The organism is Pseudomonas sp. PAGU 2196 (assembly GCF_022179005.1).
In the GTDB taxonomy this organism is placed as follows: domain Bacteria; phylum Pseudomonadota; class Gammaproteobacteria; order Pseudomonadales; family Pseudomonadaceae; genus Aquipseudomonas; species Aquipseudomonas kermanshahensis.
Genome location: NZ_BNTL01000014.1, coordinates 113,344 through 168,705 on the forward strand (window position 1 = coordinate 113,344; position 55,362 = coordinate 168,705).

General features: G+C 63.5%; 55 protein-coding genes and 1 pseudogene (2 of these 56 cut by a window edge). 32 read left to right on the forward strand and 24 right to left on the reverse strand.

Annotation, left to right across the window (positions count from 1 at the left end):
* Positions 1-898, forward strand: the 3' portion of a protein-coding gene (locus tag MFF34_RS14480; RefSeq protein ID WP_238214834.1) for a hypothetical protein. The gene continues 485 nt to the left of window position 1, outside the view; only the last 898 of its 1,383 coding nucleotides appear in the window; the start codon falls outside the window, past its left edge; it ends in the stop codon at positions 896-898.
* Positions 898-2,271 (forward strand): GntR family transcriptional regulator, encoded by a 1,374-nt coding sequence (locus MFF34_RS14485; protein ID WP_238214840.1) that lies wholly within the window; start codon positions 898-900, stop codon positions 2,269-2,271. The genes MFF34_RS14480 and MFF34_RS14485 overlap by 1 nt, the downstream gene beginning before the upstream one ends.
* A gap of 7 nt (positions 2,272-2,278) precedes the next feature.
* Here the strand turns inward: MFF34_RS14485 and MFF34_RS14490 are convergent, their stop codons facing one another.
* Together MFF34_RS14490 and MFF34_RS14495 are read right to left on the reverse strand one after the other, a co-directional pair.
* Positions 2,279-3,580, reverse strand: coding sequence for an MFS transporter (locus MFF34_RS14490; protein ID WP_238214843.1), 1,302 nt, complete (start codon positions 3,578-3,580; stop codon positions 2,279-2,281).
* Between the two features lie 68 nt (positions 3,581-3,648).
* Complete coding sequence (locus MFF34_RS14495) at positions 3,649-4,962, reverse strand: L-fuconate dehydratase (RefSeq protein ID WP_238214846.1); 1,314 nt, start codon at positions 4,960-4,962, stop codon at positions 3,649-3,651.
* 101 nt (positions 4,963-5,063) lie between these two features.
* Here MFF34_RS14495 and MFF34_RS14500 point away from each other — a divergent pair, with 101 nt between their 5' ends.
* From MFF34_RS14500 to ureG, 18 genes are all read left to right on the forward strand, one after another.
* Positions 5,064-6,011: a LysR family transcriptional regulator gene (locus tag MFF34_RS14500; RefSeq protein ID WP_238214848.1), complete on the forward strand. Its 948-nt coding sequence runs from the start codon at positions 5,064-5,066 to the stop codon at positions 6,009-6,011.
* A gap of 34 nt (positions 6,012-6,045) precedes the next feature.
* Positions 6,046-7,011: a LysR family transcriptional regulator gene (locus MFF34_RS14505; protein ID WP_238214849.1), complete on the forward strand. Its 966-nt coding sequence runs from the start codon at positions 6,046-6,048 to the stop codon at positions 7,009-7,011.
* A 164-nt stretch (positions 7,012-7,175) separates the two neighbouring features.
* On the forward strand, positions 7,176-8,717 hold the full coding sequence (locus MFF34_RS14510) for a UxaA family hydrolase (RefSeq protein ID WP_238214851.1): 1,542 nt from the start codon (positions 7,176-7,178) through the stop codon (positions 8,715-8,717).
* A 35-nt stretch (positions 8,718-8,752) separates the two neighbouring features.
* Positions 8,753-10,333, forward strand: a complete 1,581-nt coding sequence (locus MFF34_RS14515; protein ID WP_238214853.1) for an aldehyde dehydrogenase (NADP(+)) — start codon at positions 8,753-8,755, stop codon at positions 10,331-10,333.
* 16 nt (positions 10,334-10,349) lie between these two features.
* Positions 10,350-11,420: an Ldh family oxidoreductase gene (locus tag MFF34_RS14520; RefSeq protein WP_238214855.1), complete on the forward strand. Its 1,071-nt coding sequence runs from the start codon at positions 10,350-10,352 to the stop codon at positions 11,418-11,420.
* Positions 11,421-11,446: 26 nt separating this feature from the next.
* Positions 11,447-12,664 carry a fumarylacetoacetate hydrolase family protein gene (locus MFF34_RS14525; protein WP_238214857.1) on the forward strand — a complete coding sequence of 406 codons (1,218 nt, stop codon included), beginning with the start codon at positions 11,447-11,449 and terminating at the stop codon, positions 12,662-12,664.
* A gap of 97 nt (positions 12,665-12,761) precedes the next feature.
* Complete coding sequence (locus MFF34_RS14530; RefSeq protein ID WP_238214937.1) at positions 12,762-14,069, forward strand: MFS transporter; 1,308 nt, start codon at positions 12,762-12,764, stop codon at positions 14,067-14,069.
* A gap of 93 nt (positions 14,070-14,162) precedes the next feature.
* A complete protein-coding gene (locus tag MFF34_RS14535) occupies positions 14,163-15,812 on the forward strand; it encodes a VRR-NUC domain-containing protein (protein ID WP_238214861.1) in 1,650 nt (549 codons plus the stop codon).
* The gene (locus tag MFF34_RS14540; protein WP_238214862.1) at positions 15,809-18,070 is read left to right on the forward strand and encodes an ATP-dependent DNA helicase; all 2,262 of its coding nucleotides are present in this window, start codon (positions 15,809-15,811) and stop codon (positions 18,068-18,070) included. The genes MFF34_RS14535 and MFF34_RS14540 overlap by 4 nt, the downstream gene beginning before the upstream one ends.
* Before the next feature lie 261 nt (positions 18,071-18,331).
* Positions 18,332-19,246: a tyrosine recombinase XerC gene (xerC, locus tag MFF34_RS14545; protein WP_238214871.1), complete on the forward strand. Its 915-nt coding sequence runs from the start codon at positions 18,332-18,334 to the stop codon at positions 19,244-19,246.
* Positions 19,247-19,614: 368 nt separating this feature from the next.
* The gene (locus MFF34_RS14550; RefSeq protein ID WP_238214875.1) at positions 19,615-20,448 is read left to right on the forward strand and encodes an urease accessory protein UreD; all 834 of its coding nucleotides are present in this window, start codon (positions 19,615-19,617) and stop codon (positions 20,446-20,448) included.
* A 10-nt stretch (positions 20,449-20,458) separates the two neighbouring features.
* Positions 20,459-20,761, forward strand: a complete 303-nt coding sequence (locus MFF34_RS14555; protein WP_027594759.1) for an urease subunit gamma — start codon at positions 20,459-20,461, stop codon at positions 20,759-20,761.
* A gap of 19 nt (positions 20,762-20,780) precedes the next feature.
* Positions 20,781-21,098, forward strand: coding sequence for an urease subunit beta (locus tag MFF34_RS14560; protein WP_027594760.1), 318 nt, complete (start codon positions 20,781-20,783; stop codon positions 21,096-21,098).
* A complete protein-coding gene (gene ureC, locus MFF34_RS14565) occupies positions 21,095-22,798 on the forward strand; it encodes an urease subunit alpha (protein WP_238214877.1) in 1,704 nt (567 codons plus the stop codon). The genes MFF34_RS14560 and ureC overlap by 4 nt, the downstream gene beginning before the upstream one ends.
* 10 nt (positions 22,799-22,808) lie before the next feature.
* Complete coding sequence (ureE, locus tag MFF34_RS14570) at positions 22,809-23,306, forward strand: urease accessory protein UreE (protein ID WP_027594762.1); 498 nt, start codon at positions 22,809-22,811, stop codon at positions 23,304-23,306.
* Positions 23,307-23,324: 18 nt separating this feature from the next.
* A complete protein-coding gene (locus MFF34_RS14575; protein ID WP_238214879.1) occupies positions 23,325-23,870 on the forward strand; it encodes a HupE/UreJ family protein in 546 nt (181 codons plus the stop codon).
* Positions 23,870-24,544, forward strand: coding sequence for an urease accessory protein UreF (locus tag MFF34_RS14580; RefSeq protein WP_027594764.1), 675 nt, complete (start codon positions 23,870-23,872; stop codon positions 24,542-24,544). Before MFF34_RS14575 ends, MFF34_RS14580 begins: the two co-directional genes overlap by 1 nt.
* 11 nt (positions 24,545-24,555) lie before the next feature.
* The gene (gene ureG, locus MFF34_RS14585; protein WP_010953755.1) at positions 24,556-25,179 is read left to right on the forward strand and encodes an urease accessory protein UreG; all 624 of its coding nucleotides are present in this window, start codon (positions 24,556-24,558) and stop codon (positions 25,177-25,179) included.
* Between the two features lie 138 nt (positions 25,180-25,317).
* Here ureG and MFF34_RS14590 read toward each other — a convergent pair whose 3' ends face one another.
* From MFF34_RS14590 to MFF34_RS28335, 12 genes and pseudogenes are all read right to left on the reverse strand, one after another.
* On the reverse strand, positions 25,318-26,043 hold the full coding sequence (locus MFF34_RS14590; protein ID WP_238214881.1) for a thioredoxin family protein: 726 nt from the start codon (positions 26,041-26,043) through the stop codon (positions 25,318-25,320).
* A 96-nt stretch (positions 26,044-26,139) separates the two neighbouring features.
* Positions 26,140-28,341 (reverse strand): LTA synthase family protein, encoded by a 2,202-nt coding sequence (locus tag MFF34_RS14595; RefSeq protein ID WP_238214883.1) that lies wholly within the window; start codon positions 28,339-28,341, stop codon positions 26,140-26,142.
* Positions 28,342-28,479: 138 nt separating this feature from the next.
* Positions 28,480-29,760 (reverse strand): hypothetical protein, encoded by a 1,281-nt coding sequence (locus MFF34_RS14600; protein WP_027594767.1) that lies wholly within the window; start codon positions 29,758-29,760, stop codon positions 28,480-28,482.
* A gap of 46 nt (positions 29,761-29,806) precedes the next feature.
* Positions 29,807-30,565 (reverse strand): hypothetical protein, encoded by a 759-nt coding sequence (locus MFF34_RS14605; protein ID WP_238214885.1) that lies wholly within the window; start codon positions 30,563-30,565, stop codon positions 29,807-29,809.
* A 44-nt stretch (positions 30,566-30,609) separates the two neighbouring features.
* Entirely contained in the window at positions 30,610-31,290 is a 681-nt protein-coding gene (locus MFF34_RS14610) for a C39 family peptidase (protein WP_027594769.1), read from the reverse strand.
* A gap of 64 nt (positions 31,291-31,354) precedes the next feature.
* Positions 31,355-32,854: a heme utilization protein gene (locus MFF34_RS14615; RefSeq protein ID WP_238214886.1), complete on the reverse strand. Its 1,500-nt coding sequence runs from the start codon at positions 32,852-32,854 to the stop codon at positions 31,355-31,357.
* Positions 32,855-32,905: 51 nt separating this feature from the next.
* Complete coding sequence (locus tag MFF34_RS14620) at positions 32,906-33,478, reverse strand: adhesin (RefSeq protein WP_238214888.1); 573 nt, start codon at positions 33,476-33,478, stop codon at positions 32,906-32,908.
* A 1-nt stretch (position 33,479) separates the two neighbouring features.
* Positions 33,480-33,917, reverse strand: coding sequence for a hypothetical protein (locus tag MFF34_RS14625; RefSeq protein WP_027594772.1), 438 nt, complete (start codon positions 33,915-33,917; stop codon positions 33,480-33,482).
* Positions 33,918-34,215: 298 nt separating this feature from the next.
* A complete protein-coding gene (locus MFF34_RS14630; RefSeq protein WP_238214889.1) occupies positions 34,216-34,767 on the reverse strand; it encodes an AAA family ATPase in 552 nt (183 codons plus the stop codon).
* Positions 34,764-35,330 (reverse strand): nicotinamide riboside transporter PnuC, encoded by a 567-nt coding sequence (pnuC, locus tag MFF34_RS14635; protein ID WP_238214891.1) that lies wholly within the window; start codon positions 35,328-35,330, stop codon positions 34,764-34,766. The genes MFF34_RS14630 and pnuC overlap by 4 nt, the downstream gene beginning before the upstream one ends.
* Positions 35,331-35,445: 115 nt before the next feature.
* Positions 35,446-36,180 carry a methyl-accepting chemotaxis protein gene (locus tag MFF34_RS28330; RefSeq protein ID WP_374707406.1) on the reverse strand — a complete coding sequence of 245 codons (735 nt, stop codon included), beginning with the start codon at positions 36,178-36,180 and terminating at the stop codon, positions 35,446-35,448.
* Positions 36,181-36,318: 138 nt separating this feature from the next.
* Positions 36,319-37,080: pseudogene (locus MFF34_RS28335) on the reverse strand (cache domain-containing protein); the annotation flags it as partial.
* Between the two features lie 296 nt (positions 37,081-37,376).
* Between MFF34_RS28335 and MFF34_RS14645 the strand changes: the two are divergent.
* Both MFF34_RS14645 and MFF34_RS14650 read left to right on the forward strand, forming a co-directional pair.
* Complete coding sequence (locus tag MFF34_RS14645) at positions 37,377-38,207, forward strand: undecaprenyl-diphosphate phosphatase (RefSeq protein WP_027594776.1); 831 nt, start codon at positions 37,377-37,379, stop codon at positions 38,205-38,207.
* 1 nt (position 38,208) lies between these two features.
* Positions 38,209-38,613, forward strand: a complete 405-nt coding sequence (locus MFF34_RS14650) for a DUF1294 domain-containing protein (RefSeq protein ID WP_238214893.1) — start codon at positions 38,209-38,211, stop codon at positions 38,611-38,613.
* A 3-nt stretch (positions 38,614-38,616) separates the two neighbouring features.
* On the opposite strand, the gene MFF34_RS14655 is transcribed toward MFF34_RS14650, so the two are convergent.
* The gene (locus MFF34_RS14655; RefSeq protein ID WP_027594778.1) at positions 38,617-38,976 is read right to left on the reverse strand and encodes an MmcQ/YjbR family DNA-binding protein; all 360 of its coding nucleotides are present in this window, start codon (positions 38,974-38,976) and stop codon (positions 38,617-38,619) included.
* Positions 38,969-39,871, reverse strand: coding sequence for a LysR substrate-binding domain-containing protein (locus tag MFF34_RS14660; RefSeq protein ID WP_027594779.1), 903 nt, complete (start codon positions 39,869-39,871; stop codon positions 38,969-38,971). The genes MFF34_RS14655 and MFF34_RS14660 overlap by 8 nt, the downstream gene beginning before the upstream one ends.
* Positions 39,872-40,003: 132 nt before the next feature.
* Here MFF34_RS14660 and MFF34_RS14665 point away from each other — a divergent pair, with 132 nt between their 5' ends.
* Complete coding sequence (locus MFF34_RS14665; RefSeq protein WP_238214894.1) at positions 40,004-40,615, forward strand: FMN-dependent NADH-azoreductase; 612 nt, start codon at positions 40,004-40,006, stop codon at positions 40,613-40,615.
* A 120-nt stretch (positions 40,616-40,735) separates the two neighbouring features.
* Here the strand turns inward: MFF34_RS14665 and MFF34_RS14670 are convergent, their stop codons facing one another.
* From MFF34_RS14670 to MFF34_RS14685, 4 genes are all read right to left on the reverse strand, one after another.
* On the reverse strand, positions 40,736-41,941 hold the full coding sequence (locus MFF34_RS14670; RefSeq protein WP_238214895.1) for an NAD(P)/FAD-dependent oxidoreductase: 1,206 nt from the start codon (positions 41,939-41,941) through the stop codon (positions 40,736-40,738).
* Positions 41,942-42,022: 81 nt separating this feature from the next.
* A complete protein-coding gene (locus MFF34_RS14675) occupies positions 42,023-43,078 on the reverse strand; it encodes a GlxA family transcriptional regulator (protein WP_238214896.1) in 1,056 nt (351 codons plus the stop codon).
* A gap of 38 nt (positions 43,079-43,116) precedes the next feature.
* Positions 43,117-43,719 carry a cupin domain-containing protein gene (locus MFF34_RS14680; protein WP_027594783.1) on the reverse strand — a complete coding sequence of 201 codons (603 nt, stop codon included), beginning with the start codon at positions 43,717-43,719 and terminating at the stop codon, positions 43,117-43,119.
* 38 nt (positions 43,720-43,757) lie between these two features.
* Positions 43,758-45,710, reverse strand: coding sequence for an FAD-dependent oxidoreductase (locus tag MFF34_RS14685; protein ID WP_238214897.1), 1,953 nt, complete (start codon positions 45,708-45,710; stop codon positions 43,758-43,760).
* A 177-nt stretch (positions 45,711-45,887) separates the two neighbouring features.
* Between MFF34_RS14685 and MFF34_RS14690 the strand changes: the two genes are divergently transcribed.
* From MFF34_RS14690 to MFF34_RS14715, 6 genes are all read left to right on the forward strand, one after another.
* Positions 45,888-46,931 carry an ABC transporter substrate-binding protein gene (locus MFF34_RS14690; protein WP_238214899.1) on the forward strand — a complete coding sequence of 348 codons (1,044 nt, stop codon included), beginning with the start codon at positions 45,888-45,890 and terminating at the stop codon, positions 46,929-46,931.
* Between the two features lie 41 nt (positions 46,932-46,972).
* Positions 46,973-47,728 (forward strand): class II aldolase/adducin family protein, encoded by a 756-nt coding sequence (locus tag MFF34_RS14695; protein WP_186676467.1) that lies wholly within the window; start codon positions 46,973-46,975, stop codon positions 47,726-47,728.
* A 141-nt stretch (positions 47,729-47,869) separates the two neighbouring features.
* Positions 47,870-48,757, forward strand: a complete 888-nt coding sequence (locus MFF34_RS14700) for an EamA family transporter (RefSeq protein ID WP_238214900.1) — start codon at positions 47,870-47,872, stop codon at positions 48,755-48,757.
* 61 nt (positions 48,758-48,818) lie between these two features.
* On the forward strand, positions 48,819-49,139 hold the full coding sequence (locus tag MFF34_RS14705; protein WP_027594788.1) for a YbjQ family protein: 321 nt from the start codon (positions 48,819-48,821) through the stop codon (positions 49,137-49,139).
* A 139-nt stretch (positions 49,140-49,278) separates the two neighbouring features.
* Positions 49,279-49,467 (forward strand): hypothetical protein, encoded by a 189-nt coding sequence (locus MFF34_RS14710; protein WP_027594789.1) that lies wholly within the window; start codon positions 49,279-49,281, stop codon positions 49,465-49,467.
* A 144-nt stretch (positions 49,468-49,611) separates the two neighbouring features.
* Entirely contained in the window at positions 49,612-49,917 is a 306-nt protein-coding gene (locus MFF34_RS14715) for a hypothetical protein (RefSeq protein ID WP_027594790.1), read from the forward strand.
* Between the two features lie 46 nt (positions 49,918-49,963).
* On the opposite strand, the gene MFF34_RS14720 is transcribed toward MFF34_RS14715, so the two are convergent.
* Both MFF34_RS14720 and ampC read right to left on the reverse strand, forming a co-directional pair.
* Positions 49,964-50,296: a hypothetical protein gene (locus MFF34_RS14720; RefSeq protein ID WP_027594791.1), complete on the reverse strand. Its 333-nt coding sequence runs from the start codon at positions 50,294-50,296 to the stop codon at positions 49,964-49,966.
* A 324-nt stretch (positions 50,297-50,620) separates the two neighbouring features.
* Entirely contained in the window at positions 50,621-51,763 is a 1,143-nt protein-coding gene (gene ampC / locus MFF34_RS14725) for a class C beta-lactamase (RefSeq protein WP_238214903.1), read from the reverse strand.
* A 119-nt stretch (positions 51,764-51,882) separates the two neighbouring features.
* On the opposite strand from ampC, the gene MFF34_RS14730 reads away from it, so the two are divergent.
* Complete coding sequence (locus tag MFF34_RS14730) at positions 51,883-52,875, forward strand: bile acid:sodium symporter family protein (RefSeq protein ID WP_238214905.1); 993 nt, start codon at positions 51,883-51,885, stop codon at positions 52,873-52,875.
* Positions 52,876-53,054: 179 nt separating this feature from the next.
* On the opposite strand, the gene MFF34_RS14735 is transcribed toward MFF34_RS14730, so the two are convergent.
* Both MFF34_RS14735 and MFF34_RS14740 read right to left on the reverse strand, forming a co-directional pair.
* A complete protein-coding gene (locus MFF34_RS14735) occupies positions 53,055-53,648 on the reverse strand; it encodes a DUF4157 domain-containing protein (protein WP_238214907.1) in 594 nt (197 codons plus the stop codon).
* Positions 53,635-54,198 (reverse strand): TetR/AcrR family transcriptional regulator, encoded by a 564-nt coding sequence (locus tag MFF34_RS14740; protein WP_238214909.1) that lies wholly within the window; start codon positions 54,196-54,198, stop codon positions 53,635-53,637. Before MFF34_RS14740 ends, MFF34_RS14735 begins: the two co-directional genes overlap by 14 nt.
* An 89-nt stretch (positions 54,199-54,287) precedes the next feature.
* Between MFF34_RS14740 and MFF34_RS14745 the strand changes: the two genes are divergently transcribed.
* Together MFF34_RS14745 and MFF34_RS14750 are read left to right on the forward strand one after the other, a co-directional pair.
* On the forward strand, positions 54,288-55,019 hold the full coding sequence (locus MFF34_RS14745; RefSeq protein WP_027594796.1) for an SDR family oxidoreductase: 732 nt from the start codon (positions 54,288-54,290) through the stop codon (positions 55,017-55,019).
* Positions 55,020-55,047: 28 nt separating this feature from the next.
* Positions 55,048-55,362, forward strand: partial view of a 2-hydroxychromene-2-carboxylate isomerase gene (locus MFF34_RS14750; RefSeq protein ID WP_238214911.1) — the 5' portion only. 300 nt of this gene lie beyond the right edge of the window; 315 of the gene's 615 nt are visible here — the first part of the coding sequence; the start codon lies at positions 55,048-55,050; the stop codon falls past the right edge of the window.

Genomic DNA, 55,362 nt, shown 5'->3' on the forward strand with positions numbered 1-55,362 from the left:
GCCAGAAGCCCTGCTGGGCAGCCGGCTGCACCTGGAGTTGGCGGGCGCAGTGGGCCTTGCGCTGCAGGCGCAGCCGCGGGCCGATGTGCTGATTACTGCCGTACCTGCACGCCAGCGCCGCCGCTACCTGGCCTGGGCGCGGCGGAGCCTGCGTCTTGCAGGGGAGCGTGGCCCCCACGTCGTGCACCAGTGCCTGTCGGCATTGGCCAACGGGCTGGGCAGGTTACATGGGGTTGCCGGCTCACCCCTGGAGCGCGTGGATGCTTCAAGCAGCATGGCGACCGAGGAGGCGCCCTTGCGCGTGATCGCCATCGACGACCTGCTGCCACACCTGCTTGAGGACGAGCAGTTCGATCACATGCTGGGCTGCTGCTTCGATGCGGCCCAGGACGCCTGGCCCTTGGCGGCCTTTGTCGATTCGCGGGCCGTGATGCAACTGCACGATTTGCGCGTGCGCAGCCTCGAGCCGATGATCCATCGGCCGGCATTGCGGTTGGCAAGCCCCAGCAGCGACGGCGGACAGCGCGAGCCAACCTCCGCGCACCTGGGCAAACCCTACGGCATCAGCCAGACCCAACTGGTGTGCCTGCTGTTTAGCCCTTTCGCCCGGCAGGGAAAAGGCCTTGAGCGTTTTTTAAGATGCCGTCATCCCGACATGCTGGTGGCGTTGCCCTACCTGCACCGGGCCTTGCAGGGTAAGCCGTGCCCCGAGGCGGTGAAGGACTGGCTGGTGAACACCAGCGGCCTGGCGCTGGTACCGTTGCGGGCGATCTATGAGGGGTGCCTGCAACCGTCGTCCAGGCGCTTGATGGCCAACCTGGCTCGCCGCGATGTGCACCTGAAGTGGCTGCCGCGCCCGCCCGCTGCAGGAAGGCCCGCCTTTGAGGGCTTGCCCTGATGGGCCGATCGGTACCCGGCGATTACGCCTATCGGAAGGTGTACCGCTACCTTGAAGCGCTGATCGATGAGGCACAAGGCCGTGAGCCATGGCGCTTGCCGTCGTTACGCACGCTTTCGCGGCGCTTGCGCGTATCGCTGGCCACTGTGCAGAGCGCCTACAGCTTGCTGGAGGATGAGGGCCGTGTGCATTGCGTGCCGCGGTCGGGTTACTTCGTGCGCGCCCACGCTGGCGGCTCGCCGGTGCAAGCGGTGGCTGGGCCATGGCATGTGCCCGCTCACTCGATGCTAGAGCGGGCGCTGTTTACCCACGAGCGGCGCCTGGCACGTCAGCGTGCGCGTGGCACCGCCCCGGTGGAAGAGGTCGGCGGTGCTCGGCTGCGCAATGCGTTGGCCGAGCGCTATACCCGTTCCTCCAGCCATTACTGGCGTGCCGAGGAGGTGCACCTTGCCCCTGACGTGCAGGCATTGGTGGAAATGCTGCTGGCAGCGTTGGCCTTGCGCGGCGCCACCGTGCTGGTGCAATCGCCGTGCTGCTGGCCGGTGCTGCGCGCCTTGCAGCGCTGTGGCATGCGCGTGCTGGAGGTACCGTTGAGTAACAGCGGCACGGCGGATGTGCAGGCGCTGGAACGGCTGCTCAGTGCCGAGCCGGTGGGCATGCTGATCATGCCATCGTGCCTCAGCCTGCCCCAGGGCAGGCTGATGTCGCAGCACGACCAGCAACAGATTGGCCAACTGCTTGGCGACCACCCGGTGTGGTTGCTGGAAAACGACCTGGACAGCGAACTGTGTTACAGCGGGCCACCGAATGCGCGCCTGCGCGACTGGGTCGACCCACGCTGGCTGTTGGTGATGGGGTCGTTCGAGGCCGCAGTGGGGGGCGAAGCGCCTTACGCCTATGTGATGGGGCGTCATGCCGGCTTGGCCGAGGCGTTCGCCCAGCGTGCGTTTCAGCTGGCGCCGTTGCGGTTGCAGGCACTTGCTCATCTGCTTGGCAAAGGTGAAATCGAGACCCAGTTGGGGCGGCTGCGGGCAGAACTGCAACGGCGCATGGCGTGCTTTAGCCGGCAACTCAAGCTTGAGCTGGGCGACCACGTGACGTTCGACATGCCCGAGGGCGGCTGGACCCTGTGGTTGCGCTCCCGCTGGCCGCTGCGACTGGATGACGTGGTAGCGGCGTTGTCAGGCACCGCCCTGCGCGTGGTCCCAGGCGGGCAGCACAGCGCGGAGGTGCGTCATCAGCAATACCTGGCACTGACCTGGGTGGGCGAGGATCCCGATGCGTTGCAGCATGCTCTGGAAAAGCTGGCTCAAGCGCTGGAGCTGCGCTGCGGCCGGCCAATAGGGCAGGGCGGCTCGCAGCACTTGAAATGAGGGCGAGCTACTGCTCCTGCCCCTGACGCAAACGGGTGCTGATCAGTGCCGCTACCACCAGCATCGAAGCAATGATCCACAAGCCGTTGCGGGTACTGCCGGTGGCCTCTTCGATCAGGCCCATCACCGACGGCCCGACAAACCCACCAAACAGTCCGCAGGTGGTGACGAACGCCAGGCCCGCCGCCAGTGCGCTACCGCTCAGGCGGCTGGACGGGAAGACGAAGATGATCGACTGCACCACGAACAGCATCAAGGCGGTCAACGAAAAGCCGATCAGCCCAATGAAGGAGTTGGACAGCGAAGCAAGCAGCAACCCGGCGGACATAGTCAGCAGACCAAAGAACAGTAGGGTACGGCAACGGCTGGGCGAGGTCGCCAGGCGCGGGAATGTGGCGGCGCCGATGGCGGCGGCGATCCAGGGTACCGAGGTCAGCAACCCGACCTGGAAGGGCGACAGCGCGGCATAGGTGCCGATGATGCCTGGCAAGAAGAAGATCACGGTGTAGATGGTGATCTGGTGCACAAAATACACTGTAATCGCCAACCAGATCTGCTTGTCGCGAAACATTTGCCCCAGCTTGCTCTGTTGCGGCGCTGCAGCCCGTTCGGCACTCAGGCGACGCTCGATGTCCTGGGCATCGGCAGCGGACAGCCAAGGCGCCGACGCGGGGCCATCGGGCAGCTTCTTCCACACCACATAGGCCAGCGCCACCGCAGGCAGGCCTTCAAGCACGAACAGCCATTGCCAGCCGTGCCAGCCCAGCACGCCGTCCATTTCCAGCAGCGCGCCGCCCAGCGGCCCACTGAGGATGTTGGCCAGGCACACACCCAACAGGAAGTAGCCGGTGGCGCGCGCACGCTGTTCGCGGTCGAACCAGTACGTCAGGTACAGCATGACGCCGGGGAACAGGCCGGCTTCAGCCACCCCGAGCAGCAGGCGCATGATGTAGAACGAGGTTTCCCCCTGGACAAACGCCATGCCCGCTGACAGCAGGCCCCAGGTGATCATGATGCGGGTGATCCAAAAGCGTGCGCCCACCCGGTGCATGATCAGGTTGCTCGGCACTTCGGCCAGGGCATAGGTGAGGAAGAACAGCCCGGCACCCAGGCCGTAGGCCGCTGCCGACAGGCCCAGGTCGATGCCCATGCTGGCCTTGGCCAAGGCGATGTTGGTGCGGTCGAGGAAGCTCATCACGTAGACGACGATGAGCAGTGGCATCAATTTGCGCAGCAACAGGCCGTTCAGGCGCTGTTCGGTAGCGACGGCAGGCGCGGTGGCCGCTGTCGTGCCGGTGAGGATTGTCATTGTTTTTTTCCCCGTAATTAAGTGCTGGTGGTGTGCCGCGCTTGCGGCGGCACACCCAGGTCGGTAGGTCAGGAACGGTTGATGTCGAGCCACACCGCGCCGTGGGGGTACTGGTAGCGCTCCAGGGTGTCAGCGTGCATTTCAATGCTGTAGCCCGGGCGCTGTGGCGGCATGTAGCGACCGCGACGGATTACCACTGGGTCGAGGAAGTGTTCGTGCAGGTGGTCGACGTATTCCAGCACCCGGTTGTGCAGCGATGCCGAAACGGCGATGTAGTCGAACAAGGCGATGTTCTGCACATATTCGCACAGCCCGACCCCGCCGCCATGCGGGCAGACCGGCACATCGTACTTGGCCGCCATCAACAGTACGATCAGCACCTCGTTCAGGCCACCCAAGCGGGCCGCGTCCAGCTGGCAGAAGTCCAGTGCGCCGGCCTGGAACATCTGCTTGAACATCACCCGGTTGTGGCAGTGCTCGCCGGTGGCCACGCCGATGGGCGCGATGCGCTGGCGAATGGCTGCGTGGCCGAGGATGTCGTCGGGGCTGGTGGGTTCTTCGATCCACAGGGGCTCGAAGGCGGCCAGGCGGCGCATGTTGGCCACCGATTCATCGACGCTCCAGACTTGGTTGGCGTCCATCATCAGGGTGCGTTCCCAGCCGATTTCGTCCCGCAGGATGCTGGCGCGGCGAATGTCTTCTTCCAGGTCGGCGCCGATTTTCTGCTTGATGTGGGTCCAGCCGTCGGCGACCGCTTCGCGGGCCAAGTGGCGCATTTTTTCTTCGCTGTAGCCGAGCCAGCCGGGGGCGGTGGTGTAGCCGGGGTAGCCTTCGCGCAGCATTTGCGCTTCGCGCTGGGCCTTGCCTGGCACCTGGCGGCGGAGCAGGGCGATGGCTTCCTCGGGGGTCAGCACGTCGGTGACGTAGCTGAAGTCCAGGCAGCGCACCAGTTGCTCTGGGGTCATGTCGGTCAGCAGCTTCCACACCGGTTTGCCTTCGTGCTTGGCCCACAGGTCCCACACGGCGTTGATGATGGCGGCGGTGGCCAGGTGGATCACGCCTTTCTCGGGGCCAAGCCAGCGCAACTGGCTGTCACCCACCGTGAAACGGTGCCAGAACGCGCCCATGTCGGCGGTGATTTCTTCCAGGGTCAGGCCGACGATCATCGGTGCCAGCGACTGCACCGCAGCCGCGCAGATTTCGTTGCCGCGGCCGATGGTGAAGGTCAGGCCATGGCCTTCGAGGGCGTCGGCGTCGGTGTGCAGCACGACGTAAGCGGCCGAGTAGTCAGGTGCGCTGTTCATGGCGTCGGAGCCGTCCAGCGACAGCGAAGTCGGGAAGCGGATGTCACGGACGCTCAGGTGGGTAATGCGTATGCTCATGGCGGACTCTTGTTCTGGTCAGGCAGTGGGAGACTCGACTGTAGGTTGTCGAGCGATATAGGCATAATCGCCAATTCCTAAGTAGGGATATCGGAATTGATATGTCTAAAATGCCCGCAGACAGCCCAGCGCTGCCGCAAAACCTTGGCACATTGAAGATCTCCAGCCGCCAGATCACCTTGCTCAACGCCCTGGGCGAGTTCGGCAACCTGCGCCGTGCCGCCACTGCGATGCACACCACGCAACCGGCGGCCAGCCTGCTGCTGCAGCAACTGGAAGAACGCCTGGGCGTGCGCCTGTTCGAGCGCCTGCCGCGTGGCATGCAGCCAACGCTGTATGGCGAGGTAATGATCCGCTACGCGCAGAACGCGCTGCACGAGTTCGAACATGCCCAGGCACAGATCGCCGAACTGGCGCGCGGTGCCTTGGGCCTGGTGCGGGTGGGCAGTGTGATGGGGCCGGTGCCCGGTTTGCTGACCAAGGCGGTGCTGGCCTACAAGCGCGATCACCCTAAGGTGCGTATCTCGCTCGAAGTCGGCACCAGCGATACCTTGTTGCCGGCGCTGCTGCGCGGTGATTTCGACATGGTGGTCGGGCGCCTGCCCGACCAGAGCGACAGCCAGGACCTGAACATCGAACTGTTCGAGGGCGGTGAGCAGATGCGCGTCATCGCCCGCGCCGGCCACCCCTTGGCCGACGCCAAGGCGTTGCAGTTGGCCGACCTGGTGGCCCTGACCTGGATCCTGCACCCCATCGGCAGCCCCATGCGCCGCCGGGTCGAAAGTGCCTTGCAGGCGGGCGGCATGGTGCAGTCGCTGGACATTGTCGAGACCGCCTCGATCCTGGCCACCACCGCGATGTTGGAGGCGTCCGAGATGATTGCGGTGGTGCCCAACGATGTGGCCGAGCATTATGCGCGCTACGGCATGGTCGCCATCCTGCCGGTAGAGCTGCCGATCTCGATGGCCAACCTGGGCTTGCTGACCCTGCGCTCGCGGCCCAATTCCGTGGCCCTGGACAGGTTGCTGCAGTACCTGCGCACGCAATAGCCCTGCCTTTACACCTTTTCGAGGTTGCCCTCTGATGCCGTCGGACATTACCCACTCCAGCTTCTGCAACTGGGTCCGCTACAAGCACTTGGTGCTGATCGACACCCTGGCACGCACCCGCAACATGCACGCCACCGCTACGCGGATGAACCTCAGCCAGCCGGCGCTGAGCAAAATGCTGCGTGACCTGGAGGAGCAGTTTGGCTTCGCCTTGTTTGAGCGCCTGCCACGCAGCATGCCGCCCACCGAGCTTGGCGAGTATGTGGTGCGCTACGCCCAAGGGGTGTTGGGCGACTCGCAGCAGTTTGTCGACCAGGTCAACCGGCTGCGCAAGGGCGGGCACGGGTTCATCCGCGTGGGTGGCATTTTTGCGGCCACCCCCGTGGTGCTGCCTCAAGCCATTGCCGCCATCAAGGCACGCAGCCCGTTGCTCTCGATCGAAGTGGTCGAGCACTCCAGTGACCATCTGTTGGCCATGCTGGAGCAGAACAAACTCGACATCATGATCGGCCGCTTCACGGAAGAACGCTTCAGCCAGCTGTTCGATTATCAACCCCTCGAGCCCGAGCCTTTCAGCCTGGTGGTCAACAGCCGCCACCCGCTCAATGCACTGGCCAGCACCCCGGTGGAGGCACTGGGTGAGTGGCCCTGGGTGCTTTACCCCGTGGGCACGCCAATTCGCAATCGCCTGGAACAGGCCTTCAGGGTGGCTGGTATTGCCACACCGGCAGACAGCGTCGAGACCATCTCGATGCCGATGTTCCTGCAGTTGCTGCAATCGGGCCCGATGATCGCGATGCTGCCCAGGTCGATGGTCGCCGCACAGCTGAGCAGTGGCCAGTTCAAGGAACTGCAGAGCCCCTTGCACCTGCCCGCGCTGGAGTACGGCATCGTTACCCGCAAGGACGAGCCGCTGACCCCGTCGGCCCACGCGTTCGTCGACATTCTGCTCGACTTCGCGCAGCAGCGACGTGCCGCGCAGGGCACAACAAGCGATTGATAAAACACCACCGATAGACGGTATTGATAACCCTGGGTTATCGCGTGATCGGATCATCTCATTGGGAATGTTGCGCAAGGCTTCTTACAGTGGTCGCAGATTCGCCCGGTATCGAACGGGCGACGCCATAACAAGAAGTCAGCCGCACCGCCCTGAGAGGTCCCATGCAACTGATTGCCCGCTCTGGTGACCTTGCCGTCATCCGCCTCAACCCGCTGGACAACGTTCTCATCGCCCGCCAGGCTTTGCCTGAAGGTTTGCACCTCGACGCAGAAGGGATCATCGTCCGCCAGGCGATCCCCTCAGGCCATAAAGTCGCCACCCAGCGCGTGGAGCAGGGCCAGCCCCTGCGCCGCTATGGCCAGATCATCGGTTTTGCTTCACAGGCCATCGACGCCGGCGACCATGTTCACGTGCACAACGTGCAGATGGGTGATTTTGCCCGCGACTATGCCTTTGGCGTCGATGCCCGCAGCACGCCAGTCGCTGAGGCGGTGTTCCAGGGCATTGTGCGTGCCGATGGCCGGGTAGCCACCCGCAACTACATTGGCATTCTCACCTCGGTGAACTGTTCGGCGACCGTGGCCCGGGCCGTGGCCGACCATTTCCGCCGCGACATCCACCCCGAAGCGCTGGCCGACTACCCAAACATCGACGGCGTGGTGGCCTTGACCCACGGTGCCGGCTGCGCAGTAGACCCTTCCGGTGAAGCCCTGGGCCTGTTGCGTCGGACCTTGGCCGGCTATGCCATACACCCCAATTTCGCGGCCGTGCTGATCATCGGCCTGGGGTGTGAAACCAACCAGATCGAAAGCCTGCTCGAGACCCAAGGGCTTACCACCAGCACGCAACTGCGCGCCTTCACCATCCAAGGCATTGGCGGCACCTCGAAGACCATCGCCGCCGGTATCGAGCAGGTCAAGGCGCTATTGGCCCAAGCCAACCAGGTTGAACGCGAGCCGGTCAGCGCCCGCCACTTGATCGTTGCCCTGCAATGCGGTGGCTCCGATGGCTACTCGGGGATCACCGCCAACCCCGCGTTGGGCAATGCCGTGGACCGCCTGGTGGCGGCCGGTGGCACCGCGATTCTGTCTGAAACGCCCGAAATTTATGGCGCTGAACACCTGCTGACCCGTCGCGCCGTAAGCCGCGAAGTCGGCGAGAAGCTGGTGGCGCGCATCCACTGGTGGGAAGACTACTGCCAGCGCATGAACGCTGAACTGAACAACAACCCCTCGGCCGGCAACAAGGCGGGCGGCCTGACCACCATCCTCGAGAAGTCGCTGGGTGCGGTGGCCAAGGCCGGCTCCAGCAACCTGGTCGACGTCTACCAGTACGCCGAAGCGGTACGCGCCCATGGGCTGGTGTTCATGGACACGCCGGGCTACGACCCGGTCTCGGCCACCGGCCAGGTCGCAGGCGGCGCCAACCTGATTGCCTTCACCACCGGCCGCGGTTCGGCCTACGGCTGCGCCCCGGCGCCGTCGATCAAGCTGGCAACCAACAACCGGGTGTTCGAGCACCAGGAAGAGGACATGGACGTCAACTGCGGTGGCATCGCCGACGGCTCCACCAGCATCGAAGAGCGTGGCGCGTACATCTTCGAACAGATGCTGCGCATCGCCTCTGGCGCGCGCAGCAAAAGCGAACAGCACGGCTACGGGCAGAACGAGTTCGTGCCCTGGCAGATCGGCGCCGTGACCTGATCGACAGCCCACTCCCGAATTTGAGGCAACCTTTTATGCACGTTAGCGGATACAACTTCATTGCAGGCCAGCGCAGCGCGCTGGGCCAGACCCTGGTCTACAGCGTCGACGCCCACACCGGCGAGCGCCTGCCCGGCGGTTTCTATCAGGCCACCCTGGCCGAAGTCGACAACGCTGTGGGCGCGGCCTCGGCGGCTTTCCCGCTGTTTCGTAACTTGCCAGCGGTGCGCCGCGCCGAGTTCCTGGAGGCCATTGCCGACGAACTCGACGCCCTCGGCGAAGACTTCATTGCCTTGACCTGCCAGGAAACGGCGCTGCCTACTGCCCGGATCCTGGGCGAGCGGGGGCGTACCAGCGGGCAGATGCGCCTGTTCGCCCAAGTGCTGCGCCGTGGCGACTTCTATGGCGCCCGCATCGACCAGGCCATGCCTGCCCGCACGCCGTTGCCACGCCCAGACTTGCGCCAGTACCGCATTGGGGTTGGGCCGGTGGCGGTATTCGGTGCCAGCAATTTTCCGCTAGCGTTCTCCACAGCGGGTGGCGATACCGCCGCAGCCCTGGCGGCCGGTTGCCCGGTCGTCTTCAAGGCCCACAGCGGCCACATGGCCACTGCCGAACGCGTAGCTGAAGCATTGGTTCGTGCTGCCGAACGCACGAACATGCCGGCCGGTGTGTTCAACATGATCTTCGGTGGCGGGGTTGGCGAGGCCCTGGTCAAGCACCCCGGCATCCAGGCAGTCGGGTTTACCGGGTCGCTCAAGGGTGGGCGTGCGCTGTGCGACATGGCGGCGGCACGGCCGCAGCCGATTCCGGTGTTCGCCGAAATGTCGAGCATCAACCCGGTGCTGGTGCTACCCCAGGCCTTGGCCTCGCGCGGTGCGCAACTGGCCAAGGACCTCACCGCGTCGGTGGTGCAGGGCTGTGGCCAGTTCTGCACCAACCCGGGCTTGGTCCTGGGCATTCGCTCCCCAGCGTTCAGTGCCTTTGTCGAGCAGTTGGCCGGGCACATGGCAGAGCAAGCGCCGCAGACCATGCTCAACGCTGGCACCCTGGGCAGCTACGGCAAGGGCCTGCAGGCCTTGATTGCCCACCCTGGGGTCAAGCGGTTGAGTGGCCAGGCGCAACACGGTAACCAGGCCCAACCGCACCTGTTCGAGGCCGATGTCAGCCTGCTGCTGGAGCAGGACGAGTTGCTTCAGGAAGAAGTGTTCGGCCCGTGCACTGTGGTGGTTCAGGTTGCCGATGAAGCCGAGCTTATGCGCGCGGTGGCAGCCTTGCGCGGCCAACTGACCGCCACGCTGCTGGCGGACGATGCCGACCTGGCGGCCTACGGCTACTTGCTGGGTGCGTTGGAAGTGAAGGTCGGTCGCGTGCTGCTCAATGGCTACCCCACCGGGGTCGAGGTGTGCGATGCCATGGTTCACGGCGGCCCATACCCGGCCACTTCGGACGCCCGCGGCACCTCGGTCGGCACCCTGGCCATCGACCGCTTCCTGCGCCCGGTGTGCTACCAGAACGTGCCTGACGCCTTGCTGCCCGCCGCACTGCAGAACGCCAACCCGTTGGGCATCCAGCGCCTGGTGGACGGCAAGCCCAGCACCGCAGCCCTGAACTGACCGTGGAGTGACAGGCATGACGCACACCAGACGCTATGACGTGCAGGCGCTAACCCGGTTCGTCGAGCAACTGTTCGAAAAAGCCGGTGCCGATGCCGAGGTCGCCCAGGTGGTGACCCAGGTATTGCTCGAAGGCGAACTGCTGGGCCATCGCACCCATGGCCTGAACCTGGTCAGCCGCTATGTTGGCGGCATGCTCAGCGGGCAGGTGAAGGCGCAGGCTCAGGCGCTGGAGCAGGTGTCGGACAGCGGCATTTCCAGTCTTTTCGACGGCCATTACGTACTTGGCCCGTACTGTGTCAGCCGGGCCCTCGACTGCGCGGCCAAAGGTGCCAACGCACAGGGCATCGGCATTGCCGTGGTGCGCCGGGCTGCGCACATTGGCTGCCTGGCGGCTTACCTCAAGCCTTATACCGACCGTGGCCTGGTGGCCATGGTGTATTCCTCGGACCCGTCCGTGGGGCTGGTCTGTGCCCATGGTGGGGTTGACCCAGTGTTCACGCCCAACCCAATTGCCGCCGGCATTCCGACCCAGGGTGAGCCGATCCTGCTGGACGTGAGCATGTCTACGGTGACCCTCGGCCTGGTCGGGCAGTGCCGTGATGCCGGCAGCCGGCTGCCGCACCCGGTGCTGATGAGCAACGATGGCCACCTGAGCGATGACCCGCGTGACTTCTTCACCACGCCTCAGGGCAGCATTCTGCCACTGGGTGGTCAGGCCTTTGGCCACAAGGGCTTTGCCTTGGCAATTCTGGTCGAGGCACTGACCTCTGCATTGGCCGGCCATGGCCGCAAGGACGCCCCGGATCAGTGGGGCGCGTCGGCCACCGCGGTGGTCATCGACCCACGCTTTTTCGGCGGCTTGCAAGCGTTTACCGACGAAACCAGCTTCCTCGGCCGGTTGATCGTGGCCAGCCGCCCGGTAGACCCCGAGCGCCCGGTACGCCTGCCTGGGCAAGCCGGCTTGGCGTTGCGCCGACAAGCCTTGACGCAGGGCCTGAGCCTGTCGCAGCCAGTGCTCGACGACCTCGACCGGCTGGCCGAGCAGTTGCAGCTGGCGACCCGTTCGCAGGCGCTTTCCCAATGAATGACAATGACAACAAGGGTGCACCCATGACAGACCAATCGAATGCCAACCAGCCACTGCCGCTAAGCCACGACCTTGCCGTGTTCGACACCGGCAGCTGGGTGGGGCGCGTCTGGCTGCCGGATCAAGGCCCCGCCGTGGTGCTGGTCAAAGCCGGCGCCGTGCACGATATCAGTGCTCATGTAGCGACGGTTTCGGCCCTGCTGGAAGTGGCCGACCCGGTGGCCTACCTGCGTGCGTTGCCATTGGCCGACGCGTTGATTGAGTTGCCGGCGCTGCTGGCCAACAGCGACCCTGGTCAACGTGACGCGCGCTTGCCTTGGCTGTTGGCACCGATTGACCTGCAAGCAGTGAAGGCCGCCGGCGTCACCTTCGCCGCCAGCTTGCTGGAGCGAGTGGTGGAGGAGCAGGCCAAGGGCGACCCGGCCAAGGCCGATGCCATTCGCGATACCCTGGCCAGCCGCATCGGTGCGGACCTCTCGCAGATCATCCCGGGCTCTGCTCAGGCCGAAGCGCTGCGCAAGGTCCTGGTGGAGCAGGGCCTGTGGTCGCAATACCTGGAGGTGGGCATCGGCCCGGATGCCGAAGTCTTCACCAAGGCGCAGCCACTGTCGGCGGTCGGGCATGGTGCCGACATCGGTATCCACCCCAAGTCGAGCTGGAACAACCCGGAGCCGGAAGTGGTACTGGCGGTGTCGAGCGACGGCAGCATCAAGGGCGCCATGCTCGGAAACGATGTCAACCTGCGCGACTTCGAGGGGCGCAGTGCCTTGCTGCTGTCCAAGGCCAAGGACAACAACGCCTCCACCTCGTTGGGGCCATTGCTGCGCCTGTTCGACGAAAGCTTCAGCCTGGACGATGTGCGTAACGCCGAAGTGGACCTGCGTGTCGAGGGCCAGGACGGCTTCATCCTGTCCGGCCGCAGCTCCATGCGCCAGATCAGCCGCGACCCCCAGGACCTGGTGCAGCAGACCCTCAACGAAAACCACCAGTATCCCGACGGCCTGGTGCTGTTTCTCGGTACCCTGTTCGCGCCCAAGCAGGACCGCGACCAGCCAGACAACGGTTTTACCCACAAGCCCGGCGACTTGGTCGCCATCAGCAACGCGCAACTGGGCACCCTGTGCAACCGCGTCACCACCAGCGACCTCGCGCCGCAGTGGGGCTTCGGCCTGCGTGCGCTGATCGACAGCCTGAGCCGGCGCGGCCTGCTCGAGGCGGCGGTAACTGCGCGTCAACCTTGAGGGTTGCCGCACCAAGGATGAACGCAACAGGACCGACGGATCGCCAAGGCGCTGAAGGCGTCGCAACAATAATAATAAAGGCCACCCAATGAACCCTATGAAGAAGTATCAGCGCCTCACCGTTGTCTTCCTGCTGCTGATTGGCATCGTCAACTACCTGGACCGAAGTGCGCTGTCGATCGCCAACACCTCGATCCAGAAAGACATGATGATCAGCCCCTCGCAGATGGGCATTCTGTTGTCGGCCTTCTCCATTGCTTATGCCTTTGCCCAGTTGCCGATGGGCATGATCATCGACCGCCTGGGCAGCAAGATCGCCCTCGGCGCCTCGTTGCTGGCCTGGTCGGTGGCCCAGGCCACCTTTGGCATGGTCAGCAGCTTTGCCGGTTTCATGGGCTTGCGCGTGTTGTTGGGGATTGGCGAGGCGCCGATGTTCCCTTCGGCGGCCAAGGCCTTGTCGGAATGGTTCGATGCCAACGAACGCGGCACCCCGACCGGTATCGTCTGGTCCTCGACCTGCCTTGGCCCATGCCTGGCGCCACCCTTGCTGACGCTGTTCATGGTCAATTTCGGCTGGCGCGGCATGTTCATCATCACCGGGTTGATCGGTGTGGTACTGGCGGTGTGCTGGTTGAGCTTCTACAAGAGCAAGGCGCAGTACCTGGCTGAGCTCGCTGCGGAAGGTAAACCGTTGCCTACCGAGTCCAAGCAGCCGCTGCCTGCGGCCAATCCACAGGCGCCGAAGGTGTCGTACTTTGCGGGTTGGCTCGACTTGTTCAAGCACCGCAGCACTTGGGGGGCGGTACTGGGCTTCATGGGCGTGATCTACATGCTCTGGCTGCACCTGACCTGGCTGCCCGGCTACTTTGAGCGTGAACACGGCCTGGACCTGTACAAGACTGCCTGGGTGGTTTCGCTGGCCTATGGCTTTGGCGCGGCGGGCACGATCGTCGCCGGGCGCTTCTGCGACTTGCTGGTCAAACGCGGCATGAGCATCCTTGGCAGTCGCAAATTCAGCGTGATCACCGGCCTGGTGCTGGCGGCGCTGTTCACCTTGCCGCTGTCCTTCGTCAGTGGCCTGACCGGCTGTGTGATCCTGCTTTGCCTGGCGCTGTTCAGCATCAACATGGCCAGTGCCACCGCGTGGATGATCGTCAACACCATCGTCGACAGCCCGCGGGTGGCGTCGTTTGGCTCGATCCAGAACTTCGGCGGCTACATTGCGGGCTCCGTGGCACCGATCGTCACCGGCTTCAGCATCCAGTACTCGGGCTCGTTCAACACGGCATTCATGATCAGCGCGATCGTGGCACTGTGCTCGGCGGTGGCTTACTTCCTGCTGCTGAAGGCACCGATCGGCAGTGCCAAGGCCGAGGCGGGGCCGATGGTTGGGGTGACCGAGTAACAGCCCTACTGCGCCACTGGACCTACGGCACTTGTCAGGTGTGGGTATCTGTATGTATAACCAGTACCCACATTCACTGCCCGACCTTGCCCCGTGATCGCCCATTCTGTCGACGACCCGTTCTATTACCTGCATAACTTCCGCCAGGTGCTGCTATGGGTCGAGCAGCGCTATGACGACCTGCTCGATGACCAGGAGCTGGCGTTCATCCAGGCGTTTACGCAATTGGACGCGCCGGCGCAAGCCTTGATGGTGCGTATGGTCATGCGCAAGGGCGAGCTGTTTCGCAGTGACAAGCTGACCTATGCCGAGATCGGCGAGACCGCGCTGGCCTTGCAGCCGTTGCAGGCGTTGGGTTGGGTTCGGGAGCCTGCGCATCTGGAGCTGGAGCAGCTGTTCAGCTTGCTGCGCAAGGACGAACTGGCTTCGTGCTTCGCCGCCCAATTGAGCCGGCCGCGCGCCGCCAAGCACGACTTGCTCGCGCAGCTTCGACCCCTGGGGCTAACGGCCAGGCCATTGCAGGCGTGGTTCCCCGGCAGTGACGTGCGCATTTTCCAGTGGTGCCTGCAGCCGCTGTGTGACCGCATGCGCCTGTTGTTCTTCGGCAACCTTTACCAGGACTGGTCGGACTTCGTGCTTGCCGACCTGGGCTTGCTGCGCTACGAGCACGTGCCTTTCAGCAACGATTCCCGCGCCTTGCGCCATCGCGCAGAGGTCGATCTGGCCATGGCCTTGCACCAGTGCGCCGAGCGGCTGGAGCAGGGCGATGACCCGCTGTCGATCCTGGGCGCGATGGCAGGGCTGCACAGTGACAACCCCTGGTTGGCCCGGCGCCATGCGCGCCTGCTGTTTGCCCTGGGCCAGCAATGCGAGCGCCAGGGCAACTGGGACCAGGCCATGGCTGTCTACGGCCAGTGCAGCCATGCGCAAGCGCGAATCCGTCAGGTGCGGGTACTGGAACGTAGCGAACAATGGCCGCAGGCACATGCGCTGGCACAGCAGCTGGCCGCGGCCCCGGCCAATGCGCTGGAGGTGCAGGCGCTCGAACGCATGCTGCCGCGCCTGGCCCGCAAACTCGGCGGCCCGCCACAACGTCGCCAGCGTGCTGCGCCGCTGCACTTGATCGAACTTGAGCTGCCGCGTGAACACGCAGCCCTGGGTGTGGAGGAGGCTGTGCGCCAGCACTTGGCCGAGGCCGGCGGGCAGGTCCATTACGTGGAAAACACACTGTTCAACAGCTTGTTCGGCCTGTTGTGCTGGGAGGCGATCTTCGCGCCGGTGCCAGGTGCCTTTTTCAACCCGTTCCAGGCCGCGCCACAAGACCTGCACGACAGCGACTTCCAGCAACGGCGCAGTGCGCTGTTCGACCGCTGCCTGGGGCGGCTCGACGAGGGTAGCCACCGCCAGGCCATTCTCGAATGCTACGCCGCCAAGCACGGCCTGCAGTCGCCGTTCGTGTTCTGGCCGATGCTCAGCGAAGCCTTGCTCGAACAGGCACTGGCCTGCCTGCCGGCCGCGCACCTGAAGCAGTGCTTCCTGCGCCTGTTGCAGGACATCCGCAACAACCGCGCCGGGATGCCTGATCTGATCCAGTTCTGGCCCGAGCAGGGCGGCTACCGCATGGTCGAGGTCAAGGGGCCGGGCGACCGCCTGCAAGACAACCAATTACGCTGGCTGGAGTTCTGCCATGCCCAAGGTTTGCCCGTTGCAGTGTGCCATGTGCGCTGGAGCGAGGCGGCGTGAGCTACAGCGTGGCGGTGCGTGCCCTGTGCGAGTTTAGTGCCAAGGTTGGCGACCTGGACCTGCGCTTCACCCCGTCGCCCACGGCCCAGGAAGGCATCGAGGGGCACCGTCGGGTAGTGGCGCGGCGTGCGGCTGATTACGAGTCGGAAGTGGCCCTTGAGGGGCAGTTCGAAAGCCTGCGGGTGCGAGGCCGGGCCGACGGTTACGACCCCAGTTGCAACCGCTTGGAAGAGATAAAGACCTACCGCGGCGACCTTACGCGCCAGCCGGCCAACCATCGCCAACTGCACTGGGCCCAGGCCAAGGTCTACGCCTGGTTGATGTGCCACGCGCGGCAATTGCCAGCCATCGAAGTGGCCCTGGTCTACCTGGACGTGGACAGCGACGGCCAGACGCTGATCAGCGAGCACCACACGGCTGCCGCGCTGCAAGCGTTCTTCGAAACCCAGTGCCGCTGCTTTCTGGCTTGGGCGCAGCGTCAGCAAGGCCGACTGGCCGAGCGGGACCGCGATCTGCAGGCGCTGGGGTTTCCCTATGCGCAATTCCGCCAGGGCCAGCGGCAATTGGCCGAGACCCTGTACAAGGCCGTCAGCACCGGCCGATGCCTGATGGCTCAGGCCAGTACCGGTATCGGCAAGACCCTGGGCACCTTGTTCCCGTTGCTCAAGGCGATGGTGCCGCAGCAGCTCGACAAAGTGTTCTTTCTGACGGCCAAGACGCCGGGCCGTGCGCTGGCCCTCGATGCCATGCGCCAGATCACCGATGCCGCGCCGCAACCGGCCTTGCGCACCTTGGAACTGATCGCCCGCGACAAGGCCTGCGAGTACCCCGACAAAGCTTGCCATGGCGAGTCCTGCCCGTTGGCGCAAGGCTTCTACGACCGCCTGCCCGCCGCGCGCGAGGCAGCAGCAGGGGTGCCTTTACTGGACCGTGCCAGCCTGCGCGAGGTGGCCTTGGCGCATCAGGTTTGCCCTTATTACCTGGGCCAGGAAATGGCCCGCTGGGTCGACCTGGTGGTGGCCGATTACAACTATTACTTCGATGCCCATGCTTTGCTGTTCGGCTTGGCCCAGGCTAACCAATGGCGGGTGGCGGTGCTGGTGGACGAAGCGCACAACCTGGTCGAGCGCGGTCGCGGCATGTACAGCGCCAGCCTCGATCAAAGCCAGTTGCTCGCCTTGCGCCAGAGCAAACCGCAAGGGCTGACCCGTGCGCTGGACCGCCTCAACCGGCATTGGAACGCGTTGTACAAAGAGCAGCGTGCACCGTATCAGGCCAGCGAGCAGTTGCCGGAGGCCTTCATACGCGCCCTGCAACAGTGCATCGGGCTGATCCAGGAGCGCATGAATCAGGCACCAGCCGAGGTAGATGCGCAGGTGCTGCAGTTCTTCTACCAGGCGTTGCAGTTCAGCCGGGTGGCTGAATTGTTCGACGAGCATTTCATCTTCGACATCAGCCAGCGCGAAGGCCAGCGCAAGCGGCGCCTGGCCACCCTGTGCCTGCGCAATGTCACCCCGGCGCGGCTGCTGGCCCCACGCATGCAGGCGGCGCGCAGTGTGACGCTGTTTTCCGCCACGCTGAGCCCTCGGCATTTCTACAGCGACTTGCTCGGCATGCCGGCCGACACGGCCTGGCTGGAAGTGGCAGCGCCGTTTCGCGCCGAACAACTCGAAGTACGCATCGCCAGCCAGGTCTCGACCCGTTACCGAGAACGCCAGGCTTCGCTGGCGCCAATCGTCGCGCTGATCGCCGAGCAGTACCAGCGCATGCCCGGTAACTACCTGGCCTTTTTCAGCAGTTTCGAATACCTGCAGCAGGTGGCCGGCTTGTTGGCAGAGCGGCATGCAGACATCCCCCTGTGGGCGCAGGCGGCAGGCATGGATGAAGAGGCGCGTCAGGCATTTCTCGATCGCTTCGTGGCGGATGGCTGCGGGGTGGGTTTTGCGGTGCTGGGGGGCGCGTTCGGGGAAGGGGTCGATTTACCCGGCACGCGCTTGATCGGGGCGTTTGTCGCGACCCTCGGGCTGCCCCAGGTCAACCCTGTCAACGAGCAGTTCAAGCAGCGCCTGGGGCGCCAGTTTGGCGCAGGCTTTGATTACGCCTACCTCTACCCAGGCGTGCGCAAGGTCATTCAGGCGGCGGGCAGGGTCATTCGGGGGGATCAGGACCAAGGCGTGTTGGTGCTGATCGACGAACGCTTTGCCGAACCGCGGGTTCAGCAGATGTTTCCCAATTGGTGGCGGTCGGGCGGTGCATGACGCTTGCCGCTGCCCTTGGCGCCGTTCACCGCTGGTCAAACTGTGGACGGGTAGGCGGGCTTGAGTTCGTTATGCGGGCGCCAGTTGGGGTAACATTACCCTCCGCGCCGTCTTCAAACCCCTTGAATATCAAGGTGATGGCACTGCTCCAAGCCCGAATGGCCATGCGTTGTCATTTGGGCTTGCTTTCATGTCGAATAGACTCGCTTCACGCTTTGGCTGCCCCCGTACCGGTCCAAGCGTCGCTACAGGATTCACGTTGTGACCGATCTCTCGAAAAACCCGCTGCTGCAGTACATGGCCCGCCTGGCGCCGTCGAGCCAGCAAACCATGCGCTACATCCTTCAGGACGCGGCCGACCGGCTGGGTTTCGTCGACTGCAACCTTGTCGATGTACCGTGGCACTTGCTTGAACCTGGGCATGTGATCGGCTTGGTAGCGGCATTGCGCGAGGATGGTTACGCCCCTAACAGTTCGTCGCTGTATGTGAATGCGGTGCGTGGGGTGATGAACGAGGCGTGGCGCCAGGGCCTGATCGACCATGAGCAGCTGTTGAGGATCCGCGAGGTCAAGCCGGCCACCGGTAGCCGCCTGCCACCGGGGCGCAACCTGCGGCGCAGCCTGATCCGTGAGTTGATGGACGTGTGCGCGGCCGACCCTCGGCCGCAAGGTGTGCGCGACGCGGCGATCATTGCCTTGCTGTACGGCACCGGCATGCGCAAGTCGGAGTCGGTCGACATCGGCCTGGACCAGGTCGACTTCGATGCTCGCAGTCTGCAGGTACTGGGCAAGGGCAACCGGCAGTTGATCAAGTATGCGCCGCCTTGGGCGTTCGAAAAGCTGCAGGCGTGGCTGGACCTGCGTCGCAACGATTTGCCGGAGGGGGCAGCGGACGACCCGTTCCTGTTCAACCGCATTCGCCGGGGCAACCACATTACCCGCGCCCGCATCACCAAGCATGCGATCTACTACATTGCGCGCCAACGCGGTGCCCAGGTGGGGGTGAAGATCATGCCCCATGATTTTCGCCGTGCGTTCATCACTCGGGTTATTGAAGAGCACGACCTGTCGATTGCCCAGAAGCTCGCGCACCATGCCAACATCCAGACCACGGCCAGTTACGACCGCCGGGATGACAACGAACGGCGGCGGGCGGTAGACCGCTTCGATTACTGAAGCCTCACTGCATAGCTGTCTGTAGGAGCAGCCTTGTGCTGCGAAGAGGCCGGTGTAAGCACCTGTAATCTCCACTGCTGTCACCGGCCTCTTCGCAGCACAAGGCTGCTCCTACAAAAACAAAGCTCATTACATTCCGGCACCGAAACAGGGCCTTCGTGCGCCCTCGCTTTGTGCGCGCCACCCCTGTGTGCCCGATGCCAGAGCGGTCGCGCTGACGATTTCATTTTTGTTCACCTGCGTAGTTGGCCCGCAACCTGCTATATCCAGCCTGAGAATTTGATCGAGTGGTCAGGCTGGCAGCCCTCAAGCGCCGCCTGCCTGGCCCTCTAAACGGCCACCAGGCCACGGATATCAGGGGCCGCAGGATGTCGCTCGCGGAGCAGATCGAACAACAACAAGACGATGCAGGCTGGAGTGCCTTCCTGCAGTTGCGTTTCACTCAGCGCGACGGTGTGACCCGCCTTGGTGCGCGGCGGCATTTTGGACCTCTTTTGGTGCAGCGGCCTTTCTACCCCGAGGGCGCGCCGTGCCATGTCTATGTGCTGCATCCGCCCGGCGGCATCGTTGCCGGTGACCGGCTGGAACTCGACATCCACCTTGAACCTGGCAGCCACGCCTTGCTGACCATGCCCGGCGCGAGCAAGTTCTACCGCAGCATTGGCCCGACCGCACGGCTGGCCCAGCGTTTTCACCTGGCCGCCGACAGCACCCTGGAATGGCTGCCTCAAGACAGCATTTTCTTCGCCGGTGCTCGTGCCAGCCTCGACAGCCGCTTCACCCTTTCGCCAGGCGCCCGCTTGCTGGCCTGGGAAACCCTATGCCTGGGCCGCCCGGTGATGAATGAGCGCTTCGATCACGGCGCCCTCGACAGCCGCTTGCACATCGAAATGCCCGATGACCCAGGCCTGTACGAGCGCCTGCGCATCGAAGGCGGGCAATTAGGCAAGCTCGGTGGGCATCCCTTGGTCGCCACCTTTTGCGCCGCCCCGGCGGACCCTGCGCTGCTCGAGCACGTCCGGGCCTTGCTCGATGAGCTGGACAACCCCGCTGGCGCCACCCTGATCGGCTCGCTGCTGGTCATCCGCCTGCTCGACCACGACAACCAACACCTGCAACACACCTTGCAACGCCTCTGGCATGCCTTGCGCCCGGCCGTCCTCGGCCTGCCGGCATGCCCGCCGCGTATCTGGGCTACCTGAGAGAAGCGCCATGGAGCTGACCCCAAGAGAGAAAGACAAACTGCTGCTGTTCACCGCCGCGTTGCTGGCGGAGCGGCGCCTGGCCCGCGGCCTGAAACTCAACTACCCGGAAGCGGTGGCGCTGATCAGTGCCGCCGTGCTCGAGGGCGCCCGGGATGGCCGCACGGTGGCCGAGCTGATGAGCCTGGGCCGTGAAGTGTTGAGCCATGAGCAAGTTATGCCTGGCGTCGCTGAAATGATCCACGACGTGCAGGTCGAGGCGACCTTCCCCGATGGCACCAAGCTGGTGACCGTGCATGACCCCATCGTCTGATACAGCCCAGGAGCCCAGCATGATCCCAGGTGAAATCCAGGTCGCCGGCGGCGACATCGAGCTTAATAGCGGCCGCGCGACGGTGAGCGTCAGCGTGGCCAACCACGGCGACCGGCCCGTGCAGGTCGGCTCGCACTACCACTTCTACGAGGTCAACGACGCACTGGTGTTCGAGCGTGCGCCTACCCTGGGCTTTCGCCTGGACATTCCAGCCGGCACCGCCGTGCGCTTCGAGCCGGGCCAGGCCCGCACCGTGCAACTGGTTGCCTATGCCGGCAAGCGCGAGGTCTATGGCTTCCAGGGCAAGGTGATGGGCGCACTGGAGGGCAGGGCATGAGCCGTATTTCCCGCCAGGCCTATGCCGACATGTTCGGCCCCACCGTGGGCGACCGCGTGCGCCTGGCCGATACCGCGCTGTGGGTGGAGGTCGAGAGAGACTTCACCGTGTATGGCGAAGAGGTCAAGTTCGGCGGCGGCAAGGTCATCCGCGACGGCATGGGGCAAGGCCAGATGCTGGCGGCCGAGGCCATGGACCTGGTGCTGACCAACGCGTTGATCATCGATCACTGGGGTATCGTCAAGGCAGACATCGGCGTCAAGCACGGCCGCATCGCTGCCATTGGCAAGGCCGGCAACCCCGATGTGCAACCAGGGGTCACCGTGCCAGTCGGCCCAGGCACCGAGGTGATCGCTGCCGAAGGCAAGATCGTCACCGCTGGCGGCATCGACTCGCACATCCACTTCATCTGCCCGCAGCAGGTGGAGGAGGCCCTTACCAGCGGCGTCACCACCTTCATCGGTGGCGGCACGGGGCCGGCCACCGGTACCAACGCCACCACTTGCACCCCTGGCCCGTGGTACCTGGCGCGCATGCTCCAGGCCGCCGACAGCCTGCCCATCAATATCGGCCTGCTGGGCAAAGGCAATGCGTCGCGCCCCGAGGCATTGCGCGAGCAGATCGCGGCAGGCGCCGTCGGCCTGAAACTGCACGAGGACTGGGGCTCGACACCGGCAGCCATCGACTGTTGCCTGGGCGTGGCCGAGGAAATGGACATCCAGGTGGCGATCCACACCGACACCCTCAACGAGTCCGGTTGCATCGAAGACACCCTAGCGGCCATTGGCGACCGCACCATTCACACCTTCCATACCGAGGGCGCAGGCGGTGGCCATGCGCCAGACATCATCCGCGCTGCAGGGCAAGCCAACGTGCTGCCGTCCTCTACCAACCCGACCTTGCCGTACACCGTCAACACCGTCGACGAGCACTTGGACATGCTCATGGTCTGCCATCACCTGGACCCGAGCATCGCCGAGGACGTGGCGTTCGCCGAGTCGCGCATCCGCCGCGAGACCATAGCTGCCGAGGACATCCTGCACGACATGGGCGCCTTCGCCATGACCTCGTCCGACTCCCAGGCCATGGGCCGCGTAGGGGAAGTGGTACTGCGCACCTGGCAGGTGGCGCACCAGATGAAGCTGCGCCGTGGGCCTCTGGCGCCGGACAACAGCTACAGCGACAACTTCCGGGTCAAGCGCTACATCGCCAAGTACACCCTCAACCCAGCGTTGACCCACGGCATTGCCCATGAAGTGGGCTCAGTGGAGGTGGGCAAGCTGGCTGACCTGGTGCTGTGGGCCCCGGCCTTTTTTGCGGTCAAGCCCGCCTTGGTGATCAAGGGCGGGATGATCGTCACCGCGCCCATGGGTGATATCAATGGCTCTATCCCGACGCCGCAACCCGTGCACTACCGGCCGATGTTCGGCGCCCTGGGCGCAGCGCGGCACGCCACGCGGATGACCTTTCTGCCGCAGGCCGCCATGGACAGCGGCCTGGCCGAATCACTCAACCTGCGCAGCCTGATCGGTGTGGCCCACGGCTGCCGACGGGTGCGCAAGGCCGACATGGTCCACAACACCTTGCAGCCGGTCATCGAAGTCGATGCGCAGACCTATCAAGTGCGTGCCGACGGCGAGTTGCTGGTGTGCGAACCGGCCAGCGAACTGCCGCTGGCCCAGCGTTACTTCCTGTTCTGAAGGAGCACAGATGATAGTCCTGACTCGCCGGGTCACCGAACCCGGCTCGCTTGCCGAAACCGGCACCGTCACCCTGGATGTGGACAGCCGCATCAAGAGCCGCTTGCGGGTAACCCTCGACGACGGCCGCGACGCCGGGCTGATGCTCGCGCGCGGCCACCTTCTGCGTGGCGGTGAACTGCTGGCCGATGCCGATGGCAGCCAGGTCATCCGTGTGCTGGCCGCACCAGAAACGGTTTCGACGGTACGTTGCGCCGACCCGCACTTGCTGGCACGGGCCGCCTACCACCTAGGCAACCGTCATGTGCCGCTGCAGATCGAACCTGGCCTGCTGCGCTACCAGCACGACTATGTGCTGGACGACATGCTGCGTGGCCTGGGCCTGACGGTGGAAACCGAACAGGCACCGTTCGAACCTGAGGCGGGTGCCTACCAGAGCGCGCCGCACAGCCATAGCCACAGCCATGGCAACGACCACCCGTTCGTGCGCCTGCCTGCCCATTCCTGAACTGCCCTGGAGCCACTGATGAAAAAGACGTTCGCCCTGTTTCTGCTGATGCTGGCGGTGCCGGCCTTCGCCCACCCCGGCCACGACAGCAACCCGCTGCAGGACGGCCTGCTGCACCCGCTGACCGGCCTGGACCACTTGCTGATGCTGCTGGGCACTGGCGTGCTCGCTGCGCTGACCCGACGCAACCTGACCTTGCCCTTGGCAACCCTGGCGGCGATGTTTGGTGGCGCGGTGTGCGGCCACTTGTTTGGGGATGTGCTGGGCATGGAAACGATGATCAGCGTGTCGTTGCTGGTCGCCGCCGGGGCCCTGTTGCTGCCTAGCCGCCAGCTGTTGCTGGCGCTGGCCATGCCGGTGTTCGCCCTGTTTCACGGCTGGGCGCATGGCGTTGAAGCCACGCCCAGCGCGTTCTGGCAATTCAGTGCTGGCTTCGTGACCGTCAGCGGCCTGCTGCTGCTGGCCGGGTTCGCGGTGGGTTGCCTGCTGCGCCGCCACAGCGGCCTGCAAAAAGCCTTTGGTGGTGGCCTGTTGGCCGGCGCCGCACTGGTGCTGGCCGGTTGATGGACAGCGACCTGGCGCTGCTGCGCTTGCTGCAACTGGCCAGCCCGGGTTTGCCGGTGGGTGGGTTCACCTACTCACAAGGCCTGGAGTGGGCCGTCGAAGCCGGTTGGGTGCAGGATATTGCCAGCTTCAGTGCCTGGCAGCGCGAGCAGTTGCACGACACCCTGGGCTGCGTCGACTGGCCCGTGCTGGCACGCCTGTATCAGGCCTGCCTGGCCACGGATGCCCAAGCATTCAGCCAATGGAGCCGCTTTCTGCTGGCCAACCGGGAAACCGCGGAGTTGCGCCTGGAAGAACAACAGCGTGGCTCGGCGCTGGCACGCCTGCTCGATGGCTGGCAATTGGGGCAGGACCCCGCCTGGCGGGCCAGCCTTGAACTCAGCCAACTGGGCGGTATGGCCTGGCTCGGCGCCTACTGGTCGATCCCGCTGCGTCAGTTGGCGCTGGGCATTGGCTTCGCCTGGCTCGAAGGCGCAGTGATGGCCGGGGTCAAGCTGGTGCCGTTCGGCCAGCAGGCGGCGCAAACCTTGCTGCGCGACCTTGGCCAGGACTTACCCGCCGTACTCGACCAGGCGCTGGCCCTGGGCGATGACCAGCTCGGTGGCGGCCTGCCATTGCTGGCGATTGCTTCATCGCGACATGAAACCCAATACACCCGTTTGTTCCGCTCCTGAGGACTGCCTTCATGCAAAGCTATCAACAACCCCTGCGCGTCGGTGTCGGCGGCCCGGTCGGTTCCGGCAAGACCGCGCTGCTCGAAGCCCTGTGCAAGGCCATGCGCGATCATTATCAGATCGCCGTGGTGACCAACGACATCTACACCAAAGAGGACCAACGCATCCTCACCGAAGCCGGTGCACTGGAGCCTGAGCGCATCGTCGGCGTGGAAACCGGCGGCTGCCCACACACGGCGATCCGCGAAGACGCCTCGATGAACCTGGCGGCGGTGGAGGCCTTGGCGCGCAAGTTCGGTAACCTTGAGGTTATCTTCGTGGAGAGCGGGGGCGACAACCTCAGCGCCACTTTCAGCCCGGAGCTGGCCGACCTGACCATCTACGTCATCGATGTTGCCGAGGGTGAGAAGATCCCGCGCAAGGGCGGACCGGGGATTACCAAGTCCGACTTCCTGGTGATCAACAAGACCGACCTTGCGCCTTACGTCGGTGCATCGCTGGAGGTGATGGAGCGCGACACCCAGCGCATGCGCCCACAGCGGCCGTGGACATTCAGTAACCTGAAAAAGGGCGAAGGGCTGCAGGCGGTGATCGATTTCATCGTCGAACGCGGGATGCTTGGCGTGCGCGGCTAGACGGCATGCAATACGCGTGTAGGAGCAGCCTTGAGCTGCGAAGAGGCCTGCGGCTACACAGTGAATGTTCGCTGCTTTCACCGGCCTCTTCGCAGCACAAGGCTGCGCCTACAGGGCAGCATTCAGGGCAGGCTTGCATCAGTCATGGCAACAATGCGCCTTGCCGGTCTGCCCTTCATAGCGGTCATGGTGCCGCACCCAGTCCATGGTCCCGGCCTCGTTACGCCCCAACGGCGCAATGTCGAGGAAGTTGTAGGTATTGACCAGGATGTCCAGCCCGCGGGCATAGGTTGAGTACGTGTGGTACACGCTGCCGTCAGCGTCAAGGTAGAACGCACTCAGCCCCGGCAACTCGCTTTCGCTGCCTTCATAAGGCTCATAGTTGTACTGCCGAGGCCCGTCGCTGCCCACGCTGACGCCAAAGTCTTCATTGAACCCGCTACCTGCGGACGAGTACCAGGGAAACTGCCAGCCCATGCGCTGGCGAAATGCCTGGAACTCGGCGTAGGGCGCTCGAGAGACGGCCACCAGCGATACATCGTGGTGCGCCAGGTGCAGGTTGGCGCCGTCAAAATGGTCAGCCAGGAAAGAGCAGCCTGGGCAACCTTCACGCCAGCCCTCGGCGAACATGAAATGATAGAGCAACAGCTGGCTGCGCCCGGCGAACAGTTGGGCCAGGCTCAGCTCGCCCTCCGGCCCTTGGAATCGATAGGTTTGTTCGACCTTCACCCAGGGCAAAGCGCGACGTGCTGCAGCCAGCTCGTCGCGTTGATGGGTGAAGGCTTTTTCGTGCAACCACAGCTGCCGGCGTGCTGCCAGCCACTGGCTGCGGGAGACCACCTCATGCCTGTTTTCACTGCTCATGGTGCTGACTCCAGGGTAGGGATTCAGCACTGGTCGAGCGGGGCAGGGCCAGATCGACAGGCATCGAAGGTGGTGCGATGAACGGTGGGCTTGGCGTCAGCCCGAATGGGCGATAGGGTCGTCGGTCAGTTCATCCGGCGCGTCGCTTTCCCCAGGTAATGCGGTAATCACACTGAAGTCGCTGACTTCGACCGCACCGCCGCCATACCCCAGCAAGTGGAAGGAAAACGCCTTGCGCTCGGTCGGGTTGTCAAAGCTGAACTCCATCTCTAGTGGCTGATCCGCCGTCACGCGGATTTCTTCTGGCAGCCCCAATGGCACATCTTGCTCCAGTTGCTTGGCCTTGAGCTGAATGTAGGCCGCACGACGCGGGTCCAGCGAGCGCACCTTGACCCGTACACGGGTGTGCGAGCCGCCGGGCATCTCCAGGTACTGCGCACCGATCAGGTTGTCGGCCCAGTCATCGTGAATGCGCTTGCGCAACTTTATCGGTGATGGGCCGCCGAACTGGTAGCGCAAGTTGAGCGGCGTTTGCAGCAGCGACTGGTCGAGGGTGCCGGCCAGGGTAACGACCTGCTGGCCGAGCATGTCGTCACCGGTGCCGAGGTAGCGCGCCTGGTCGGCGATGAAACCTTCGCTGGCATAGCGTCGGCAGCGCTGCTGGAAGTCGCATTCGGTGAACACGCCTTGGCCGTTGTGGTAACGCAGCATGCCGTTGGTGTAGGAGATCATCTCGCGGCCGGTGTCGTAATCGCGGTACAGCGAGCGACCACCCAGTGCGACGGGGATCGGCAAGGCGAAGTAGTCGAGCAGCGACGTGGTCAGGTCGATATGGCCATAAGTGCCGCGCTTGATAGTGGGTAGCTCCGCCTGCTCCGGCGCCAGGGTGAGGTTGAAACCCCACGAGGATGCCAGGCGCACGCCGTCTATGCCGTGGGACTCGTCGGAGGTGACTACCACCAGGGTGTCCTTGAGCACACCCTGGCGTTCGAGTTTGTCGAGAAACGCGCCGATTGCATCATCCAGGTAGGCGACGGCAGCCTGCTTGGGCGTGTCGTAGCGCTCGAGGTAAGCCGCCGGTGCCGAATATGGCTGGTGAGTGCCCACGGTCAGGAGGGTCAGCATCCAGGGTTTGTCTTGTTTCCTCAGCTGGCCGACATAGTCCAGGGCACCTTCGAAGAAAGCGCGGTCGTCCTTGCCCCAAGGGAATTCCAGGTAGTTCTTGTTGCGGAACCACTCCAGGCCATGCACCGAATCGAAACCGATGTGCGGCATGATGCGGTCCTTGGCCATGAAGCGCAGCCCAGCACCCTGTAAGTAGTGGGTGGTGAACCCGGCCTGGCGCAACTGTGCCGGCAGGCAGGCCTGGTTACGGTCATTCTGGGTCAGCAGTTCGACGCCCTTAGGCGTGCCGTTGGCCAGCTTGTCGTAATCACCGCACAGCATCGCGTACAGGCCACGGATGGTCTGGTGGGTGTGCAGCACATAATCCGGGGTGTTCATGCCGCGCTCGGCCCAACGGCTGAGCTTTGGCATCAGGTCTTCGTCGAAGCGGCTGTGCAGGGCCTGGCGGTTGGGGCGAATGTAGGCCCCGGGGATGCCTTCGACGGTGATGACCAACAGGTTGCGTGCACTGCCCGGTGCCTTGAGCAACTTCTGGCCATGCAGGTCGGACTGGGTCAGGCCACTGCTGGGCAAGGGCGTGCCCCCTTGTTCCTGGCCGGCCCAGCCCAGGGCCTGGCGCTGCAGGCTACCGACGCCGGCCGACAGCAACTGATGGGAGAGGTTGTACTGCCGCCACTGCTCGGCATCGGAAGGCGCCAGGTGTTGGCTGCCCCAGTGCGCGCCAAACAGCAGCAGCGTAACTGCCCAGGCCTTGCGGGGCAGGGGGGCGACACGTTGGCCGCGGCTGCCCCAGACGCTGAGCAGCCAGCCCAGCACGCCGGCCGCCAAGAGCCAGGGCAACCAGCCATGCGCGAGGCCGCCGCCGGTTGAGTTCTCCATGAATTGGGCGTCGGTCAGGTAGCCGAGGTCGGCGCTGGTGGGCAGCCTGCCCACCGCGCTCACCAGCTCGGCCGACGCCACCCAGAGCGCCGCCCAGGCCAGCAGAACCGGCAACGCCAGCCACCATGGCCGGCGGTGCAGCAGCAAGACCAGCAGGCTGCCGAGGGCCAGGTCGGACAGATAACCGAGCGGGTTGGACCAACCCAGCATGGCGCGCGTACCCAGTGGGATCACCAGCACCAGGCCCGCCAAAGCGACGAGCCGGGTGCGTGGGTGGTCGAACAGGTTCTTCACAGAAAACTTCCCTTTTGCCATTAAATCGTCATGCAACTGTGCTGAATGATAACAGGCTGGGCCAGGGAATACGGCGGGCTACAAGGCTGGTAACCAAATGCCGGGCTGGCTTGCGCAGGCCCGGCAGGCGGCTGGGGGTCAGAAGTAGTAGGGGAATTTGAGGCTGAAGGAGAAGTCTGGCGCATCGTCGGTCAGGCCAATCGAGAGGTTGGGCACGATGGTCAGGTTGTCGCTGGCCGCAAAGGTCATGCCGATGTTGAAGTTGGCTGAGTTGTAATCGCTGTTGCTGATCGATTGCCAGTCGCCGCCATCTGGCTTGATCTTGCTCTTGCGGGCAAATTGGTCGGAAACCGAGAACGACATGCTCATCTTCTCGTTCAGAGCAAAGGCGATGCCGGCCCCGACTTGCCAGGAGTCGCCGAGTTTCACGTCACCCGGTACCTTGCTGTTGACCTGGGGGCTGATGTCGCTGAACGAGTCTTCCATGTTGTAGGTGTAGGACAGGCTGCCGAACAGCACGGCGGGGTCGAAGGTCTTGACCAGCGAGATGCCCGGTGTAATCGCCCATACGCCGTTGCCGGTCGGCAGGCTTTCTGGCACCGACAGGTTGTCGTTGCCCGGCACCTCGCGCAGCTTGATGCCGTACGGGTCCTTGCCGGTGGGCGCCTTGACCCGCAGTGTCGCCACCGCATCGGGCCAGTTTTCGGACTCGTCCATGAACTTGTAGGCAACGCCGACGTTGATATCGCCGATTTCCGGGTCGCGGGTGACGGTTTCATCACTGGTGACCGGGGCTGCACCACCGGCGCCACCCGACGAGTAGGTCGATTCGCGGTAGACCACTGGGACGTTAATGTCGAACTGCCAGCGCTGTGCCAGGTTGTAGCGGGCAGTCATGTCCAAGGTCCAGTTGTCTGCCTTGATGCGGTCCAGGTTGATGTTACCGAGGAAAATCGAGTCCAGCGCAAGGAAGCCGTTGAGCACCAGTGCGCGGGTGTCGTAATGGGTGTAGGTGACGCCGGTTTCGAAGCTGAACTTGCCACCACCGAAGAAGCCGCTGGCCTCGTCGTACAGGTTGGACACACTTTGCGCAGGTTCGGAATCGTCCTTGAGCGATTGGCCATAGGAGCTGCCGGTGGTGCCTGGCGCCCCGGCGGCGACGGTCTGGCCACCTTTGACCGTTTCGGCCGGGGATTTGGTCAACCGTTTAGGCTGCGGCGCCGCAGGGGTCTCCTCCACCTGGCGAACCCGTTGTTCAAGGACCATCAACGCTTGCTGCTGCGCTTCGTAGCGCTGTTTCAACGCCATCAATTCTTGTTTCAGGGCCTCAACCTGTGGGTCGACTGCTGCATAAAGGGCGGTGGATGGGGCCAGGGTAGTCAAACAGACAAAAGCTCTGAACGTTAACGATCGGTGCATGGATATGCCGTCCCTTCCGACTACTTTTGATGAGACTGAGCGTAGATCAGTATCCGAGAGTGCGAAGACCTTTGAGCTGGTCGAGGCTACCGTTCAGCGAAGCGGCCGTGGGTACGTTCTCGCGCATGACGACGTTGAGGGAGGTGAGGTTGCTGACCTGGTTGCCGTTGCCAAGCAACGTCGTGTTCTGCGTCAGGCCCCCTTGGGCCAGGCGTTGCACGGTGCTGCCCTGGTTGTTGGCGGCATTGATATTGAGCTGCACGCCCACGCCGGTGGACGAAACGCTCAGCGCGCCTGCGCCGTTTTCGCCGACCAGGGTCGAGCCTGCGGTCAGTGCCTGGCCCTGCGGCTGGGCCACGGGCGCCTGGTTGGCCTTGGTGACGTTGATGTCGACATTGTTATAGGCGGTGTTGTTGTCGCCCGCCGCACGCACCACTTGGGTCACCCCTTCGGTGGTGTTCAGCCCGCTGCCGCCGCTGACCGCACCGGTGCCGGGCGCAGGGCTGGCACTTTGCGAATGGGCCGTACTGGTGCCTTTTTCGTCGATCATCGACACATAGAACTGCGGTTTGATGGTGTTTTGCTGCACTTGCAGCGTCGACGATGCACCGATCACGTCGCCCTTGGCGTTCTGCCAGGTGCTGGTCATGACGATGCCGAAGCTGACGATCCGCCCCGGCATCACATAGCGCCCGCGCAGGTTCGCCAACTCCTGATCCTTCAGTTCGATGGGGGTGAGCGGCTGTGCGTGGGTCGGTAGGCTGGCGGCCAGGCATGCCACGGCTAGCCAGAATGGAATCTTCATTGGATGCTCCCGGAGCGTCGTGCTCCCTATCGTTAGAAGAACCGTTAGAAAAAGTCGCTTTTGATGAAGCCGAAATCCAGCAGCTCTGCGTCCTGTACCGGGGTGAAGTTATTGACGCGGCCCTTGGCAGTCAGTGGCAGAGGCGGGTCGAGCAGGGCATTGCCCTTGTCATAACCCTGGCCGATCACGGCGAAGATGATGCCGTTCCAGCCTTTGAGGAAGTCCTCGACCTTGAAGCGTTTGTGGCCCAGCACAGGGTCACCGATGTACACCCAGCCGTTGTCGACCTTTTGCATGACCACAAAGTGCTTGTAGCCACGGATGTCCATCAGCACCACGACCGGGATACGCACGCTGGTCAGGGTTTCGGGTGCTACCCGGTACCCACGGGCGCGCATGCCCAGGCTTTCCACGTAGCGTTTCATGTCGAGCATGGAGAAGCCCTGCGTGCGCACCAGGTCTTGATCGGCGTGCGCCAGCATGCCTTCGATGATGTGTTGTTCGTCCACGTCCAGCCAATAGGCCTGGCGCAGGATGGTGGCCAGCGCCGCGGCGCCACAACTGAAGTCGGTTTTTTGTTGCACCAGGTCGGCGAACTTGCGTTCGCGCACACTCTGGATGGGTTTGAACACCACCGCGCCACCGGGCAGCACGGACAACGGCATTTGTGCAGCTTCGCTCACGCTGGCCAGGCACAGCAAAAACGCCAAGGCGAAAATACGCATGATCGGGTGCCTTCTTGTTCTGGTTGAAAAAGGCCCCCCGTAGGGGGCCTCGAGGCTACAGCCGTTAGAACGAGGTGTTGGAGATGGCCAGCGAGTTGCTTTGCTGGTTGCCCACACCGGCTGCCACGTTGACGCCCAGGTTGCCGCTGCCGCCATTCACCGAACCGCTCAAGGTTGCAGTGTTGGTCACAGGGTTGGCCCAGCCGGTTGGGGTCAGCACTTGGAAGGACACGGTGTTGCTCAGGTCATACGAGCTGCTTTCGCTGAAGCTTTTCGACACGTCGTTAGACGATTGATTGGCTTTTTCACCCGATTTTTCGTACGCAGACTCCGAAGCGTTTGCGTAAGAAGAATCGTGGGCTTTCTCATACGAAGAGTCGCGGGACTTCTCGTACGAAGAGTCGCGAGACTTGTCGTACGAAGAGTTGCGGGTCTTGTCGTAGGAGGAGTCGAACGCTTTTTCGAACGACGAGTCGTAGGCGCTTTCATGCGACTTGTCGATCGAAGCATCGAGCGACGCATTGAGCGAAGCATCGAAGCTGTCGGTACGGGTGCGTTCACGACGGCCATCGTCGGTGGTCACAGTGCGCGTTGCATCGGCGGCAGCAGCCAGGGTAGCGTTCAGGCTGGCACTGCTGGACGAGCTGGCGTTGGCGTTGGCAGAGCCGCTGGCGTTCCAGCTATTGGAGCCGCTGGCAGTGGCGCTGTTCGATCCGCTGGCGTTGGAGCTGTTGGAGCCGCTGGCGTTCGAACTGGCCGAGCCACTGGAGTTCCAGGAGCTAGAGCCATTGTTGCTGGCGCTTTGGGCGCCCGCCACGCTGAAGCTCGAGGACGAGCTGCGGTCATCGCTGGAGGTGAACGAGCCATCGCGAGAGCTCGAACCGCTGGCCGACGTGGTGAAGGTCAGCGTATCCACACGGTAGGTGCGGTCGGCGTTGTTGTGCACGGTCAGGCCTGGGCCGTTCTGGTCGGCAGAGGCGGTTGCGGTGGCATTACCCAATGGCGCATTGGTGTTGGCGATCGCCATGGTGTTTTTCTGTTGGTTGAGGTCGCCGCCAGCAATGTTGACGCCCACGTTACCGGAGGAGCCGTCACCCGAACCGCTCATCACCGCAGACGATTGGGTAGACCAGTTGTCGACCCGGTTGTTGTTGCTGAACTGGCGAACGTCCGCAGTGGCTTCGGCGGTGCCGAACACGAAGCTGTTGTCCAGGCTCGAGTCGGACGCTGCGTTGGCGATGGCAGCGGCGTTGTCTTGTTGGTTGCCGTTACCGGCCGCCACGTTGACCCCGACGTTGCCGCTGGCACCGGTGGCCGAGCTGCTCATCTCGGCTTCGTTGATGGTGCCTTGGTTGGTGACGGTATTGCCGGTGCTGCGCTGGCTATCTATGGCGTTGGCGGTGGCGTACACCGGGATCTTGGTGGGTGGAGGCGTGTGCTGACCATTGTTGTGGTGGCCATTGTGATGGTCATTACGCCGATCGTTTTGCCCAGCTTGTACAGCAACAGCCATGACCGCAGCAATTGCGAAAACCAGAGGCTTGATTGCCATCGAGGGTTTCATGGTGATTCTCCGTACTTTATTTAGGTTAAGTGTTGTTCTTAACTGTTTGGGTCAATCCGCGACCCGTATGCTCAAGGTGTTGGCCATTCGGTTTCCCACCCCGGCACTCTGATTCACCTGAATCACCCCACGGCTACCGGTGAATGCCTGGTCACTGGTCGTGACCTGGCGATGGCCGGGTGCGGTGTCAGCTGGATCGGAGTTGTTGAGCAGCGCCACGTTCTGTTGCATGAGGACGCTGTCGTCGATGCTTTGCGGTTGAGTACTGAGGCTGATGCGCAGTGCGTTGGCTTGCTGGGTGCTGGCACCGGCGCTCTGGTTGACGCCCAGGGCGCCGCTGCCTTGGCTGAAAGCATTGCCCTGGATGCTGGCGGTGGCATCCATGTTGCGGTCGACTGCGGTGCCGAGCCGCTGGCGTATCTGGGTGGTGGCGCTGGCCTCATGGCCCACGGCGATGGCGCGGGCGTTAGCCTGCTGCTGCAGGTCGCCGGCTGCCTGGTTGACCGTGAGGTTGCCCTGGTATTGGCTGCCCGAATCGTCGATGTTGGCGTTGTTGATCACGGGGGATTGGGCAAAGGCCGGCGCACAGCAGAGCGTGGCCAGGATCAGCAGCGTATGCCTCATCTCACTTGCCTCCCGTCAGGATTTGCAAGGGGGCCAGGCCGCGTTGCACGCTTGAGTTGACCATGTTGGAGATGCCGTTGCCTGAACCTGAGCCGCGCCCAGCGGCGAGGTTGGGCAGTTGCGTCTGGTTAGTGACGTTGCCGCCAATGGTGTTGGTCTGTTGCGTGACCAGGGCGCTGATGCCGGCACCGCTGCTGATGTTGGCAAAGTCGCCGTCGCTCAGCTCATGGGTTTGCTTGAGAATCTGCGCGGACGGGTTGGCGTTGACGGTGGTCGGGCTGGGGTCGGGAATCAGCGGCGGGATGGTCGCGTTGCGCGTCTGCACATCGCGGGTAATGGTGATGATCCCATTCTCGGCCTGGGCAGGCAGGCTCAAACCCGATCCGACGATGCTACTGACCAGCAGGAGCCGATAAATGCCTTTATCAAGATTCCCCACGATGGCAATTCCTTCTTTTGAGCGCTGGCCCTATTCAGCGTTGCGAATAAGAGAGCAGAAGGTGTGCCGCTTTCAGTTAATGCTATGGAATCAACACGTTGGGAAGAAAACCTGAAGAAGAGCGGCTTTTTTTGTATCACCGCTGAAACAGAGCATTTGGCCAGCCACTGGCAAAGCCAGCACAGGCCGTGCCTGGAGGGATTTTTGCAGGGGTGTTTCACGAGGTTGACACTGCCCCCGGAACAGGGGTAACCCCCGCATTTGCGGGGACTATCACCCACCAGGGTGTGTCAGTGGCTTAACACTCGGTGGGGCAGGCTGGCGCATCGCTATCAAGCAGCGTAGCGACAGCTTGCAAGGCCCGCAACTGGCGTTGCGGCCAATTGCCATCAATCACCAACAGCGCTTGTTGATGGCGTTGCAGCCACTGTAGGCTGTCGTCGAAAAAGCGCTGACGGTCGTTCAGATCGGGGTGGCAACGCTGGCCATCGGCAACCCAGTCCACGCCTTGAGGGCTCAGTAACAGGTGCAGGTCGTAGTGCCGAGCAAGCAAGGCCTGTTCCAGCCAGGCCGGGCAGTCGTCGAACAGGGCGCGGCTCCAAAGCATGTTGCTGAGCAGGTGGGTGTCGAGTATCAACAGTTCGGGCGCTTGCGCGCGGGCGCGGTCTTCCCACTCGAGCTGGCCCTGGGCGATGGTGGGGATGTCGGCGTAGCAGGTGTCGCGGCATTCCTGGTCGATGAAGTGGCGCACGTATTCAGCGACCACCACGCCACCGAAATGCGCCTGCAGCACGCCACTTAGCCAGCTCTTGCCGCTGGATTCCGGCCCGCACAGCACCAGCACCTTCATGCTTGCACCAGCGCGGGGTCACGGCGCCATTCCAGCCAGCCACGTATGGCGATCAGCGTGAGCACCGCGAAGAAGCCTGCGGTGAAATACAGTTGCTGATGCAGGTATTGGCCGACATAGACAATGTCTACTACAAACCACAATGGCCAGCATTGCAGGCGTTTCTGTGCCATCCACAGTTGCGCGACCAGGCTGAAGCCGGTCAGCGTGGCGTCGAGCCAGGGCAGGGCAGCATCGGTCCAGTTGGCCATAGCCGCGCCGAGGGCTGTGCTGAGCAGTGCGCCGAGTGCGAGCCCGGTGCACAGCGCGCGCGCGTGCAGGCGTGTCACCTGGCGGGCATCGTGCGCACGGCCCGGGCGCTTCCATTGCCACCAGCCGTACAGCTGCAACAGGGCGTAGGCCACTTGCAGCAACATGCCCGAGTACAGCTTCACCTCGAAGAACAGCCAGCCATAGATCAACACCATGACCAGCCCGATCGGCCAGCACCAGGCGTTCTGCTTGACGGTGAGCCAGACAGCGGTGACGCCGAGTACGGCGGCGATGAGTTCAAGGCCGGACATCGGTGATCCTTGGAGAGGCGATAAGAGGGGCGCGATTGTAGCTTGTCGATAATAGAAGGAGTAGTACGGGTGTAGGCGCGGACTTGCGTCGCAATAAGGCCGCGCCTACAGGGGGCTACACGCGGAACTGCCGCAACAGCTGCTCCAGTTCCTCACTCAACCGCCCCAGCGCCACGCCTGCATCACTCGACTGGCGCGCCGCCTCGGCAGTCTGCTGCGACAAGCCGGCAGTATCCAGCACGTTGCGGTTGATCTCCTCGACCACATGCGATTGCTGCAAGGTGGCACTGGCGATGGACGCGTTGAGCGCGGTCAGGTTGTGCAGCACCTGGCTGATGGCATCCAGGCTGGCACCGGCCTCGCGGGCCTGCTCGATGGTCTGGCGCGAAGCCTCGCTGCTGTTGTCGATAGCCCGCACTGCGGCGTCCGACTGGCCTTGCAGGTGCTCGATCATGGTATGGATTTCGGCCGTGGACTGAGCGGTGCGCTGGGCCAGCAGGCGAACCTCGTCGGCGACCACCGCAAAGCCACGGCCCTGTTCACCGGCGCGTGCCGCTTCGATGGCCGCGTTGAGGGCGAGCAGGTTGGTCTGCTCGGCGATGGAGCGGATCACGTCCAGCACACCCCCAATGCGCGTGCTGTGCCCGGCCAGGTCGCGAATCACCTGGACAGCCTGGTCGATGGTCGCCGACAGCCGATCGATCTGTTCCAGGCTGCCATGAATGGCCTGCTGGCCATGCTGCACTTGTTGCTGCGCCGCGCGCATTTCCCCGGCGGCCTGCTCGGCTGTCTTGGCCACATCCTGCACGGCGTAGGTGACTTCGTTGACGGCCGTGGCCACCTGCTCCATCTGTTGTGATTGCTGGGCACTGTGCTGTTGCGCTGCCCCGGCGTTGTCACCGACATGGCCGGCGGACCTGGCCAGGTCATGGGCGGCGCCCTGCAGCTGGCCGACCACGCCCTGAAGCTTGCCGTTGAAGCGATTGAAGTGTTCACCCAGGTGCGTGATTTCATCCCGGCCGTGGGTGTCCAGGCGTCGGGTCAGGTCACTTTCGCCACTGGCGATAGTGCCCATGGCCTGCACGGCCTCCTGCAACGGGCGGGCGATACTGCGGGCAATCAGCATGACCACCAGCGCCATCAGCAGGGCAATGCCCAGGCCGACCAGCGAGGCGTCGCGCAATTGCCGGGCAAATTCGGCCTGCACGTCATCGATGTATACGCCTGAGCCGATAACCCAGCCCCACGGCTTGAACAGCTGTATATAGGAGGTTTTGGCCACCGGTTCACTGGCGCCGGGTTTGGGCCAGCGATAGTTGACCGGGCCGGCGCCTTGGCTGCGGGCGAGGTTGACCATTTCGTTGAACACGGCAAAGCCGTCGGGGTCGCGAATGGCAGACAGGTCCTGGCCGTCGAGCTTGGGGTTGGCCGGATGCATGATCATCTTCGGCCCCAGGTCGTTGATCCAGAAGTAGTCGTCGTGGTCGTAACGCAGCGCGCGCACCACCTGCAACGCCTGTTGCTGGGCGGCATCGCGGCTCAGCGTGCCGGCCGCCTCCAGGCCTTGGTAATAGGCCAGCACACCGGCTGCGGTCTGCACCACGTGGCGGGTCTTTTCCGCCTTGGCGTGGTACAGGTCGCCATGGATCTGGCGCAGCATCAGCAGGCCCAGTACTACCAGCATCGCCACCGCCACCAGCAGAATCAGCCACAGACGACGGCTGATCGACATCGATCTCAGGGTTTTCATCCAGGCACTCCCGCCTTGTTCTTGTTATTCAGGTGCATCCAAGCATGCTTTGCGACAAGCCCCCACTCGACTAATGGCTAAGTGCTAGTCTGGTCGTAGTCTGCAGCAACGGAGCAAGCCATTGCAAAGCGGCTTTGATAGGATTTCGGCCGCGCAAGATGAAACCTTTAGGGGGCGTGAACTTTTCCACTGGCGTTACGCCCAACAGTCGCTGTAAAACAGCCGGGCCGTGTGCGGCAACTTCAAGTAAATCAAGAACAAGGGGCCTGCAGCAGCAGCGCTCCATCGGGGGAATGATGGATTTTTGGACTGCCTTTCAGGCAATCATCTTAGGCGTGGTCGAGGGGTTGACGGAGTTCTTGCCGATCTCCAGCACCGGGCACCAGATCATCGTCGCCGATCTCATCGGCTTTGGCGGCGAACGGGCCATGGCGTTCAACATCATCATTCAGCTTGCCGCCATTCTGGCGGTGGTGTGGGAATTCCGGCGCAAGATACTCGACGTGGTCTTTGGGCTCACCACCCAGCCTACGGCGCGGCGCTTTACGGGTAACCTGTTGCTGGCGTTCATGCCAGCGGTGGTGTTGGGCGTACTGTTCGCCGACCTGATTCACGAATACCTGTTCAACCCGATCACCGTGGCTGCGGCCCTGGTGGTGGGCGGTGTGATCATGCTGTGGGCCGAGCGCCGTGAGCACCGCGTGGAGGTCGACCACGTTGACGAGATGCGCTGGAGCCATGCCTTGAAAATTGGTTTCGTCCAGTGCCTGGCCATGATTCCGGGTACCTCGCGTTCTGGCTCGACCATCATTGGCGGCCTGCTGTTCGGGCTGTCGCGCAAGGCCGCTACCGAGTTCTCGTTCTTCCTGGCGATGCCGACCATGGTCGGTGCAGCGGTGTACTCGGGCTACAAGTACCGTGACCTGTTCCAGCCAAGCGACTTGCCGGTGTTCGCCATCGGCTTCGTGACCTCGTTCATCTTCGCCATGATCGCTGTGCGCGCGTTGCTCAAGTTCATCGCCAACCACAGCTATGCGGCGTTCGCTTGGTACCGCATTGCCTTTGGCCTGTTGATCCTGGCGACCTGGCAGTTCGGTTGGGTCGATTGGTCGACGGCGCACGGTTGATATGGCCAAAGCTCAAAGCGAGGAGGGCGTACGTCATGTACGCCTGAAACTGCTGGTGTTGGGCGCGCTGTGCCTGCTGCCGGGGATGGGCGCGGCGCAGATGGCCTGGACCGACCAGTCCTGGGTGCCGTTGGCGCTCTACCCGGCGGTAAGCCTGATCAGCCTGCTGCTGTACTGGCAGGACAAACGACAGGCACGCAGCCAGGCCTGGCGCACGCCAGAAAACGTGCTGCATGCCAGCGAGCTGTGTGGCGGCTGGCCGGGGGCGCTGGTTGCCCAGCAGATGTTCCGGCACAAGACGCGCAAGCTGTCGTATCAGCTGGTGTTCTGGGGGATTGTGTTGCTGCATCAGGTGTTCTGGGTGGACTACCTGTTTTTGGGGCGCCACCTGCTCTCCGCCATCTGATCATCAGATCAACAAGCCCACCTGCAACCGCTTCGCCAGCTTTCGCACCACCAATTGGTGCGAACGCTGCAGCAGGTCACACAGCTCGTCGCGCCCCATGGGGTAAGGCGGCGCCATGCTGACCCACCGCGCCCGGGCCAGGTAGGGCGCGGGACGCACGCCGGGGCGGTCGCAGTAGCCCAGAAACAGCTCATCGGCGACCTTGAACGATAACCCTGCGCCCGCCAGGTCCAGCACCGCGAACATCTTGTTGCCTGCGACCGAAAACACTCGGATACCGCCCCACTTATAGTCTTCCCGCGCACCGGGCAGGCTCAGGCAAAAGTCCGCCACTTGGGCTTCGGTCATTTTCTGCTTAGACATAACGCTCCCCACAGGCCTCGAACGACGCCGCCAGATGATCGATCCATACCCGTACGGCCGGCAACACACCGCGCCGGTGAGGGTACACTGCTTGCAGATACCCACCCGGCAATGACCAGTCCGGCAGCAGCCGCACCAGCTCGCCACGTTCCAGTTCCTCTTCGCAGAACATGCTGGGTAGCGCAGTGAAGCCCAACCCAGCACGGACCGCGGCATTGCGCACCACGAAATCATCGATGGCCAAGCGTGGCTCCAGGGCGATGTCCTGTTGGCGACCATTCGGGCCGAGCAGGCGAAAGTGTACCAGCCGGTCAGCTTCGGCCGCGCCCAGCACCGGCAATGAGGCCAGCTCGGCGGGCTCGCGAATGTGGTCGGCAAAGCCTGGAGCGGCGACCAGTTGCATTTGCGCCTGGCGCAGCCGGCGGGTAACCAGGGCCGGGTCCTCGTCGCCCAGGTCACGCACGCGCAGGGCTACGTCGATGCCTTCGGAAATCAGGTCGACACGGCGGTTGAGCAGGACCATGTCCAGTTGCACCAGTGGGTACTGTGCGAGAAAACGGCTGATCACATCCGGCAGAAACGCATGTGCCAGTGCTACCGGGCAGGACACCCGCAGCCGCCCGCGTGGTTCGCTGCTCATGCTGGCGACGGCCTCGTCTGCGGCTTCTGCCTCCAGCAGCATGGCCTGGCAGTGGTGCAGGTAGCGCTCGCCCACGGCAGTCAGCTTGAGTTGCCGCGTGGTGCGCTGCAACAGGCGTGTGCCCAGGCGCTCTTCCAGCTCTGCAATGCGCCGTGACAGGCGAGATTTAGGGATGCCTAGCTGGCGCCCGGCAGCGGCGAAACCGCCGGCTTCGACCACGCGTGCGAAGTAGAAGAGGTCGTTGAGGTCTTGCATGGGAATGTCTCACTGTTCCATCTGTGGGACAAACTAACGCATTTTTGCCTGCTTATCAGCTATTCGTCATCCCGGTAGGATTCTCCCCATCGTGATCGCCCAATGCCGCGGTCTTCATTACAGGAGAGTCCCATGAAACTGTTGCACATCGATTCGAGCATCCTGGGCGACAATTCCGCCTCCCGCCAGCTGAGCCGCGAAGTGGTCGAAGCCTGGAAAGCCACCGACCCAAGCCTGCAAGTGGTCTACCGCGACCTGGCTGCCGACGCCATCGCCCACTTCTCCGCTGCTACCTTGGTGGCCGCCGGTACCGCTGAAGACATGCGCGACGCGGCCCAGGCCTTCGAAGCCAAGCTGAGCGCCGAAACCCTGGAAGAATTCCTCGCCGCCGACGCCGTTGTGATGGGTGCGCCGATGTACAACTTCACCGTGCCGACCCAGCTCAAGGCCTGGATTGACCGCGTAGCCGTTGCCGGCAAGACCTTCCGCTACACCGAAGCCGGCCCTGAAGGCCTGTGCGGTAACAAGAAGGTGATCCTGGTATCCACCGCCGGTGGCCTGCACGCTGGCCAGCCGACGGGTGCCGGCCATGAAGACTTCCTCAAGGTGTTTCTGGGCTTTATCGGTGTCACCGACCTGGAAATCGTACGCGCCCATGGTCTGGCCTACGGCCCAGAGCACCGCAGCCAGGCCATCGACGCCGCACAGGCCCAGATCGCCAACGAACTGTTCGCTGCTGCCTGATTGCAGTAAAAGGAGGCGCCGTGCGCCCCATCGCCGGCAAGCCGGCTCCCACAGAGATAGCGCCAATCTCAGTTCTGGCGCTGTACCTGTGGGAGCCGGCTTGCCGGCGATTCGGCTGTATCAGGCGACCGGTATCGTCGGGTCAGCCGCTGCCAGCGCCGCTGCACGATCGTTCGCGGCCGGTGGGTAGATCCAGACCGTGTTGATCTGCGATTTGAGCACCTTGGCCTCTGCCTTGTCTTCCGGTGGCGACACCTTGCGCTCCCATCCTTCGGTATACACTGCGCCCCAGGCGCCCAGGTCGAGGCAGGTGACGTACTTGGGCTGGCTGTAGGTCATCGGTGCCACGCCGATCAATTCGGCCACGGCATTGTTGCCGGCGTAGCGGCCCAGCGGGATCGCATGCTGGCAAGACATCACCGCATAGTTGCCAACCTCGTCGCAGGCGGCATAAGCAACGTCGCCAGCCGCGTAGACCGTGTCGTTACCCTTGACCTTGAGGTTGCCGTCCACGTGCAGCCGACCTTGGCGGTCCCGGTCACCGCTGATCTGCTCGGTCAACGGGTTGGCCTTGAACCCCACCGTCCAGATCACGGTACTGGCATTGATGCGCTGGCCGTTATCCAGCAGGACGCCGTCGGGGTCCACCGAGGCCACGGTTGCGCCGCAGATCCATTCCACCCCCAAAGCCTCGGATGCCTGCTCGATCGCGGGGCGGATGCCATCACCCAAGGCCGCGCCGATCCTGGCGCCACGGTCGATGACCAGCACACGCAGTGTGGCCTGCTCACCGAGGATGTTGCGCAAGCGCGCCGGCAACTCGGTGGCAGTCTCGATGCCGGTGAAACCACCCCCGGCCACCACCACGGTGTTGCGGGCAGGTGTGTCCGGTAGGCTAGCCAGGGACTTGAGGTGCGCCTCCAGGCGCGCCGCACTGTCGATCTTGTCGACATCGAAAACATGCTCGATACCGACCATTTCCGGCCGGTTGAGCACACTGCCGCAGGCCATGATCAGGCGGTCATAACCCAGCTCGCACTCGGTACCGCTTTGCGTGCGATAGCGCACGCGCCTGGCGGCTTCGTCGATGTGGAAGGCCGTGCCTTGCACAAAGCGCACGTTCACCGCCTCGAACAGCGCCTCCAGCGGCGCGGCCATCGTATGTACTTCAGGTTCGTAGAAGCGCGGGCGTACATGCAGCTCGGCCTGGGGCGCGAGCAGCGTCACCTCGACATCATTGCGACCGTTCAAGTCCAGCTGGCGTATAGCGCTCAGAGCGCTCCAGAGGCCGGCAAAGCCCGCGCCAATGATCAGGATATTCTTCATCGTTGTGCTCCTGGAATGTCCGGGTAACCAAGGTAGCCCGTGTTTGAGGAGACCGATGTTACGAGCGACGAGCGCCACGCCCTAGGCCAAAGAACCCTGAATTTCGGCCAACGAAACAGAGCGTGCAAAACGGGCGCGGTAGTCACGCGGTGTTACCGCCAGATGACGCTGGAAGGCCAGGCGCATGCGTTCTTCGTTGCCGAAACCGCACTGGCGCGCGACCTGCTCGATGTGGCTGTCGGCGCTTTCCAGCAGGCGCCGCGCGGCTTCCAGGCGGAACACTTCAATGGCTTTGGCCGGTGTGCGGCCGGTCTTGAGCTTGTACACCCGGGTGAAGTTACGCAGGCTCATGTGCGCCTGTTCGGCCAGGTGTTCGACGCTCAGCCGAGGGTCGCCAAGGTGTTCGTTGAGCCACAGGTGCAGGGCTTCGAACTCGCTGCAATCGCGCCCCTGCAGCTTGAGCAGCTCACTGAATTGCGCCTGGCCGCCAGGCCGCTTGAGAAAGACCACCAACTCGCGTGCCACCTGCATCGCCACTTCACGGCCGCAGTCCAGTTCGACCAGGGCGAGGGCCATGTCGATGCCGGCGCTGACCCCGGCCGAGGTCCACACCGCGCCTTGCTGAACGAAGATCGACTCGTGGTCTACCTGCACCGCCGGGAAGTCGCGGCGCAGTACCTCGCACATGGCCCAGTGGGTGGCGGCGCGGCGCCCATCGAGCAAGCCGGCGCTGGCCAGCAGAAATGTGCCGCTGCACACCGAGGCTGTGCGCCTGGCCTGCACGGCGGCGCGGCGCAGCCAGGCCACCAGCGGCGCGTGGTCGGGGAGGGTGCGGATGATGTCCGGGGCGCCGGGTACGATCAGCGTGTCGACAACCTGTGCCATCACGGTGTCCAAGGTTTCTGTCGCCACCACCAGGCCTTCAGCGGTTTGCTGCAGGCCGCCGTCAAGGCTGGCGGTGTGTACCCGATAGCCTGGTCGGCCGCGTTCGGCCATGGCCTTGGTGGCGGCCCAGAACACCGTCTGGGCGCCCGTGAGGTCGAGCAGGCCCATGTGCGGATAGGCGACGAAGACCACGACGCGAGGGTGGTCGACCGGTTGCAGCGCAGGCTCAAGCTGGTGGGCGTGTTCAGTCATTGGCGGATGGCCTGATCAAAAGTGGCCGCTTGGCGGGCTCAAAAGGTCGGTGGCGTGATCACCCAGATCACCACAGCATCCACGTCCCCTGGGTTGCCATAGCGATGCGGCTCCTGGCTGGAGTAGCTGAAACTGTCGCCTTCGCCCAGCTGAAAGTAGCGCTCGCCCACCCACAGTTCAAAACTGCCGCTGAGAATATACCCTGCCTCTTCACCGTCGTGGCTGTAGCTCTGCTGGCTGTAGGTGCCCGGTGGAAAGCGCGAGTGAAGCATCTCCAGCTCGCGGTTGGGCTGGGGTGTCAGCAGTTGGTCGACGATGCCGTCCTCATAATGCACGCTGAGGCGGCTGTTACGGCGTACCACGTAGCCCTGGTCCTCTGGTGCAGTGCTGGCCTCGCTGGCAAAGAACCACTGGATGGTCACACCCAGGCTGCGGGCGATGTTGAACAAAGCCGGGATCGACGGGTAAGAGAGGTTGCGCTCCAACTGGCTGATGTAGCCGGCCGTCAGCTCGCTCTGTGTGGCCAACTCCGCCAGGGTCATGCCGCGGCGCTTGCGCAGGCCGCGGATGCGGGTTCCCAGAAACTGCGGCGCGGCGCTGCCGTCGTCGGTGGCGGAGGGGGGCTGCGGGAGTTGGCTCATGCACGTCGGTCCGTCGGAAAACGGCAGTATGTACAGTCTCAGAGCGCCCAGGCAACCGTCAGGCCATCGTGAATCGCCTCCTCGGCGGTACGCGGTGCCAGGCAGTCGCCGATGCGCCGAACTTCGACCAGGCCGGCCAGCTCCGTCGCCAAGGTGTCGTTTGGCTGGTGGCCCAGGCACAGCACCAAGGTGTCGATGCCTTCGAAGATCATCGGTTCGCCGCTGGCCGTGTGCTGCAAGTACACGCTGTTGTCATCGCAGCCATAGAGGCGGGCGTAGGGCGTGATGGGAATACCCAGGCGGTGCAGCTCGCCAGCCAGTTGATCGCGCACGTACAGCGGCAGGTTCTCGCCGCAATGGGTACCGTTCACCGCCAATTGCACCTGATGCCCTTCGCGCGTTAGGCGCTCGGCGATACCCGGGCCGATCCAGTCGCAACGCCAGTCGATGACCAGGACCGAGCGCCCTGGGGTGACCTCGTTGCGCAGGATTTGCCAGGCATCCACTACCTGCAGTTCGCCGGCGCGTTCGAATGCCGGCCAGTAGGGCGTGGCGCCGGTGGCGGCAATCACCAGGTCGGGCCGCTCGCGCTCGACCAGTGCGCGGTCGACCCGCGTGTTGCGCACCACCTCCACGCCGGCCAAGGCCATTTCCCGTTGCAGGTTGGTGCTGGCGCCGCCGAATTCGCTGCGCCGGGGCAGCAGTTGCGCCAGCAGCACCTGGCCACCCAGTTGCGGGCCGGCCTCATACAGGGTGACGTGGTGGCCGCGCGCGGCGGCGACGGCGGCCGCCTTCATGCCTGCGGGGCCGCCGCCTGCAACCAGAATGCGCTTGGGGGCTGGGGTGGGCGTTATCTGGCCGTACTGCAGTTCGCGGCCGGTTTCTGGGCGCTGAATGCAGGAAATCGCCAGGCCGCGGTGAAAATGCCCAATGCATGCCTGGTTACAGGCAATGCAGGCGCGCACGTCCTCAACCCGGCCATGCTCGGTCTTGGTCGGCATCATCGGGTCGCAGATCAATGCGCGGGTCATGCCACACACGTCGGCCTGGCCACGCGCCAGGATCAGCTCGGCCTCTTGGGGTTGGTTGATGCGCCCAGTAACGAACAGCGGAATGGCCAGGCGCTGTTTGAACGTGCCGGCTTCGCGCGCCAAGTAGGCCGGCTCGATGGCCATGGGCGGGACGATATGCACCGCGCCCCCCAGGGACGCTGAGGTGCCGGCGACGATGTGCAGGTAGTCGAGCTGGCCTTGCAACGCTTCGGCGGCCGCCAGCGACTCGTCTTCGCTCAGGCCTTCACTGTCACGCTCATCGGCGCTGATGCGCAGGCCGACGATAAAGTGTTCGTCGGTGGCGGCGCGCACCGCCGCCAACACTTCGCGCAGAAATCTCAGGCGCTGCTCCAGGCCGCCGTTGTAACCATCGGTGCGCAGGTTGACCCGAGGATTGAGAAACTGCGCAGGCAGGTAACCATGGCTGGCGACCACCTCGACGCCATCCAGCCCCGCCTGGTGCAGGCGGCGGGCGGCGCTGGCATAGCCCTGGATGATGTCATCGATCATCGGCTGGTCCAGCGCGCGCGGCATCACCCGGAAGCGCTCGTTGGGCACTGACGAGGCCGAATAGGCCACTGCCAGCAAGCCGTCGGCAGATTCCATGATCTCCCGCCCCGGGTGAAACAGCTGCGACAGCACCACGGTGCCGTGTTCATGGCAGGCCTCGGCCAGGCGCCGGTAACCGTCGATGCAGGCATCGTCGGTGGCCATCAGCACGTGGGAGGTGTAGCGGGCGCTGTCATGCACACCGGCCACCTGCAGCACAATCAGGCCAACCCCACCGGCGGCGCGGTCACGCTGGTAAGCGATGAGCTTGTCGTTGACCAGGTTGTCGGTGGGCAGGCACGTGTCGTGGCCCGTGGACATGATGCGGTTCTTCAGCCGTTTGCCGCGAATCTGCAAGGCTTCGAACAGGTGGGGAAAGGCAGTTTGCATACGGGCGGCTCCGGTGCGGTGTTGTTCTTGTTTTGTTTATAAAAGTGTACCTAAAGTAAAAAATCAACTTGTTTTTTTACTTGTGCGCGGCTAGGTTTTCTTCACCCTCACTGGTGAGGGCGTGACCTCACAACAACAAGAAATCGGGCCCTTGGGCACCGGCAGGAGGAAACCTCGATGCATGCATTCCCTCGCAGAACCCACCTTTGCGCAGCGCTTCTGGCCCTTGGCTTGGGCAGTGCGCACGCTGCGCCGCAGATGGTCGTGGTCGGCTATGGCGGCGCCGGTCAGAAAGCCCAGGACGAGGCGATCTTCAAGCCTTTCAGTGCTCAGGACGGCAGCGCGTTGATCCAAAGCGAATACAACGGCGAAATGGCCCGCATTCAGGTCATGGCCGATACCGGCAACGTCGATTGGGACGTGGTGCAGATCGAGGGGCCCGACCTGATGCGCGGCTGTGAGGAGGGCATCTATGAGCGGCTGGACTGGCAGCGCCTGGGCAATGCTGCCGAGCTGATTCCGGATGCCGCGCAGGACTGCGGTTCTGCCGCCCTGGTGTGGAGCGTGGCGATTGCCTACGACCGCAACAAGCTGGCGCAGGCGCCGGCTTCATGGGCTGACTTCTGGGACGTCAGCAAGTACCCAGGCAAACGTGGCCTGCGCAAGCGTGCGGTGTACAACCTGGAGTTCGCCTTGCTGGCTGATGGGGTCAAGGTCGAGGACGTGTACACGATACTGTCAACGCCCGCCGGGGTTGACCGCGCGTTTGCCAAACTCACTGAGCTCAAGCCCTACATCCAGTGGTGGGACGCGGGTGCCCAGCCGGCCCAGTGGCTGACCGCCGGCGATGTGGTGATGACGTCTACCTACAGTGGCCGCATCGCGGTGGCGGCGCAGCAGGGCAGCCCGCTGGCATTGGTCTGGCCGGGCAGCCTGTATGGCATGGACTATTGGGCGATCATCAAGGGCTCGCGGCATGTCGACCAGGCCAAGCGGCTGATGGCCTATGCCAACCAGCCCGATACCCAGGTGCGTTACGTCGAGCAGATCCCCTATGGGCCGACCAACACCCAGGCAGCGGCCAGGCTCGCCCCGGGGCTGGCCGGCTGGGTGCCAACCTCGCCACAGAACCTGCAGGGGGCGCTGGCGATGAACGTGGAGTTCTGGGTCGACCATGGCGAAGAGCTGGAGCAGCGATTCAATGCCTGGGCTACGAAATAGCCTAGTGTTCACAGCTGCCTTTCTAACAGGACGAACGAGAAATGACCCTTACCGAACAGACCCTGCGTCAGGAGCTGGCGGCCTGCTACCGCCTGGTCGCTCACTTTCGCATGAGTGACCTGATCTTCACGCACATCTCGCTGCGCGTGCCTGGGCCGGAGCACCATTTTCTGATCAACCCCTACGGCTTGCTGTTCGACGAGATCACAGCCTCCAGCCTGGTGAAGATCGACTTGCATGGGCAGCCAGTCGAGGCGACCCCACACCCGGTCAACCCGGCCGGGTTCGTCATCCACAGTGCTATTCATGCGGCTCGCGAAGACGCCCACTGCGTGCTGCACACCCACACCCGGGCCGGGTGTGCGGTGGCGGCACTGGAATGTGGCCTGCTGCCGGTCAACCAGATGTCCATGGAGTTTCATGGCAAGGTTGCCTACCACGATTACGAAGGCATCGCCCTGGACCTGGATGAGCAACAGCGCTTGGTGGCCGACCTGGGTGACCGGCCGGTGATGATCCTGCGTAACCATGGGTTGCTGACCACCGGGCGTTCTGTCGCCGAAGCCTTCCTGCGCATGTACTACCTGGAAAAAGCCTGCGAGATCCAGTTGGCGGCGCAGAGTGCCGGGCAATTGATCCTGCCGCCGGCCGCCGTGTGTGAGCGTACCGAGCAGCAGTTCAATGCGCCACTGAAGGGCTTGAAGCAGGGCGAACTGTCGGACCCGGATGCAGTGGGGCTGGCGTGGGGCGCGCTACTGCGGATGCTGGAGCGGGTGGCCCCGGGTTACCGCGACTGATGGTTGAATGCCACGGCGTATGAAGACTGCAACAGTGACACTGTTGCGCAACCCTGCGCCCTAACTGTGCTGGTCCCTGGAAAAGGAATAGCCTTATGCTGTAACGAAATATGTCTAGAAAGCCTGAAGAAGGATGTCGCAATGCCGCTCAAGGACCTGCTGATCGCCCTGGTGGTGATTGTTGCGTGGGGAGTCAACTTCGTGGTCATCAAGGTCGGCCTGGATGGCCTGCCGCCGATGCTGCTGGGGGCGTTGCGCTTCTTGTTGGTGGCCTTCCCGGCGGTATTGCTGGTGAAGCGGCCCAAGCTACCGTGGCGCTGGCTGATCGCTTATGGCGCGACGATCTCCTTGGGGCAGTTCGCCTTCTTGTTCCAGGCCATGTACAGCGGTATGCCGCCGGGGTTGGCGTCGTTGATCCTGCAATCCCAGGCATTCTTCACCTTGGGTTTCGCTGCGTTGTTCCTGGGTGAGCGGTTGCGCCTTGCCAGCCTGCTGGGGCTGCTGGTGGCGGCCAGCGGGTTGGCGTTGATCGGCAGTGAAGACGGCGGCCATGTGCCTATGCTTGCGCTGCTGTTGACCCTGTGCGCGGGCGCGATGTGGGGCGTGGGCAACATCATCACGCGGCGTTTCGGGTCGGTCGACCTGGTGGCGCTGGTGATCTGGGGCGGGCTGATTCCACCGTTGCCATTCTTGGCTTTGTCGTGGTGGCTGGAAGGGCCTGAGCGCATCGGCCATGCCTTGGCCAACATCGGTTGGAACTCGGTACTGGCGTTAGCGTACTTGGCATTCGTCGCCACCATGCTCGGCTACAGCCTGTGGAGCAAGCTGTTGTCGCGCCACCCAGCGGGCAAGGTCGCGCCATTCTCGCTGCTGGTCCCCGTGATTGGCTTGAGCTCCTCGGCCTGGTTGCTGGGGGAACGCCTGACCGTGTTGCAGGGGTGGGGCGCGTTGCTGGTGATGGTCGGGCTGCTGGTGAATGTGTTTGGCGCGAAGATCGGCCAGCGGTTACGTGCGGCCAGCGCCTCCTGACGCCGGGCTGCCAGTGCTCTGTTAGAATTGGCGCTTTTCGCCAGGCCAACGGAGCACTTTCATGATCATCTCCACCACCAGCCAGCTCGAAGGCCGTCCGATTGCCGACTACCTGGGCGTCGTCAGTTCTGAGTCCGTGCAGGGCATCAACTTTGTGCGGGATTTCTTCGCGCGTTTCCGCGACTTCTTCGGTGGCCGTTCACAAACCCTGGAGAGCGCACTGCGCGAGGCCCGCGAACAGGCTACCGAAGAGTTGAAAGCGCGCGCTCGGCAGTTGAATGCTGATGCCGTAGTCGGTGTGGATTTCGAAATCAGCATGCCATCGGTGCAGGGTGGCATGGTCGTGGTGTTCGCCACCGGTACGGCAGTCCGCCTGAAGTAAGGCCATGTGCCACTGGTCGGGCGTAAAGCGTTTGGCCAGGCAGTCTGCAAATGACCAGCTAGTCTCACTTTTACCGGCCGCGTTCACCTAGGCAATCCATCTGCTTGCCGGCGCGACCACCACTGGAGGGAGACTGGGCATGAGCGAATCCTTTTTTGAAGACCTGAACGACGCATTCCCGATCAACAGCCAGGTGCGTTGCGGCCAGTCGGCATTCCGTCTGGGCTTCGCCAACATGACGCTGGATGATTCGGAACAGCTTCAGCCTGCACATCTGCAGCGCACCAAGAAGGGCCGCTTCATGCCGCGGGTTCCGCTGAAAAAGTGATCCCGCTCCAGCAACCCCGCCAAACGGCGGGGTTTTTATTGCCATTCGTTGACGCTGCTCATGGCATCGCTGGGTTGCGCTCGCCGGGCTTGCGAAGATGTGGTTTTCTGGCGCGGCATTTCAGCAAACGGAGATTGAACGCTCATGCGAGTCAGGGAAGAGACCTATTGGCAGTGGGCCGACGCTCAACTGCACAGCCGCAGCCACGATGAAGCACTCAGTGACGGCACCACGCTGGATGTGCAGGTGCGGTTGTCGCGCCTCGGCGCCACCCAGTTGTTCCTCGGTGTGTACGCCGGCAATGGCCGGGCAGTGCTGGAAGAGTATTACCCCTCACGCCCTGGCGAGACCATGACCCGTGCGCTGGTTTGGGGCGTCGAGCGGGCCCGGGCACTGGCTACCGGCGCCTTGCCGCTGCCAGCCATGGCGCAACCGCGTAGGCGCGCATGAAAAAGCCCGGCCTTTTGGGGCCGGGCTTGAGGGTGCGGGTAGCCACTCAGTTGAGCGGTTCGATCACCTTGACTGCCTGCCGCTCACGGGCGGCGGGCCATTCTTGTTGCAGGGTCTGCAGCACGCGGCCAACGAACTCGGTGTCGGCAGCGGCCTTCTTGCCAACGTAGCCTTGGCCACGGCGGTAGACCTTGAAGCGTGCACGCATGCTGGGCAGGTGCTCTTCGAATTCAGCTTCGATGGTGTTCGGTGGCAGGCGGTCGAGACGCACCTCACCGGTCTGGCTGACCCACAGCAGATGGTCGTCGAGGCTGTCCTTGCGCACGGCGAACAGCTGGGCCAATTGGTCGATTGTGGGATTGTTGTTCAAGTTCATCATAAAGCCCCCATTACCCATTCGTAGGTGATTTTCACAGTTGGCGCTACCACGGTGTAGCGCACTACCAAGGCTGCTACAGCAGCATCGCAACAGGGGCTTTCACACGCTGCCTTTTGGACAGTTCCCTCTCCACGGACGGCCTGCGTTACCGCGCAAGCCGTCTGGAACACCCTTGCCACCGCTCCCGATCGGGGAGACGACTCAATCATGCCCAAGCGCGATGAACGGCGTCAACAGTTTTGTAGTGAATATTTTTAGGCACTACATTTTTGTCATGTTGTTCGACAATCCAAGCGCTGGCCGGCGTAAAACCGGCCGCTGCCTTCACAGCCCCTCAAGAATCTGGAAGGCCGCACGCACGCGGGCTTCGTTCGGATAATTACGGTTGGCCAGCAACACCACGGCCATGTTTTTGGCAGGAATAAAAGCGGCGTACGCGCCAAAACCACTGGTTGCGCCGGTCTTGTTGTACCAGGCCTCACGCAGGGCAGGGCTGGCAGGGACGAGGCGGGTGGTGGCCTGAGGCTCACGGATCAGGCGAGGGCTGTTGCCATCGATCAAGGTGCCTAGCGCAACCGGATAAGGGTAATGCTCCCAGCCAAGGCCTTGGGTCATGGCGCCGACCTGGAAGTAGCCCTTATGGGTGATCGCGATGGCGTTTTGCAGTGCAGCGGGCAGGCCGTCTGGCTGCATCTGCAGGCGCACGTAGCGCAACATGTCGCTGGCGCTGGTCTTGATGCCATAGGCTTCATCGGCATAAGGGCCTGGGCTGACGCGTACCGGGCGGTCTTCTGCGTCGTAGCCTTGGGCATAAAGCCCTTGGGCGCTGGCGGGCACCTGCAGGTAGGTGTGTTTCAGGCCCAGTTGCACCAGCAGGCCCTGGCTCATCAGCTCCGCGAAGGGTCGCTGCTGCGCGCGTGCCGCCAAATCGCCGAACAGGCCCAGGCTTGGGTTGGAATAGCAGCGCTGGGTGCCCGGCGCGGCGCGAGGCTTCCAGTGGCGGAAGAAGTCCACCACCTGTTGCGGCGTCTGCACTTCATCGGGGAACTGCAACGGTAGGCAATCGGCGCTGTAGGCCCCCAGTTCCAGCACGCCGGCGTCTCCCAGTGGCACCCCGGCCAGTGCGGGCTGATAGCGTTTTGCCGGGGCCTGAAGGTCCAGTTTGCCTTCGGCGCTGGCCAGGGCAGCGAGGGTAGCCGTGTAGGTCTTGCTCAACGAGCCGACCTCGAACAGGGTGTCTTGGGTAACCGGCGTGCCCTCGGCCTTGCTGGCCACGCCATAGTTGAAATAGTGCGCCTGGCCGTGGGCGTACACCGCCACGGCCATGCCGGCGATGCCTTGCTCTTGCATCAGTGTGCGGATGAGGGGGTCGACGCGTGCTTGCAGCGTGTCGTCAGCCTGAGCGGCTGCGTGGCCCATGGCGAATGTGATGGCGGCAGCAAGTGCGGCCAGGCGAGGGAGCAACATGGGCAGGTCCTTTGTGGGGTTGTGTCCGTTCATCGACACCTGTGGGGGTTCCGGCGTTAGCGAAGAAAAGCCGCAGACCTTATCGTCTGCCCTTGCACAATGACAAGACGGAACCTGTGATGAAGTATTTGCGGATGTTATTCGACAATTTCACCCTGGCGCTGCTCGGGGTGGTGCTGATCGCCACCGTGCTGCCCTGCTCGGGTGACGGTGCAGTGTATTTTGGCTGGCTGACCAACCTGGCCATCGGCCTGCTGTTCTTCCTGCACGGCGCCAAGTTGTCGCGCGAAGCGATCATCGCCGGGGCCGGGCACTGGCGCCTGCACGCGTTGGTGTTCTCCTGCACCTTTGTACTGTTCCCCTTACTGGGGTTGGCGTTCAAGCCGCTGTTCGTGCCGCTGGTTGGCAATGAGCTGTACCTGGGCGTGCTGTACCTGTGTGCATTGCCGGCCACTGTGCAGTCAGCCATCGCGTTCACCTCCCTGGCCCGCGGCAACGTGCCGGCCGCCATTTGCAGCGCTGCCGCTTCGAGCCTGCTGGGCATCTTCCTCACGCCGCTGCTGGTGATGATGTTGCTGGGCGCCAGCGGTGACACCGGGTCGGGGCTGGATGCCGTACTGAAAATCACCCTGCAGCTGCTGGTGCCCTTCGTGGCCGGGCAGATCGCACGCCGCTGGATCGGCGCATGGGTCAAGCGCAACGCGCGCTGGCTCAAGGTCGTGGACCAGGGGTCGATCCTGCTGGTGGTGTACACCGCGTTCAGTGAAGCGGTGGTGACGGGCCTGTGGCACACGGTATCGCCACAGCACCTGGCGGGGCTGTTCGTGGTCTGCGGGATTTTGTTGGCGGTGGTGCTGTATGGCACCCGTTTCCTTGGCAAGGTGCTGGGCTTTGACCTTGAAGACCGCATCACCATTCTGTTCGCCGGTTCGAAGAAGAGCCTGGCGACCGGCGTGCCGATGGCTCAGGTGCTGTTCGTGGGCAGTGGCATTGGCGCGATGATTTTGCCGCTGATGCTGTTCCATCAGATCCAGTTGATGGTGTGCGCGGTGCTGGCGCAGCGTTATGCCAGCCGTGAGGATGTGGGTGAGAAGGCCACTGTATCGTCTTGATAGACAAGGGGTATAGGTAATGCTGACTGTGTGAGAGCGACTGTCTTGTGGTGCTTGTTCCGGCCTCTTCGCGGGCAAGCCGCTCCCACAGGTGACTGCGCAGGTTCGGACCTTGTTATCTTCATCAAATATCTACTAAGTCAGGTAGTTATGTATTGTTCTTGAGGTTCTTTGTCATATCACCGGGCCTGGCCGGAGCTGCGCGCTCTTAACGCCTTGGCAACCTCCGCCTCTATCTTGTAGGCCGGGCCTTCCAACTCATTGAAGTCACGCGTGTAGCGCCGGGCGAACTCATCGACGCCTAATGCCTGGTATTGCTGCACGTGCTTGAGCTCGTGCGCCCACAGCGCCACATTGTCTTCTGCATCGCTGGCGTGGCGGAAGATGATCGTGTCGATCAGTGTCACGGCATTCACATCGGGGTTTTGCAGCATCGCGTTGGCTGCGCTCATCTGCTGTTCATCGCCAACCCTGAAGCGCGCGGCATTGAGCACGGCAAAGTCATACCAGGGTTCGAGCTGGGCGCGGATGTGTAGCGGGATCGGCTCACTGCCGCTGGCGTTGGCTTCGTCACGGGCCTGGCGCAACGCGTAGGCCAGGCTGGTTGAGGCCATGGCTTCGACGTCCTTGAGGATCTGCCCGGCCTGGCCTGGGTCGACCGGCGCACAGAAACAGCCCATCAGGCAGACTTGGTACTGGCCCGGAGGGCAGGTCTGTTCAGCAAACACGGGCACGCTCAAAAACAAGCCAAGCAACAGGTTAACGGCTTTCATTCAAGGCCTTTTCGACGAAGCTGCGGCTGGCATCGAGTACTTCGGACTGCACGGCTTCGCTGGCGAGCATGCGCCCGATCAGCAGCGCACCGACGCACTGGCTGATCAACACCCAGGCCAGTTGTTCATCCTCCAGTGTTGTGCTCCAGGCTTTGTGCAGCTCGACCAGCCAATGTTCGGCCACCTCACGCACCGGTTGATCTGCCCGGGCGATTTCCACCCCAAGCGGCGGCAAGGGGCAGCCCTCTTCGGCATTGTGCAGGTGGGCCAGGCTCAGGTACTGCTGCAGGCAACGGCCAAGGCGCTCGCGGCTGGCACCTTGGCTGGCCAGGCGCGCCAGCGGGCTGTTGCACAGTTCCTGGCGAACGACTTCGGTGAACAGGTCATCTTTGGAAGGGAAGTGATTGTAAAAGGCACCTCCGGTTAGCCCGATGGCTTTCATCAGCCCGGCTATGCCAGTGCTGGTGAAACCGCCGCGTTTGGCCAGTGCACCGCTGGTGGCCAGCAGCTTTTCGCGGGTTTGTTGCTTGTGGTCGCTGGTATAGCGCATTCAATTGCCTCTGCGCGCTTGGCTTGACGATGGGGGTGATCATAACATAGCGTTCGTTTACTAAACGATCATTCACCAAAGGGGCGCACATGACTCAACCACAAAAAGTAGTGCTGGTGATCGGCGCAGGGGATGCCACGGGGGGCGAGATCGCCAAGCGCTTCGCGCGGGAGGGCTACGTGGCCTGCGTCACTCGCCGTCAGGCGGACAAGCTGCAACCGCTGCTGGACGAGATCCGCGCCGAAGGTGGCCAGGCTCATGGCTTTGGCTCCGATGCGCGTAAGGAGGAAGAGGTGGCCGCGCTGGTTGAAACCATCGAGCGCGATATCGGCCCAATCGAGGCGTTTGTCTTCAATATCGGCGCCAATGTGCCTTGCAGCATTCTCGACGAAACGCCGCGCAAATACTTCAAGATTTGGGAGATGGCCTGTTTTGCCGGGTTTCTGACAGCGCAGGCGGTGGCTCGGCGCATGGTGGTGCGTGAGCGCGGCACGATTCTGTTCACAGGCGCTACTGCAGGTACCCGTGGCGCTGCTGGCTTTGCCGCATTCGCCGGTGCCAAGCACGGCTTGCGGGCGTTGGCCCAGAGCATGGCGCGTGAGCTGGGGCCGCGCAATATCCATGTCGCCCATGTAGTGGTGGATGGGGCAATCGATACCGCGTTCATCCGCGACAGTTTCCCCGAGCGCTACGCCCTCAAGGACCAGGATGGCATTCTCGCCCCGGCCCATATTGCCGACAGCTATTGGTTCCTCCACGCCCAACCGCGAGATGCCTGGACATTCGAACTGGACCTGCGCCCCTGGATGGAACGCTGGTAAGCCCCCTCATCGACCAAGGACCGTACCCATGACCAAGACCGTCGAATTCCTCTTTGACCTCGGCAGCCCCGCCAGTTACCTGGCGTGGACCCAGCTGCCGGGTATCTGTGACCGCCATGGCGCGGCGCTGCATTATCGGCCCATGCTGTTGGGTGGGGTATTCCAGGCCACCGGCAATGCCTCGCCGGCAATGATCCCAGCCAAGGGCCGCTACATGTTTACCGACCTTGCACGCTTCGCAGCGCGCTATGGTGTGCCGTTTGGGCTTCCACCGGGCTTCCCGATGAATACCCTGATGCTGATGCGCGGTGTAATCGGCACACAGTTGCAAGCACCGGAGCGC

Bases quoted from the DNA above. Each gene is read 5' to 3' on its own strand.
- MFF34_RS14485 (WP_238214840.1), top strand. From the start codon at position 898: ATGGGCCGATCGGTACCCGGCGATTACGCCTATCGGAAGGTGTACCGC.
- MFF34_RS14490 (WP_238214843.1), bottom strand. From the start codon at position 3,580: ATGACAATCCTCACCGGCACGACAGCGGCCACCGCGCCTGCCGTCGCT.
- MFF34_RS14495 (WP_238214846.1), bottom strand. From the start codon at position 4,962: ATGAGCATACGCATTACCCACCTGAGCGTCCGTGACATCCGCTTCCCG.
- MFF34_RS14500 (WP_238214848.1), top strand. From the start codon at position 5,064: ATGTCTAAAATGCCCGCAGACAGCCCAGCGCTGCCGCAAAACCTTGGC.
- MFF34_RS14505 (WP_238214849.1), top strand. From the start codon at position 6,046: ATGCCGTCGGACATTACCCACTCCAGCTTCTGCAACTGGGTCCGCTAC.
- MFF34_RS14510 (WP_238214851.1), top strand. From the start codon at position 7,176: ATGCAACTGATTGCCCGCTCTGGTGACCTTGCCGTCATCCGCCTCAAC.
- MFF34_RS14515 (WP_238214853.1), top strand. From the start codon at position 8,753: ATGCACGTTAGCGGATACAACTTCATTGCAGGCCAGCGCAGCGCGCTG.
- MFF34_RS14520 (WP_238214855.1), top strand. From the start codon at position 10,350: ATGACGCACACCAGACGCTATGACGTGCAGGCGCTAACCCGGTTCGTC.
- MFF34_RS14525 (WP_238214857.1), top strand. From the start codon at position 11,447: ATGACAGACCAATCGAATGCCAACCAGCCACTGCCGCTAAGCCACGAC.
- MFF34_RS14530 (WP_238214937.1), top strand. From the start codon at position 12,762: ATGAAGAAGTATCAGCGCCTCACCGTTGTCTTCCTGCTGCTGATTGGC.
- MFF34_RS14550 (WP_238214875.1), top strand. From the start codon at position 19,615: ATGTCGCTCGCGGAGCAGATCGAACAACAACAAGACGATGCAGGCTGG.
- MFF34_RS14555 (WP_027594759.1), top strand. From the start codon at position 20,459: ATGGAGCTGACCCCAAGAGAGAAAGACAAACTGCTGCTGTTCACCGCC.
- MFF34_RS14560 (WP_027594760.1), top strand. From the start codon at position 20,781: ATGATCCCAGGTGAAATCCAGGTCGCCGGCGGCGACATCGAGCTTAAT.
- ureC (WP_238214877.1), top strand. From the start codon at position 21,095: ATGAGCCGTATTTCCCGCCAGGCCTATGCCGACATGTTCGGCCCCACC.
- ureE (WP_027594762.1), top strand. From the start codon at position 22,809: ATGATAGTCCTGACTCGCCGGGTCACCGAACCCGGCTCGCTTGCCGAA.
- MFF34_RS14575 (WP_238214879.1), top strand. From the start codon at position 23,325: ATGAAAAAGACGTTCGCCCTGTTTCTGCTGATGCTGGCGGTGCCGGCC.
- MFF34_RS14580 (WP_027594764.1), top strand. From the start codon at position 23,870: ATGGACAGCGACCTGGCGCTGCTGCGCTTGCTGCAACTGGCCAGCCCG.
- ureG (WP_010953755.1), top strand. From the start codon at position 24,556: ATGCAAAGCTATCAACAACCCCTGCGCGTCGGTGTCGGCGGCCCGGTC.
- MFF34_RS14590 (WP_238214881.1), bottom strand. From the start codon at position 26,043: ATGAGCAGTGAAAACAGGCATGAGGTGGTCTCCCGCAGCCAGTGGCTG.
- MFF34_RS14600 (WP_027594767.1), bottom strand. From the start codon at position 29,760: ATGCACCGATCGTTAACGTTCAGAGCTTTTGTCTGTTTGACTACCCTG.
- MFF34_RS14605 (WP_238214885.1), bottom strand. From the start codon at position 30,565: ATGAAGATTCCATTCTGGCTAGCCGTGGCATGCCTGGCCGCCAGCCTA.
- MFF34_RS14610 (WP_027594769.1), bottom strand. From the start codon at position 31,290: ATGCGTATTTTCGCCTTGGCGTTTTTGCTGTGCCTGGCCAGCGTGAGC.
- MFF34_RS14615 (WP_238214886.1), bottom strand. From the start codon at position 32,854: ATGAAACCCTCGATGGCAATCAAGCCTCTGGTTTTCGCAATTGCTGCG.
- MFF34_RS14620 (WP_238214888.1), bottom strand. From the start codon at position 33,478: ATGAGGCATACGCTGCTGATCCTGGCCACGCTCTGCTGTGCGCCGGCC.
- MFF34_RS14630 (WP_238214889.1), bottom strand. From the start codon at position 34,767: ATGAAGGTGCTGGTGCTGTGCGGGCCGGAATCCAGCGGCAAGAGCTGG.
- pnuC (WP_238214891.1), bottom strand. From the start codon at position 35,330: ATGTCCGGCCTTGAACTCATCGCCGCCGTACTCGGCGTCACCGCTGTC.
- MFF34_RS28330 (WP_374707406.1), bottom strand. From the start codon at position 36,180: ATGGAGCAGGTGGCCACGGCCGTCAACGAAGTCACCTACGCCGTGCAG.
- MFF34_RS14645 (WP_027594776.1), top strand. From the start codon at position 37,377: ATGGATTTTTGGACTGCCTTTCAGGCAATCATCTTAGGCGTGGTCGAG.
- MFF34_RS14650 (WP_238214893.1), top strand. From the start codon at position 38,209: ATGGCCAAAGCTCAAAGCGAGGAGGGCGTACGTCATGTACGCCTGAAA.
- MFF34_RS14655 (WP_027594778.1), bottom strand. From the start codon at position 38,976: ATGTCTAAGCAGAAAATGACCGAAGCCCAAGTGGCGGACTTTTGCCTG.
- MFF34_RS14660 (WP_027594779.1), bottom strand. From the start codon at position 39,871: ATGCAAGACCTCAACGACCTCTTCTACTTCGCACGCGTGGTCGAAGCC.
- MFF34_RS14665 (WP_238214894.1), top strand. From the start codon at position 40,004: ATGAAACTGTTGCACATCGATTCGAGCATCCTGGGCGACAATTCCGCC.
- MFF34_RS14670 (WP_238214895.1), bottom strand. From the start codon at position 41,941: ATGAAGAATATCCTGATCATTGGCGCGGGCTTTGCCGGCCTCTGGAGC.
- MFF34_RS14675 (WP_238214896.1), bottom strand. From the start codon at position 43,078: ATGACTGAACACGCCCACCAGCTTGAGCCTGCGCTGCAACCGGTCGAC.
- MFF34_RS14680 (WP_027594783.1), bottom strand. From the start codon at position 43,719: ATGAGCCAACTCCCGCAGCCCCCCTCCGCCACCGACGACGGCAGCGCC.
- MFF34_RS14685 (WP_238214897.1), bottom strand. From the start codon at position 45,710: ATGCAAACTGCCTTTCCCCACCTGTTCGAAGCCTTGCAGATTCGCGGC.
- MFF34_RS14690 (WP_238214899.1), top strand. From the start codon at position 45,888: ATGCATGCATTCCCTCGCAGAACCCACCTTTGCGCAGCGCTTCTGGCC.
- MFF34_RS14695 (WP_186676467.1), top strand. From the start codon at position 46,973: ATGACCCTTACCGAACAGACCCTGCGTCAGGAGCTGGCGGCCTGCTAC.
- MFF34_RS14700 (WP_238214900.1), top strand. From the start codon at position 47,870: ATGCCGCTCAAGGACCTGCTGATCGCCCTGGTGGTGATTGTTGCGTGG.
- MFF34_RS14705 (WP_027594788.1), top strand. From the start codon at position 48,819: ATGATCATCTCCACCACCAGCCAGCTCGAAGGCCGTCCGATTGCCGAC.
- MFF34_RS14710 (WP_027594789.1), top strand. From the start codon at position 49,279: ATGAGCGAATCCTTTTTTGAAGACCTGAACGACGCATTCCCGATCAAC.
- MFF34_RS14715 (WP_027594790.1), top strand. From the start codon at position 49,612: ATGCGAGTCAGGGAAGAGACCTATTGGCAGTGGGCCGACGCTCAACTG.
- MFF34_RS14720 (WP_027594791.1), bottom strand. From the start codon at position 50,296: ATGATGAACTTGAACAACAATCCCACAATCGACCAATTGGCCCAGCTG.
- ampC (WP_238214903.1), bottom strand. From the start codon at position 51,763: ATGTTGCTCCCTCGCCTGGCCGCACTTGCTGCCGCCATCACATTCGCC.
- MFF34_RS14730 (WP_238214905.1), top strand. From the start codon at position 51,883: ATGAAGTATTTGCGGATGTTATTCGACAATTTCACCCTGGCGCTGCTC.
- MFF34_RS14735 (WP_238214907.1), bottom strand. From the start codon at position 53,648: ATGAAAGCCGTTAACCTGTTGCTTGGCTTGTTTTTGAGCGTGCCCGTG.
- MFF34_RS14740 (WP_238214909.1), bottom strand. From the start codon at position 54,198: ATGCGCTATACCAGCGACCACAAGCAACAAACCCGCGAAAAGCTGCTG.
- MFF34_RS14745 (WP_027594796.1), top strand. From the start codon at position 54,288: ATGACTCAACCACAAAAAGTAGTGCTGGTGATCGGCGCAGGGGATGCC.